General features: G+C 60.9%; 50 protein-coding genes, 2 pseudogenes and 1 riboswitch (1 of these 53 running past the window's edge). Of the genes and pseudogenes, 13 read left to right on the top strand and 39 right to left on the bottom strand.

Annotated features, from left to right (window positions below):
• The 5 genes from AWB69_RS03510 to AWB69_RS03490 all read right to left on the bottom strand — a co-directional run.
• Positions 1–91, bottom strand: partial view of a GNAT family N-acetyltransferase gene (locus tag AWB69_RS03510; RefSeq protein WP_062082179.1) — the 5' portion only. 476 nt of this gene lie to the left of the window's left edge; 91 of the gene's 567 nt are visible here — the first part of the coding sequence; its start codon is at positions 89–91; the stop codon falls past the left edge of the window.
• Positions 88–1,056, bottom strand: coding sequence for a hypothetical protein (locus tag AWB69_RS03505; protein ID WP_062082176.1), 969 nt, complete (start codon positions 1,054–1,056; stop codon positions 88–90). Before AWB69_RS03505 ends, AWB69_RS03510 begins: the two co-directional genes overlap by 4 nt.
• A 40-nt stretch (positions 1,057–1,096) precedes the next feature.
• Positions 1,097–2,275 carry a dTDP-4-amino-4,6-dideoxy-D-glucose aminotransferase VioA gene (gene vioA / locus AWB69_RS03500; protein WP_062082174.1) on the bottom strand — a complete coding sequence of 393 codons (1,179 nt, stop codon included), beginning with the start codon at positions 2,273–2,275 and terminating at the stop codon, positions 1,097–1,099.
• Complete coding sequence (locus AWB69_RS03495; RefSeq protein WP_062082172.1) at positions 2,275–4,626, bottom strand: tetratricopeptide repeat protein; 2,352 nt, start codon at positions 4,624–4,626, stop codon at positions 2,275–2,277. Before AWB69_RS03495 ends, vioA begins: the two co-directional genes overlap by 1 nt.
• A gap of 578 nt (positions 4,627–5,204) precedes the next feature.
• The gene (locus AWB69_RS03490) at positions 5,205–6,884 is read right to left on the bottom strand and encodes a Na+/H+ antiporter (RefSeq protein ID WP_062082170.1); all 1,680 of its coding nucleotides are present in this window, start codon (positions 6,882–6,884) and stop codon (positions 5,205–5,207) included.
• Between the two features lie 428 nt (positions 6,885–7,312).
• Here AWB69_RS03490 and AWB69_RS03485 point away from each other — a divergent pair, with 428 nt between their 5' ends.
• On the top strand, positions 7,313–8,632 hold the full coding sequence (locus AWB69_RS03485; RefSeq protein ID WP_062082168.1) for a sensor domain-containing phosphodiesterase: 1,320 nt from the start codon (positions 7,313–7,315) through the stop codon (positions 8,630–8,632).
• Between the two features lie 110 nt (positions 8,633–8,742).
• Here AWB69_RS03485 and AWB69_RS03480 read toward each other — a convergent pair whose 3' ends face one another.
• Entirely contained in the window at positions 8,743–12,312 is a 3,570-nt protein-coding gene (locus AWB69_RS03480) for an indolepyruvate ferredoxin oxidoreductase family protein (protein ID WP_062082166.1), read from the bottom strand.
• Between the two features lie 251 nt (positions 12,313–12,563).
• Here AWB69_RS03480 and AWB69_RS03475 point away from each other — a divergent pair, with 251 nt between their 5' ends.
• Positions 12,564–13,217: a glutathione S-transferase family protein gene (locus tag AWB69_RS03475; protein ID WP_062082163.1), complete on the top strand. Its 654-nt coding sequence runs from the start codon at positions 12,564–12,566 to the stop codon at positions 13,215–13,217.
• A gap of 19 nt (positions 13,218–13,236) precedes the next feature.
• On the opposite strand, the gene AWB69_RS03470 is transcribed toward AWB69_RS03475, so the two are convergent.
• From AWB69_RS03470 to AWB69_RS03440, 7 genes are all read right to left on the bottom strand, one after another.
• Positions 13,237–13,482, bottom strand: coding sequence for a hypothetical protein (locus tag AWB69_RS03470; protein ID WP_062082161.1), 246 nt, complete (start codon positions 13,480–13,482; stop codon positions 13,237–13,239).
• Positions 13,483–13,538: 56 nt separating this feature from the next.
• Complete coding sequence (locus tag AWB69_RS03465) at positions 13,539–13,769, bottom strand: hypothetical protein (RefSeq protein ID WP_062082158.1); 231 nt, start codon at positions 13,767–13,769, stop codon at positions 13,539–13,541.
• 115 nt (positions 13,770–13,884) lie between these two features.
• On the bottom strand, positions 13,885–14,796 hold the full coding sequence (locus AWB69_RS03460) for a carbohydrate kinase family protein (protein ID WP_062082481.1): 912 nt from the start codon (positions 14,794–14,796) through the stop codon (positions 13,885–13,887).
• Positions 14,797–14,808: 12 nt separating this feature from the next.
• Entirely contained in the window at positions 14,809–16,089 is a 1,281-nt protein-coding gene (locus AWB69_RS03455) for an AGE family epimerase/isomerase (RefSeq protein ID WP_062082156.1), read from the bottom strand.
• The gene (locus tag AWB69_RS03450; protein WP_062082154.1) at positions 16,086–17,111 is read right to left on the bottom strand and encodes a LacI family DNA-binding transcriptional regulator; all 1,026 of its coding nucleotides are present in this window, start codon (positions 17,109–17,111) and stop codon (positions 16,086–16,088) included. Before AWB69_RS03450 ends, AWB69_RS03455 begins: the two co-directional genes overlap by 4 nt.
• A gap of 241 nt (positions 17,112–17,352) precedes the next feature.
• On the bottom strand, positions 17,353–18,129 hold the full coding sequence (locus AWB69_RS03445) for a PIG-L deacetylase family protein (RefSeq protein ID WP_082913247.1): 777 nt from the start codon (positions 18,127–18,129) through the stop codon (positions 17,353–17,355).
• A 356-nt stretch (positions 18,130–18,485) separates the two neighbouring features.
• Positions 18,486–19,502: a bile acid:sodium symporter family protein gene (locus AWB69_RS03440; RefSeq protein ID WP_062082476.1), complete on the bottom strand. Its 1,017-nt coding sequence runs from the start codon at positions 19,500–19,502 to the stop codon at positions 18,486–18,488.
• Positions 19,503–20,009: 507 nt separating this feature from the next.
• Between AWB69_RS03440 and AWB69_RS03435 the strand changes: the two genes are divergently transcribed.
• Together AWB69_RS03435 and AWB69_RS03430 are read left to right on the top strand one after the other, a co-directional pair.
• The gene (locus AWB69_RS03435) at positions 20,010–20,405 is read left to right on the top strand and encodes a hypothetical protein (protein ID WP_062082152.1); all 396 of its coding nucleotides are present in this window, start codon (positions 20,010–20,012) and stop codon (positions 20,403–20,405) included.
• Positions 20,406–21,143: 738 nt separating this feature from the next.
• Positions 21,144–22,226, top strand: coding sequence for a porin (locus AWB69_RS03430; protein WP_062082150.1), 1,083 nt, complete (start codon positions 21,144–21,146; stop codon positions 22,224–22,226).
• A gap of 133 nt (positions 22,227–22,359) precedes the next feature.
• Here the strand turns inward: AWB69_RS03430 and AWB69_RS03425 are convergent, their stop codons facing one another.
• On the bottom strand, positions 22,360–23,325 hold the full coding sequence (locus AWB69_RS03425) for an NAD(P)H-dependent flavin oxidoreductase (protein ID WP_062082148.1): 966 nt from the start codon (positions 23,323–23,325) through the stop codon (positions 22,360–22,362).
• Positions 23,326–23,622: 297 nt separating this feature from the next.
• On the opposite strand from AWB69_RS03425, the gene AWB69_RS03420 reads away from it, so the two are divergent.
• Positions 23,623–24,516: an alpha/beta fold hydrolase gene (locus tag AWB69_RS03420; protein WP_062082474.1), complete on the top strand. Its 894-nt coding sequence runs from the start codon at positions 23,623–23,625 to the stop codon at positions 24,514–24,516.
• Positions 24,517–24,747: 231 nt separating this feature from the next.
• Here AWB69_RS03420 and AWB69_RS03415 read toward each other — a convergent pair whose 3' ends face one another.
• From AWB69_RS03415 to AWB69_RS03395, 5 genes are read right to left on the bottom strand one after another with little or no spacing between them, the layout of a single operon-like run.
• Entirely contained in the window at positions 24,748–25,692 is a 945-nt protein-coding gene (locus AWB69_RS03415; RefSeq protein WP_062082146.1) for an MBL fold metallo-hydrolase, read from the bottom strand.
• On the bottom strand, positions 25,689–26,246 hold the full coding sequence (locus AWB69_RS03410; RefSeq protein WP_231936968.1) for a DUF1289 domain-containing protein: 558 nt from the start codon (positions 26,244–26,246) through the stop codon (positions 25,689–25,691). The genes AWB69_RS03415 and AWB69_RS03410 overlap by 4 nt, the downstream gene beginning before the upstream one ends.
• A gap of 41 nt (positions 26,247–26,287) precedes the next feature.
• Positions 26,288–26,788 carry a YbaK/EbsC family protein gene (locus tag AWB69_RS03405; RefSeq protein WP_062082144.1) on the bottom strand — a complete coding sequence of 167 codons (501 nt, stop codon included), beginning with the start codon at positions 26,786–26,788 and terminating at the stop codon, positions 26,288–26,290.
• A 37-nt stretch (positions 26,789–26,825) separates the two neighbouring features.
• Complete coding sequence (locus AWB69_RS03400; RefSeq protein WP_062082142.1) at positions 26,826–27,749, bottom strand: hydroxymethylglutaryl-CoA lyase; 924 nt, start codon at positions 27,747–27,749, stop codon at positions 26,826–26,828.
• Between the two features lie 46 nt (positions 27,750–27,795).
• Complete coding sequence (locus AWB69_RS03395; protein ID WP_062082140.1) at positions 27,796–28,737, bottom strand: 2-hydroxyacid dehydrogenase; 942 nt, start codon at positions 28,735–28,737, stop codon at positions 27,796–27,798.
• A gap of 229 nt (positions 28,738–28,966) precedes the next feature.
• On the opposite strand from AWB69_RS03395, the pseudogene AWB69_RS03390 reads away from it, so the two are divergent.
• The 4 genes and pseudogenes from AWB69_RS03390 (at position 28,967) to AWB69_RS03375 (ending at position 31,292) form a co-directional block, all read left to right on the top strand.
• A pseudogene (locus AWB69_RS03390) lies at positions 28,967–29,588 on the top strand (RBBP9/YdeN family alpha/beta hydrolase).
• An 84-nt stretch (positions 29,589–29,672) separates the two neighbouring features.
• On the top strand, positions 29,673–30,680 hold the full coding sequence (locus AWB69_RS03385) for a sulfate ABC transporter substrate-binding protein (protein WP_082913246.1): 1,008 nt from the start codon (positions 29,673–29,675) through the stop codon (positions 30,678–30,680).
• Between the two features lie 79 nt (positions 30,681–30,759).
• Positions 30,760–30,966 (top strand): antitoxin MazE family protein, encoded by a 207-nt coding sequence (locus AWB69_RS03380; protein WP_062082138.1) that lies wholly within the window; start codon positions 30,760–30,762, stop codon positions 30,964–30,966.
• 2 nt (positions 30,967–30,968) lie between these two features.
• The gene (locus tag AWB69_RS03375) at positions 30,969–31,292 is read left to right on the top strand and encodes a type II toxin-antitoxin system PemK/MazF family toxin (protein WP_062082135.1); all 324 of its coding nucleotides are present in this window, start codon (positions 30,969–30,971) and stop codon (positions 31,290–31,292) included.
• Between the two features lie 78 nt (positions 31,293–31,370).
• On the opposite strand, the gene bioB is transcribed toward AWB69_RS03375, so the two are convergent.
• The 13 genes from bioB to AWB69_RS03310 all read right to left on the bottom strand — a co-directional run bounded on the left by bioB (position 31,371) and on the right by AWB69_RS03310 (position 44,814).
• Positions 31,371–32,420, bottom strand: coding sequence for a biotin synthase BioB (gene bioB, locus AWB69_RS03370; RefSeq protein ID WP_062082133.1), 1,050 nt, complete (start codon positions 32,418–32,420; stop codon positions 31,371–31,373).
• A gap of 35 nt (positions 32,421–32,455) precedes the next feature.
• Positions 32,456–33,181, bottom strand: coding sequence for a dethiobiotin synthase (gene bioD / locus AWB69_RS03365; protein ID WP_062082130.1), 726 nt, complete (start codon positions 33,179–33,181; stop codon positions 32,456–32,458).
• Positions 33,178–34,398, bottom strand: coding sequence for an 8-amino-7-oxononanoate synthase (gene bioF, locus AWB69_RS03360; RefSeq protein WP_062082128.1), 1,221 nt, complete (start codon positions 34,396–34,398; stop codon positions 33,178–33,180). The genes bioD and bioF overlap by 4 nt, the downstream gene beginning before the upstream one ends.
• The gene (bioA, locus tag AWB69_RS03355) at positions 34,395–35,756 is read right to left on the bottom strand and encodes an adenosylmethionine--8-amino-7-oxononanoate transaminase (protein WP_407923010.1); all 1,362 of its coding nucleotides are present in this window, start codon (positions 35,754–35,756) and stop codon (positions 34,395–34,397) included. The genes bioF and bioA overlap by 4 nt, the downstream gene beginning before the upstream one ends.
• Positions 35,757–35,820: 64 nt before the next feature.
• Positions 35,821–36,606, bottom strand: coding sequence for an enoyl-CoA hydratase/isomerase family protein (locus AWB69_RS03350; protein WP_062082468.1), 786 nt, complete (start codon positions 36,604–36,606; stop codon positions 35,821–35,823).
• Between the two features lie 374 nt (positions 36,607–36,980).
• Positions 36,981–38,222, bottom strand: coding sequence for a dienelactone hydrolase family protein (locus AWB69_RS03345; RefSeq protein ID WP_062082124.1), 1,242 nt, complete (start codon positions 38,220–38,222; stop codon positions 36,981–36,983).
• A 361-nt stretch (positions 38,223–38,583) separates the two neighbouring features.
• A complete protein-coding gene (locus AWB69_RS03340; RefSeq protein WP_062082121.1) occupies positions 38,584–39,006 on the bottom strand; it encodes a YchJ family protein in 423 nt (140 codons plus the stop codon).
• Positions 39,003–39,611 (bottom strand): glutathione S-transferase family protein, encoded by a 609-nt coding sequence (locus AWB69_RS03335; protein WP_062082119.1) that lies wholly within the window; start codon positions 39,609–39,611, stop codon positions 39,003–39,005. The genes AWB69_RS03340 and AWB69_RS03335 overlap by 4 nt, the downstream gene beginning before the upstream one ends.
• 60 nt (positions 39,612–39,671) lie before the next feature.
• Entirely contained in the window at positions 39,672–40,349 is a 678-nt protein-coding gene (locus tag AWB69_RS03330) for an SDR family oxidoreductase (RefSeq protein ID WP_062082117.1), read from the bottom strand.
• A 25-nt stretch (positions 40,350–40,374) separates the two neighbouring features.
• Positions 40,375–41,580, bottom strand: coding sequence for an acetyl-CoA C-acetyltransferase (locus AWB69_RS03325; RefSeq protein WP_062082114.1), 1,206 nt, complete (start codon positions 41,578–41,580; stop codon positions 40,375–40,377).
• Entirely contained in the window at positions 41,573–42,367 is a 795-nt protein-coding gene (can, locus tag AWB69_RS03320; RefSeq protein WP_062082112.1) for a carbonate dehydratase, read from the bottom strand. The genes AWB69_RS03325 and can overlap by 8 nt, the downstream gene beginning before the upstream one ends.
• A 21-nt stretch (positions 42,368–42,388) precedes the next feature.
• Positions 42,389–44,188, bottom strand: a complete 1,800-nt coding sequence (gene aceK, locus AWB69_RS03315; protein ID WP_062082110.1) for a bifunctional isocitrate dehydrogenase kinase/phosphatase — start codon at positions 44,186–44,188, stop codon at positions 42,389–42,391.
• Positions 44,189–44,349: 161 nt separating this feature from the next.
• Positions 44,350–44,814, bottom strand: coding sequence for a MerR family transcriptional regulator (locus tag AWB69_RS03310; protein ID WP_062082108.1), 465 nt, complete (start codon positions 44,812–44,814; stop codon positions 44,350–44,352).
• A gap of 111 nt (positions 44,815–44,925) precedes the next feature.
• Between AWB69_RS03310 and AWB69_RS03305 the strand changes: the two genes are divergently transcribed.
• The gene (locus tag AWB69_RS03305; protein WP_062082105.1) at positions 44,926–46,005 is read left to right on the top strand and encodes an MBL fold metallo-hydrolase; all 1,080 of its coding nucleotides are present in this window, start codon (positions 44,926–44,928) and stop codon (positions 46,003–46,005) included.
• A gap of 51 nt (positions 46,006–46,056) precedes the next feature.
• Here AWB69_RS03305 and AWB69_RS03300 read toward each other — a convergent pair whose 3' ends face one another.
• The gene (locus AWB69_RS03300; RefSeq protein ID WP_062082103.1) at positions 46,057–47,643 is read right to left on the bottom strand and encodes an ABC transporter substrate-binding protein; all 1,587 of its coding nucleotides are present in this window, start codon (positions 47,641–47,643) and stop codon (positions 46,057–46,059) included.
• A 255-nt stretch (positions 47,644–47,898) separates the two neighbouring features.
• Positions 47,899–48,072: riboswitch (yybP-ykoY riboswitch) on the top strand.
• A 152-nt stretch (positions 48,073–48,224) separates the two neighbouring features.
• On the opposite strand from AWB69_RS03300, the gene AWB69_RS03295 reads away from it, so the two are divergent.
• A complete protein-coding gene (locus AWB69_RS03295) occupies positions 48,225–49,235 on the top strand; it encodes a sodium:calcium antiporter (protein WP_062082101.1) in 1,011 nt (336 codons plus the stop codon).
• A 118-nt stretch (positions 49,236–49,353) separates the two neighbouring features.
• Here AWB69_RS03295 and fliT read toward each other — a convergent pair whose 3' ends face one another.
• The 3 genes from fliT to AWB69_RS03280 all read right to left on the bottom strand — a co-directional run bounded on the left by fliT (position 49,354) and on the right by AWB69_RS03280 (position 52,884).
• A complete protein-coding gene (gene fliT, locus AWB69_RS03290) occupies positions 49,354–49,653 on the bottom strand; it encodes a flagellar protein FliT (protein ID WP_062082098.1) in 300 nt (99 codons plus the stop codon).
• A gap of 20 nt (positions 49,654–49,673) precedes the next feature.
• Complete coding sequence (fliD, locus tag AWB69_RS03285; RefSeq protein WP_062082095.1) at positions 49,674–51,221, bottom strand: flagellar filament capping protein FliD; 1,548 nt, start codon at positions 51,219–51,221, stop codon at positions 49,674–49,676.
• Between the two features lie 139 nt (positions 51,222–51,360).
• Positions 51,361–52,884 (bottom strand): flagellin N-terminal helical domain-containing protein, encoded by a 1,524-nt coding sequence (locus AWB69_RS03280; protein WP_062082093.1) that lies wholly within the window; start codon positions 52,882–52,884, stop codon positions 51,361–51,363.
• Positions 52,885–53,209: 325 nt separating this feature from the next.
• On the opposite strand from AWB69_RS03280, the gene AWB69_RS50690 reads away from it, so the two are divergent.
• The gene (locus tag AWB69_RS50690) at positions 53,210–53,542 is read left to right on the top strand and encodes an IS110 family transposase (protein WP_075643854.1); all 333 of its coding nucleotides are present in this window, start codon (positions 53,210–53,212) and stop codon (positions 53,540–53,542) included.
• Between the two features lie 290 nt (positions 53,543–53,832).
• Positions 53,833–53,994, top strand: a pseudogene (locus AWB69_RS03275) (IS5/IS1182 family transposase); the annotation flags it as partial.
• A gap of 97 nt (positions 53,995–54,091) precedes the next feature.
• Here AWB69_RS03275 and serC read toward each other — a convergent pair.
• The 3 genes from serC to AWB69_RS03260 form a co-directional block, all read right to left on the bottom strand.
• Positions 54,092–55,186, bottom strand: coding sequence for a 3-phosphoserine/phosphohydroxythreonine transaminase (gene serC / locus AWB69_RS03270; RefSeq protein WP_062082088.1), 1,095 nt, complete (start codon positions 55,184–55,186; stop codon positions 54,092–54,094).
• Positions 55,176–56,453: an ATP-grasp domain-containing protein gene (locus AWB69_RS03265; protein WP_062082086.1), complete on the bottom strand. Its 1,278-nt coding sequence runs from the start codon at positions 56,451–56,453 to the stop codon at positions 55,176–55,178. The genes serC and AWB69_RS03265 overlap by 11 nt, the downstream gene beginning before the upstream one ends.
• Before the next feature lie 76 nt (positions 56,454–56,529).
• Entirely contained in the window at positions 56,530–56,736 is a 207-nt protein-coding gene (locus AWB69_RS03260; protein ID WP_062082085.1) for a hypothetical protein, read from the bottom strand.
• Between the last annotated feature and the right edge of the window lie 347 nt (positions 56,737–57,083).

The following is a 57,083-nucleotide window of genomic DNA, read 5'->3' as shown; positions in this document are numbered from 1 at the left end:
GTCCAACCAGTTCGCGGTCGGCACGCCATGCGTTGACGGCGGAAAGGTCGCGACGTTCGAGTTCGCGGAGGAATATTTCGTCGTTGATCATGCCAGTCGGTCCAAACAAGATCGCACCATCATTTCGAGTTGAGCACGCGAAAGCCGCTGATCGCAGGGCAGGAACACTGCCGATCCCGGCACATTCCTCTCGAAGTCCGGCATCGATTCAGTCGTGGCCACTTCGGGCCAGTAACTCGGTGTGTAGATGCGTTGCGCTCGCAGTTCCTCGCGCATACCGGCAGGCGCACCGAGATACGGATAACAGAGCGGCACCGCATCAGGGTTAGCGTTGAAGCTGAAGTGGTTGTAGCGTTGCAGCTTCTCGTGGAGAAACGCGAAGTTCTCAACTCGTCGTGCGCGCACATCGTCATAGTCGATGCCGGCGAGAAGGCGCCGCGTGAGCGCGGACATGCGCTTGGGTTCCTGTAGCTTCAGGCTTTCCTCGGCCGCCGCATAGTCGGTATAGCCGGACTCCGCATCTTCGGCAATGCGCTTGAGCAGGTGCGCACATCGATCCAGCGATCCGCGATCGACCGCCTCCGGTGCGCTGATAGCCTTGTTCGTGACGAGATAGCCGCCGTCTGGCACGCCAACGAATTTCCTCGGCGAGTACAGCGTAGCCAGGCATTCGCGTGGTTGCGCGAAGAACGCCTGCGCGTTGTCGATCACGACCCGTTCTCGCGGAAACCGGTCGAGTACGTCGTCGACGTTGTTATCGCAAAGGCCGAAATAGTTCACGTACAGCAGCCACTCGCCGTCCGTCGGTTCCGCGGATTTCACGCGCAAGCGTTCGTCGAGTTCATACCGTTTGATTGGAATGCCGGCCATGACGAGCGGCTCGAGCATGCTCCCGCAGATGTACCAGGGCATCCAGACCGCTGAGGGCTGGCCGGCACCCAACAGCGCCAGGAACGCCGCGCGGGACGATTGAAAGCGCAGCGTGTCACGGTGATATTCCGCTCCGGCCCGCGGCAGCTCAAGCTGGAGATACCCCCCGATGGCTTCTTCGCTCATGTGCTTGTCCACTCCTTCAACATGGCGGCCAGCTTCATTATTACGCGCTCGTGATAATGTCGACAACCCGCTCGACATCTTCGTCCGACATCCCGGGATGGATAGGAATACACAATACCTTGAGCGCTGCTTCAGATGCCACGGGCAGGTTGTCGCGGTGCGCCGAGGGCGTTCCCCGGTACATGGGAAATTCGGAAATCAGCGGATAGAAATAGCGTCGCACGATGATCTCGTGGTCACGGAATTTCTGATACAAGGCATCGCGAGAGAGCGGATAGTCGTTCTCGACGAGGATGGGAAAATAGGCGTAGCTCGCGGTTTTTTCCCCTGCGTCATTCACGCAACGAACGCCCGGCACATCGCGCAGCAACGTCCTGTACCGCGCGTCGATTTCCTTGCGGCGCGCGAGCGCCACATCGATGTGTTTCAACTGCAGCAGACCGAACGCCGCATTGATTTCGCTCATCTTGCCGTTGATACCCGGCGCGACCACGGTCACTTCGTCGACGTACCCGAAGTTCTTCAAATGATCGATGCGCTGCTTGGTCTTGGCATCCGGGCAAATAATGGCGCCGCCCTCGAAGGTGTTGAAGACTTTTGTAGCATGGAAGCTGAGCACGGCGAGATCACCATATTGCAGCACGCTGCCGTTCTCGGTCTGCACGCCGAACGCGTGGGCGGCGTCGTAGATCACCTTCAGGTTGTAGTTGTCGGCGATCTTCTGGATTGCTTCGACGTCACACGGATGCCCATAGCAATGCACCGGCATGATCGCGGTCGTCTGCGGCGTGATGGCCGCCTCTATCTTTGCGGGATCGAGATTGAGCGTATGGGGATCGATATCCACGAACACCGGCTTGATGCCGTTCCAGAGCAACGAATGAGCGGTCGCTACAAACGAGTACGGCGTCGTGATCACTTCGCCCGTGATTCGCAAGGCCTGGAGTGCGGTGACAAGCGCGAGCGTGCCGTTGGTGAACAGCGCCAGGTGCTTGACGCCAAGGTACTCGCAGAGCGCTTTTTCGAACTGCTGATGGAACGGTCCGCCGTTGGTCAGGACCTTGCTTTGCCAGATCTTTTCCAGGTACGGAATGAATTCGTCGAGCGGCGCAAGATGCGGTTGCGTGACGTACATGCGTTCGTCGACTATCGGCTCAACGATGCGAATGGGAAGGCTCAAGGTTTCCTCCGGGAGCACATGGGGTTGCCGCAACGGCATCAATGGCTGCCCAGCGCGCCGGTGGCGCACACTTCAAGCGGCGCCGCGGGCTGGCCGGCGCACCAGCGTCGCCACATGTCGCGCAGCACGAGCGAGAAACTGTCGGCGATCAATTGCGAATTCAACAACGGGGATGTCCGGAATTGCTCGCGCAGGCCTGCTCGAATCCCGGCGAGTGCCTTCAGGTCCGAGGCAATCGCGAGACCCTTGGCAAGGAAGTCGTCTTCATCAGAAGCGATGAAACCAAACAGGCCGGCATGGGACATCACCGTCGCGCCAGCGCGACTCGGTATGGTGTCGCCGGACTGCGTGAGCGTGGGCACGCCCATCCAGGTTGCGTGCATGGTGGTCGTGCCGCCGGCGTACGGAAACGTGTCGAGGCACAGGTCGACATGATGGTGCTGCTGCAAATAAACGGGCTCTTCGGAGCGAGCGCGGAAGTCGAGACGATCCTGCGCAATGCCCTCGCTTTCGAACCATTCGATCAGCCTTGAATAATCCCCGCCGGACGGCATGGAGCCAAGCAACATGCGCGAGTCGGGCATCGCGCGCAACAGCTTGGCCCACAGCGCGACGGTGGCCGCGCGAATCTTGCTTACGCGGTTGAAACTGCCAAAGGTGAAATAGCCGTTGCGCAACGCCGGCAAGCTATTGACGGGCGGCGAGGCTGGGTAGGGCGAGAACACCGAGCAAGCCGGAAGGTAGGCAAGCTTTTCGGTGAATTGATTCTCCGCTTGGCCGCGCGGCACGAGAAAACGATCGGCAAGATAGTAATCCATCGCCTGCAGGCCGGTCGTGCCGGGATAGCCGATCCAGCTTGCCTGGAGAGGAGCCGGCTTGCGAGCGAAAGTCAGCAGCCGGTTTCGGCCAGTGTGCCCGGAGAGATCGATCAACACGTCGATTCGATCCGCGCGGATTTTATCGGCGAGGGCTTCATCGCTCAGGCTCGCAATGTCGTTCCAGTCCTGCACATGCTGCTTGAGCCGGAGGGTTGTCTCATCCTGCAACGTATGGTTGTAGTACACGTGCAGCTTCAAGGCCGGGTCGTTCGCGAGATGGGGCAGCAGCGGCTCGACAAACGACGCGACGGCATGCCTGCAGAGATCACCGGATACAAACCCCACATTCAACCGGCGTTCCGGATCGCGGGAGTTGAGATGCTTTTTCCAGCGCTGGCGCAGTTGACGCTCGCATTGCTCGCCGAACTGCAAATGCTGTGCGAATAGCGCGTCCGCACTTACGCTATCGTTGTGGTTCATGCAAAACAACAGGTTCTCGTGCAGCTTGGGGTGGGCCGGAGACAAAGCAAGCGTGCGCCGCAATTCAACCTCGGCTTCAGCCAGAAGGCCCTGGCCGATGAGAGTCACGGCGAGCATGCTCCCCGCGTCCACCGACATGGGCGCCAGCTCGACCGCGCGGCGACTGCTCGCTTCGGCTTCGCCAAAGCGCATTTGCGCCTCGAGCGCCATGCTCAGCAGCCGATGCGCTTCACCATGTTGCGGGTCTTGTTCCACGATTAGCCGGCAATGGGCCTCGGACTGCGTATGCAGACCCTGGTCCCGCAATGAGTCGGCGAGAATGCGGCGCGACTCGTGGTCGGCAGGCACCAGGTCGATGGCGCGGCCCAGCGGCTCGATCGCCTCCCGCATCCTGCCAAGCCGATGCATGGCGAAACCTAAAACCCGCCAGCTCGGCGCATGCGTCGGAAAACGCTCCGCCAGCGAGCGTGCGAGCGCTGCTGCCTCGACCACCCGCCCTTGGTTGTAGAGCGTTACGGTCCGGTTGACCTCTTGCGGCGTAGGAACGGCGGCACCCAACCTGGTTTTCGCGGTAGCTCCAGCGGAAGCGGCAACCGGTTGCGGCTCGACTGGCTGCGCCGGCGCGGGCGTGCCCACAGATGGGGCGGAAGCTGCTTGCTCGGCCACCTCTCTTGCCTTGGTGGCGGCCGTTATCCCGGCGATCAGCGTATTGATGACCGGGCCTGTCAACCCGCGCTGCTGCGCCATTTCCAGCACGATCCAGGCTGCCGCGATTTCGCCGCTGTTCGTCAAGGCTTCTATATAGCTGGACCAATACTGGCCTTGATTCGGATTTGCGCCAACGGCCACTTCGAAGTAGGGAACGGCCGCGGCGTACTGCCCGCGCCCGTAGACAATCACGCCCATGTTGTAGTTGATGTCGGGGTCGCCCGGTCGCGCATCGAGGAGCATGTGGTAAAGGCTCTCCGCCTCGTCGATCCGGCCGTTCCGATGATGCTCCAGCGCCGCCGTCCGAACTTCGGCGAGTGCCTGCTCGAAATCGGGGTCGGTCGCGGAGAGGTTCGAATCGGGAAGTTCGACGGAAACGTTCATGGCGTCTTTCAATGGGATTGTCGATGAAAGGATTATCCCGGGCGGGGACGAGAAGCGAAGGTCGGAAATGAGCCTGAAAAGCGCGTCTGTTCGCCCGATCCAAGAGACACCCGCGCGTCGGCGAGCGGGGCGTGCGCAACGCCGACGAGTACGTGCCGGTGTGCCCAATTCAGCATTGGGTTCACAATCCCAAAGCATGTGAGGACCAAGCGTCTTCGACCGTTTCTGCCTTTGCGTGTGGTGCCGCACTAACCGTAGCCTTTGCGCAATGGAGTTGGCGCGGCGGTTGGAACCTGCCAAAAAACTAGAGGACCAATGCAGCTGTCTCGCACCGGAGAACACAAAAAAAACCGCTCAGAGCCGGGGAGGCTGTGAGCGGACAAGATCGGAGAGTTACAACGACATCATGCGCATTCATGGCCTGCGCATGAGGTGAAGTATGCGGCGTTGGGTATCGGCGACGAATACGAAAACTCTTAAAAGTTAAGCATTTCGTTTCGTTCGCGCGTATTGCGTTGAAACCCGAAACTCAGAGGGCCAGGCGTAGAGGATCGCGGTGATATGAGGGTAACGCTCGCTCAGGTGCTCGTCCCTTTCTTCCGATTCACGATCGCCGTCTCCGATAAATCGATTTCCCGCATCAGCTTGTTCAAGGTGACGTCGTTGATTGCCTGCCGCGTGCGCATCTTGAGCAACTCCGAGCGCTCCGCGCGCAATGCGGCCATTCTCAGCTTCATCTCCACCATCTCGCTTTGACGCGCCGCACGGCGGGGCTCGTCCTCTTCGCCGAGCCCTTCCAGGCGCCGCCGATACAAGCTCATCACGCGCGCTGCCGAATCCGTGCAACGGGCGGACGCCGCTTCGTCCATCTGCACACTGAGATTTTCCTGGGCGGTATCGACAGCGCGGATAGCGGCCTGCGCCGCATGCCGGCGCGCGATCCGTTCCTCGGCGGCGTGCGGATCGGCGCGTCGTTTCAGGCCGTTCAGCAGGATCGGCAAACCGATTACGCCGATCAGCAGCGACATCAGGATCGTCCCGGATGCAATGAAGACCGCAAGGTCGCGTCCGGGCAACTGCATGCCATTCGGCAGCACTTCGGGCAAGGACAGCACGCCTGCCAGCGTGACCGCGCCGCGCACGCCGCCGATGGTGGTCATCGCGACCGTGCGCACGCCCGGCACCGCGTTCGCCACGCCGTGTTTCGCGGCGCCGCGGCTCGCGACCCAGCGCAGCACCCAGACCCACGCGAAGCGCAGCCCGTACAACGCGACCACCACGGCGGCCACATAACCGAGCAGCAAGCCGACCTGCTGAAGACCATCGTGATGCGCTTCGATCAACGCGCGTCCGATAATGTGCGGAAACTGCAACCCGAGCAGGATGAACACCATGCCGTTGAACACGAATTCGATCATCGTCCACGTGCTGGTCATGCGGATTCGCGCTGCCGTGGGAATGCCTTCGCGCAGGCTCTGGAAGTTCATCATCATCCCGGCCGATACCGCCGCCAGAATGCCCGAGCAACCGAACCGCTCGGCGATCAGATACGCCGCGAATGGAATCAGCAGGGTGAGGACGACGCCGGCGGCGGGATCGTCGTCTTCGGACATCTTCACGACCCGCCCCGGAATGGATGTCACGAGCCAACTGATTGCCGCGCCAATCACCAGGCCGCCCGCCGCGATCAACACGAAACTGATTGCCGCCGCGCGCAGCGAGAACACGCCCGTCAGCGCCGCCGCGATGGCAAATTTCAGCGCGACCAGGCCGGACGCGTCGTTCATCAGCGCCTCGCCTTCCAGGATGTGCATCAGGTTCGCCGGAATGCGGCCCTTGCCTGCGATGCCGCTCAGCGCAACGGCGTCCGTCGGCGATAACACCGCGGCCAGCGCGAATGCGACCGGCAGCGGCATCGCGGGGATCATGAAATGCAGGAACCAGCCGAGTGCGCCCACGGTCATGAATACGAGGCCCAGCGCAAGCAGAAGGATCGCGCGGCGCTGCATGAAAAATTCGCGTTTCGGGATGCGCCAGCCGTCGGCGAACAAAAGCGGCGGGATGAAGAGCATCATGAATAGTTCGGGATCGAACGTGACGTGCAGTCCGAATCCCGGCCACGCGAGACACGCGCCTATCGCGATCTGGACCAGCGGCAGCGGCAGCGTGAAGGGCAACGCGTTGGGCAAGAGGCTGGTGACGAACCCGGACAGGGCGACCGCCAGCATCAGGATCAAGACAGTGAAAACGATTTCCATAGATTGACAATCCGGCCGGAGCGCGGCGGGTCTCTTGCGGCGCTCCCTTCTAACAAAGAAGGGCCAAAGTTTAGCGTGGACGTGCTTCAAGGGTCGCCGAAGGATGTTTTGAAGAATCGGAACCGCGCTGGAGATAGCATCGCGATTTGCACCGCTTTGGTGCGTTCGCACGTCGTGCCGTGAGCCCGGCGTCTCGTGGCGGTGCACGTGCGAGCGGGCGGTCTCGAAACACTTGGGCTTGGGTGAGCACGGAGCTTGCTTTATCGAAGGGGACGGGACGGATAGATTCCGCTTGCAGACAAACGAGGGCAGGGTATGAAATCAGGATTGAGGGTGCCGGTTGTGCGATGTCGAATGCAAAATGACCGCGACCATGACCGGCAGCAGGGACAAGGATCCAGTGCGGGTATCCGGACGGGGAAGGCAAGATGGCAATAGCAAATCCTGACAAGGTGAAGCCGGTCTCGCCGCGGACATTTGAACTGAGCGTGACGTCGGGGTTCGACCGGTATTCGGTCGAGCACGGCGCCTGGACGCTGTCGAGCGTGTTTCAGCCGGTGTTCAGCCTGTCGCATATGCGAGCGGTCGGTTACGAAGGCTTGCTGCGTGCGCACGACGCGCTCGACCGAGTGGTGTCGCCGCTCGATGTATTCGGCCAGGCCGCGCGCGTGGGCGAGGCGATGCAGGTCGACCGGTTGTCCCAGGCGCTGCATCTCGAGAATTTCAATGTGCTCGGCACGGAGAACGAGTGGTTGTTTCTCAACGTGCATCCGGCCGCGTTGACCGAGCCGTATCACATGGCTGCGTTGCTGGCGAATCTCAAGCGCTTGCAGATCGAGCCGCGCCGCGTGGTGCTGGAGGTGCTTGAGCAACGCGCTGACGATATCGAAACACTCGCGGACGCCGTGCTGAATTTTCGCGAGCACGGCTTCCTGATCGCGCTCGACGATTTCGGTGCGGGGCATTCCAATATCGAACGGATCTGGCAACTCGATCCGGATATCGTCAAGCTGGATCGTGTGATGTTGTCGCATGCCGCGCACTCGGCGCATTCCGTGCATGGGACGAGTCACTTGAAGCAGCGACGCAACATGGAAGCGATCCTGTGCGGCGTGGTGTCGCTGCTGCACGAGGCGGGCAAGCTGGTGTTGATCGAAGGCGTGGAGACCGAACACGAGGCGCAGTTGGCGCTCTCGAGCGGTGCCGACTTCGTGCAGGGCTTTTTCTTCGGCCGGCCCAACCCCGGTCTTGCCGATGCCGCGCAGGCGCACACGTTGATGAGCGAATTGACTGAGCGTTTCCGGTTGCAGACGGAGGCCAAGGAACGTCGCGTGGCGACGCGGCTGCAGCCCTATGTGCGTGCGTTCGAGCGTGCGGCAGAACGGCTGGCGGCCGGAGAGCCGTTGGAGGAAGTGTGCTGGAATTTCCTGGCGCTGGATAACGCGGCGCGGTGTTTTCTCCTCGATGCCAACGGGCGGCAGGCCGGGCGCAATGTCGTGCTAAGGGCCGATCGCGCGGCGCATGAAGCGCGTTTGCTGCCGCTTATCGATGCACAAGGGGCGAACTGGTTGCGGCGGCCGTATTTTCGGGCGGCATTGGGCGACCCGAATCGCGTGCATGTGACGAAGCCGTATTTATCGATTAATGAAGCGCTGCCGTGCGTCACACTGTCGGTCGAGACGCGCATAGGCGGACAACAATGCGTGCTGTGCGGGGATATCGACTGGATTGCAGAGGAGGAAGAGTAGTCAGTTTCGACTTCCATGGCATCACGAAAAAGCCCGCTTGCGGGCTTTTTCGTTCTTGCGGGTCATGTAAGGCCGACGGATTGGCTATCGAACCGCTTCGGGTATGGTCGTCACTTCGCCACCACCACCGGAATACCCCTCAACGCCCCGGCACCTTTCACCTCATCAAGCGATACCTTCACATATCGCCCCGTCTCCACCTCGATCCCTAACTTCACTCCGAGATCCCGTTCGCGCCGCTTCACCACCGACAGATTCGCGAGCTTCACATGTCCATAACCGCGAATGCGTTCGTGCAGCAGCGCAAGCGCTTCGACATCTTTCGCGTTATCGGGCGTCAGCACGTCGAGCGCGCGTCGAATGGTGATTTCATAGTCTCCGGGAAGCTCGCGTTCCATCTTTCGCTCGAGCGACTTGCCGAACGGATCGATGACCGTGCCACGCAGTCCGCGAACCTTCGACATCATCCCAAGCACTGGCCACAGCCATTGCCCGAGCGTCATTTTGCGCGGCTGAGCACCGTTCTTCGCCTTCGATAAAACCGGCGGCGCCATATTGAATTTCACCGCGAAATCCTGACCCGCCGTGCCTTCGAACTGCGCTTCCAGTGCAGCGCGGAATGCCGGATCGGTGTGAAGCCGCGCGACTTCGTATTCGTCCTTCACCGCCAGCAGCCGATAAAACGTCGAAGCCACCGCTCGCGTCACCGCTTCGTTGCGATGCGCCGCGGCAGCCGAAACCAGCTCCCGATATCGCGTCACATAACTCGAACCGCCATAAGCCAGCAACCGTGCTTCACGATCCGCGATCAATGCGTCCAACGGCATGGCAGCCATCTCGACTCGCGGCGTAAAGGCAGCTTTGCGCAGCGCTTCCAGCGCATCCAGATCAGCCGCAGCCAGCCGGCCGATAGCAAACGCCAGTTTGTTCATCGGCACAGCCACGTTGTTCAACTCGATCGCGCGCATCAACGCTGCGTGCGACACGGGCACAAGTCCGAGTTGCCACGTATAACCCAGCATCAGGATATTCGCGCCGATAGTATCGCCAAGAAAACGTGTCGCCAAAGCCTGCGCGTCGCACGTGTTCATGCGCTCCACACCCGCCGCGTGCTGCATCTTTTCAAGCAGCGATCCGGCGTGCAGATTCGCGTCGGGGTTCTGCACGAAGGTTGCGTTCGGAATCGCGTGCGTGTTCACGACAATCCGCGTGCGTCCATGCCGCACTGTTTGCAGCGCGTCAGCGCTCGCACCCACGACCATGTCGCAGGCGAGCAGCACGTCGGCTTGCTGGGTATCAATGCGCACCTGGTTCAGCAACGCATCGGTGGAAGCGAATCGTACGAACGACAGCACCGCGCCGCCTTTCTGCGCAAAGCCCATGAAGTCGAGTACCGACGCGCTCTTGCCCTCCAGGTGCGCCGCCATGCTGATGAGCGCGCCAACCGTCACCACGCCCGTGCCGCCCACGCCGGTAATCAGAATGTCGTACGGCGCGTTATCGAGTTCGAGCCTGGGTTCCGGTAATGCATCGACGCGTGCCGCGAGCGCTTCGGGATCGAATACATTGCCCGCGGCTTTCTTCAGCTTCGCGCCTTCGAGCGTGACGAAGCTCGGGCAGAAACCGTTCACGCACGAGTAGTCCTTGTTGCACGATGACTGGTCGATTCGGCGCTTGCGTCCGAGTTCGGTTTCCACCGGTTCCACCGATAAACAATTGCTTTGCACGCCACAATCGCCGCAGCCTTCGCATACGGCTTCGTTGATGAACAAGCGCTTGTCGGGGTCGGGAAATTCGCCCTTCTTCCTGCGACGCCGTTTTTCCGCCGCGCAGGTTTGATCGTAGATAAGTACGGTAACGCCCTTGATCTCACGCAGTCGCCGCTGGACATCGTCGAGTTCGCGCCGATGATGGTATGTCGTACCCTTCGGAAACTGCTCGTGATGGCCGTCGTATTTCTCGGGTTCATCGCTGACTACTACCAGCGTTGCAATCCCCTCCGCTTCCACTTGCCGCGCGATCTGCGGCACGGAAATGCTGCCGTCGACGGGCTGGCCACCGGTCATCGCGACCGCGTCGTTGTACAGGATCTTGTACGTGATGTTCGCCTTCGCCGCGACCGCCTGGCGAATAGCAAGGATTCCTGAATGGAAGTAGGTGCCATCGCCCAGGTTCTGGAACACGTGCGGCGTTTTCGTGAACATGGAATGCGACGCCCAATCCACGCCTTCCCCGCCCATCTGGATCAAGCCCGTTGTATCGCGCTCCATCCACGACGCCATGAAGTGGCAGCCGATCCCAGCCTGCGCGATCGACCCTTCAGGCACTTTCGTCGACGTATTGTGCGGACAACCGGAGCAAAAATACGGCGTGCGTTTGACGGCATCGGCGGCGTTCGACAGGATTTGCGGCGCGACGAGATCTACGACTTTGTCGCGACGATCCAGCGCGGGTTTATGCCGCGCGAGCCAGTCAGCGAACACAGGCAACACACGCGATGGACGCAGTTCGCCTAGCGCGCTCAACAGCATTGCCCCGTCCTGAGCGTTCTTGCCGATCACGACCGGACGCGCGCCTTGTGTCCGGTTATACAAATGGTCCTTGATCTGCTGCTCGATCACCGGGCCTTTTTCTTCGATCACCAGGACTTCGGAGAGACCTTCCACGAAGGTATCGAGACGCGTGGTTTCCAGCGGAAACGACAGACCCACCTTATAGATGCGTACGCCCGCTGCATCGAGGTCATCGACGGTCAGGTCCAGACGGCGCAACGTCTCCATCAGGTCGAGATGCGCCTTCCCGCACGTGACAATGCCGACGTTCGCGTGCCTGCTCGGAGCAATCCATTTATCGATGGAATGGGTTTTGGAGAAGTGGCGCACGGCGTCGAGCTTCGCTGCCAGACGCGCTTCAATCGTCAAGCTTGGCAAGTCGGGCCAGCGATTATGCAGACCCCCTTCGGGCGCGACGAAACCCTCCGGCGCCGGCCACTGGGTCTGGAACGCGTCGAGGTCGACGGTCGACCCGGACTCCACCGTCTCCGATATCGCCTTGTACCCCACCCACGCACCCGAAAAACGCGACAACGCCCAGCCGTAAAGACCGAACTCGAGCATATCGGCGATGTTCGATGGGTTCACGACGGGCATGTGCCAGGCGATCATCGCCTGATCGGACTGATGCGGCATGGACGACGACACGCAGCCGTGATCGTCGCCCGCCACGACCAGCACGCCGCCGTGCGGCGAGGAACCGTACGCGTTGCCGTGCTTGAGCGCATCGCCGGCCCGATCGACACCCGGTCCCTTGCCGTACCACATCGCAAAGACGCCCTCCACGGTCCGCTCAGGGTCAGATTCCACCCGCTGCGTGCCGAGCACGGCCGTGCCGCCTAGTTCCTCATTGATCGCGGGCAGAAAACGCACGTCATGCGACGCAAGGAGTTTGTTCGCTTTCCACAATTGCTGATCGACCATACCCAGCGGCGATCCGCGATAGCCGCTTACAAATCCTGCGGTATTCAGCCCGGCGGCGCGGTCCAGCTGGCGTTGCATCAGGACCAGCCGCACCAATGCCTGCGTGCCGGTGAGGAAGATCCGGCCGTGCGCGGCGTTGAGGTTATCGGTGAGTTGGTAGTTCGCTAGCGGAGGGTTGTCGGTAAAAGGCACACGCGCGTTCATGTAAAGGGGCTCCGGCTTCTTATCGTGCGAATTGAGGGATATCGCCATTCTTCCCCGACATAACCGGAAGGTTTTTGCGTTCTTGGCGATCGAACGCTCGTACCGGAAACAAAATCGATCTTTATTGAGATGCAGGAGCGGAAATCACCTGCCGAATGGCTAACGTGTGGTTAACCCGCGCCTCGAAACCTTCGGGAGCGGGTAATCTGGATGCTCCCTGACCATGCCGCGCCACGAGAAGGAATTTGCTCATGAAGCTCTACTACTGGCCGAAGACGCGTGCATTTCGTGCGCTTTGGATGCTCGAGGAATTGCGCGTGCCGTACGAGTTCGCGTACGTGAACATTCGGGCTGGCGAGCAAAACGCCCCGGCGTTTTGCTCGGTGAACCCAATGTCGAAGTTGCCTGCGCTGGATGATGACGGCGTGTGTGTCGCGGAATCGGGCGCGGTGTTGCTCTATCTCGCCGATAAATACCCGCAAGCGGGGCTGGGCGTTCCCACTGGCGACCCGTTGCGAGGCCGTTTCCTGCAATGGATGTTTTTCACGGGCGCTTGTCTTGAACCGGCAATGGCTGAACGGATGACGGGCGCACCGGGCAACAGCGTAAGTTTCGGCTGGGGCGATCTCGGCCGCGTGGAGAAGGCGATCGAATCGGCGCTGGCTCACGATCCCTGGATGCTGGGCGAACGCTTTACCGCCGCCGATATCCTCGTCTCGAGCACGCTGCAGATAGCCTATATGGCGAAGCTGATCGAACCGGGAGGCGTGCTGTCGGATTACGTCGCGCGCGCCACGTCGCGGGAGGCACACGAACGCGCGGCATCGATCGATAAACAGGAAGCGCAAAAGGTGCCGTCAGCCGCCTCGCAGCAGCAGACGGGCACGGCAAGTCTGAAGCCCTGAGGCTGTACCGGCTCAGGGCTCAAGGGAAGGTCTTGGGCTTGGGAATGCCGGCACCGGCTTCAATGTCCGAGACGGCTTGCACATGCGCGGCGTTGATCGCGTCGGTGGGAGTCGACAAGCCGTTATCGCCGCCAACGGTTTTCCACGCCTGCACGGCTTTATCGAGGTGGCGGATTTCGTATTCGGCGTCCCAGCGTGTTCCCTGTAATTCGATGGGCCGCACGTGGATAGAGTAGACGCCGTAGAGGAAGAGTTGTTCAGGCATGGTGGTTCTCCCGTTCAAGCGACAACGGCGGCGAGCAATCTGCGCGCCGCCGTTTTTTACAACTCGAGTTCGCCGAGGATCCGGTGCGCGAGCGCGCGGGCTTCTTCCAGCGCTTCTTCTTCAGACAGCGAGGTGGCCGTGACGTCGTACTGTTTCGGCTCGGAATCCTCGCCGTCTTCGCCGTCGTCCCGCACCAGCGTGACAGCGCCTCGAAACTGGCCGCCGTCTACGGCGTGTGCACCGATGGTCGCGGTGTAGATGCCTTTCGTGTAGATCGTGTCTTCCATGATGCACCTCCGGCAAAGGTTGAAACGATGCTAGCACGCGCATTTATCGCGCGTATGACCGTCTCTCATTGCCGGGCGGCTGCCATGGATAAGACCTGGACGTCAGACCTGGACGTCAGGCCAACAAATCCTCGACTTCTTCCAGCGAAGGCGAATGCGCCCCCGACATCCGGCACGCCGCCGCCCCTGCCGCGAGTGCAAAACGCAGATGGTCTGGCCAGCCGCCCGCGCGTGCCATCAAGCTGTAGAGCAAGCCGCCAATGGATGCATCGCCGGCGCCGACCGTATCGGCGACATCGACTTTGGGCGGACGTGCCTGCCAGCTTTCTTCGCCGACATGCAGCGTAGCTTCGGCCGATCCTCGTGTGACAAGCACCGTCGCCTGAGGGTTCATTGCACGGATTTCGGCAATGGCGTCGGCTTCATTCGGGATGGAGGGGAAGAGCTTTTGCAGGTCTTCGTCAGAGACCTTGATCAGATCGGCAAGCGCCGCCATCTTGCGCAAGGTCGGCTCGTAGCCATGTTCCATCAGGTTTCGATAGTTCGGGTCGAAGCTGATCTTTACGCCGTGCTCGCGCAGTTGCGCGGCGAGGCGTGCAAGCGTGTCGCCAAGCGGTTGGCGAACGAGGCTGATACAGCCGAAGTGCGCCCATTTCACCGCGTCCATCCATCCGGACGGCAGGAGGGCGGGGTCGAACGCGAGATCCGCGCCGTTTTCACCCATGAAGTAATAGGTCGGCGGCTGCGTCTTATGGACGATCGCGAGCAGCGGCGGCCGCTCGACGCGCTCCATGAAGCGCATGTCGAGGCCGGCCGCGACGCTCGCGTTCCAGAGGTCATCGGAGAAATTGTCCGTGCCGAGCGAACCGGCACATGCCGTCGGCAAACCGAGACGCGCGACCGCGCGCGCGACGTTCCAACCCGCGCCGCCCGGGCGCGACAGCCAGTCGGACGGGCCGGTGCGAATCAGGTCGGTCAGGATGTCGCCGGCGGAGACGAATTGGGGGAAGGTTGAATTGGAGGTCATCGTGCTCACCGTTTAGCTTGTCTCTTTCGCTGTCTCTTTCGTTGCGTCGCGGTTTTGCCAGGCCATGTCGGCCGGGTTTATCGCGTTCAGCACTTCGTAGCACGCGCCCATGGTGTGGTAATCGGTCTTGCCGGCGGGGCTCTTTTCGTCGCCGTACTTGCGGTTGTCGCAGGTCAGGATGCGGAACCACGCACCGTATTCGTGATCGACGAAATGCGCCCAGCTATACCGCCAGAGCTCGTCGTAGCAATCCCAGAATCGCTCCAGGCCGGTGCGCTTGCCGAGCAGCGCAGCGGTGGCGAAGGTCTCGGCCTGCACCCAGAAGTATTTGTCGTGATCGCAGATCGAGTTGTCGGGGCCGAAGCCGTAATACAGGCCGCCGTGCTGCTCGTCCCATGCCCGGTTGAAGCCGGCGTCGAATAGTTCGATCGCGCGCGGCGCGAGCCACGGCAACGCCCGATGCCGCTCCAGGATCAGCAGCAGCTTCGCCCACTCGGTCTGATGCCCGGGCTGGAAACCCCATGGGCGGAAGATATTGGAACTGTCGGATTCGTTGTAGTGCCAGTCGACCGACCAGTCGGCGTGGAAGTGCTCCCAGACGAGGCCGTGGCTCAACCGCGCCTGGCGCAACGTGATGTTGCCGGCGATTTTTTCCGCGCGATCCAGATACAGCACATGGCCGGTCGCCTCGTATGCAGCCAGCAGCGCTTCGGTTGCGTGCATGTTGGCGTTCTGCCCGCGATACGGCGACAACTGCCAGTCGGGCGTGGCTTCATCGGCGTACAGACCGGCGCCCGCGTCCCAGAAATGCTTGTCCATCAACTGGAAGGTTTCATCGATCAACGGTTTGGCTTCGTCAATACCCGCCATTGCCGCGTGCGCGCATGCCAGCAAAACGAACGCGTGGCCATAGCAATGCCGCGTGCCGTCGAGCGTGCGTTTCGCGCCGTCACGCCATTCGATTTCCCAGTCGTAGCCTTCATTTACCGCATCCCAATGCGCGTTGCGCAGGAACGCAAACGCGTGCCGGGCGTTGTCCTGGTGCTGCTGTCCGCCGAAGTGACGGAAGGCCATCGCGTGATTGAAGACGAAGCGCGTGGTGCTGACAAGGTGACGCGTGGTGCGGTCGTAGACCGTGCCGTCGTCCTTGAAAAAGTGAAAAAAACCGCCCGAGTCGTCGCGGGCGGTTCGTGCGTAGAACGCAAGTGTGTGACGAACGTGATCGAGGAGGAAATCGCGGCTGCGAAAGTCCGGTTCTGCCGGACTCGCCACGTTCAGAGCGGTTGAGTTCATACCGATGTCTGTGTCCGTGTTATGGCCGAGCTCGCGCGAGGGATCAGGTGCACGGGCACGAGCGTGTCGGTGGTGTTCGCGTCATCGTGGCTCTGTGCGGTTTCCAGCAGCAATTCCACCCCGCGCCGCCCCAGCGCCTCCTTGTCGACCGTGACCGTGGTGAGCGGCGGCGTGCTTTGGGCGGCGGCGGGAATGTCGTCGAAACCGACAAACGCGATGTCTTCCGGAACCCGCAAACCGTGCGCAAGACAGACGCGCATGGCAGCGAGGGCCGCTGCATCGTTATAGGCGAAAACGGCGTCGGGCAGCGGTGCAGATTGCGTACGCGCTTGAGCGATCAGGCGTTCCATGGCGTCGGCGGCGGCCAAGTCGGCGTCAATAGCCGGCTGCGTAGTGACCTCGAGCGTCGGATTGAAGAGCAAGCCCGCTTCGAAGTACGCCAGCCGGTAACCCATTGCGCGCTGCGAGATGCTGTAGTGCGCCAAGGATCCGCCAATGAACGCAATCCGCTTGCGCCCGAGTGCGAACAGATGTTGCATGGCGAGCGCGGCGCCGCGGGCGTTGTCGACGTTGACGGAGCGGAAACCCGGTGCGCGCAAATCGATCAACACGACTGGCCGGTTCATGGAGCGCAGATGAGCAAGCAGCTCCGGCTCTATAAATCCCGCGACCGCTACGGCGTCCGGTGCGTGAAGGCGCATCTGCTGGGCGAGATCGTGCGTTGGGCCGGCGGTCAGTACCGACGGCACCAGCCGCCGCTCGCGACACGCTTCTTCGAAGCCATGCAGCACGTGCGAAAAGAATGGGCTGACCGCGAAATTATTGTGCTGGCGATGCAGCAGGAACGTGACGCGCCGGATTCGGGTGCGAAGCTGGGCAGCGTCATAGCCAAGTTGCCGCGCTGCTTCCACCACGCGTTCGCGCGTAGTTTCCGACAGGCCCGGCTGGTTCTTCAGCGCTCGCGATACTGTGCCGATCGACACACTGGCTGCGCGCGCGACATCGCGAATGGTTGTGGCCATCGGGTTTCTCGTCTCCGCATTGCCTGGTTTGACTGTTTATAGGCACCGAAGCGTTTTTCGCATGGGGTGTGTTTACTAACGAGCTCAGATTCGCATGACTTAGCGAGTGTATAGTAAAACACGCAAAAAACTCCCCCGAGAATTCCTAGAGAAAACCCGTAAGCGGTTTATCGATAAGGCTTTCAGTTGTCTTTATTGTTTAGTCAACGCACCGCAATAATTCAACTAAACATGCCTGAAGTCATATCAGCACGACCTCGTAGGGCCGGGTGAGACGTTCGAGCACATGGTCGGGCAGGATGGGTGCTCGACCTGTCGAGCGGTCGGCTTCGATCTGGCTGCGAAATGCCTGGATCGCGTGAATCTTGCGGGCAAGCGTGGCCGCATCCAGCACAATGCGGCGGGCGCGACTCCAGGGTACGCGTGAATCCTCGGGTGTCGCCCAGTGCCAGGTCCACACGGGGACTTCCACACAGGGCAGGTCAAGTGCACCCGCAACGGCGGTCACAGCCCGGCCGACCGATTCGTGGTCGGGATGGCCGTCGAAACGCCAGGTTCCGAACACGATGTCGCCAGGTTCAAGGTGCGTTTTCAACGCTTCCGTCAGTTGCGACTCGAACGTCTCCCCGCCGCCATCTGGAAGGTGCAGCCGAACCAGCGCAACGTGCTTCATGCGCAGGCGCTGTAGCGCGTCCCGTGTTTCTTGCGGACGGGTGGCGGCGAGTCGCGCCGCCGGCCATTCCGGCGAATCAGGATGGCTCGCGGTGCCGTCGGTCACCGCGATGATCAGCACCTTGCGACCGAGATCGGACAATTGCGCCAGCAGGCCGCCCGTGCCGAGAATTTCGTCATCCGGATGCGGCGCGACTATCACGGCGCGGGCGCCGGGCGCAACGAGGATCGCCGGATCGACTTCGGGCAAGCTCGAGAGCAATCCGGAGCTCTGCCACACGGCTTCCGACGTCCCGTTTCCCTTGGTAGCCCGGTTGTCTGCCCAGTGAGTGACTACAGGTTCCATGTGCCGCCATCCCAATTGATTAGTCGTTCAGCGAGTGCGGCTTCATCCCGTTTGGTGTAACTGAAATCCGGCAGCTCATGAACGCAAGTGTGGCAAGGCACGTGCCCGATCACCAGTCCGCCGAACGGCATAGAGGCTATGAAGAAACGAAACGCATTTGCCGGCTCAGCAGGTCAAGTCATAGGCCTTTTGGCTGAATCGACAGAGCGCCTGAACAAGCTCCAAATAGCAAAAAAGCCGCACGGGGCGGCTTCATGCTTGGGGTATGGTCAGGAGAATCAGTCATGCAAGGTGTTTTCACACAACTACCCGTGGCCGTACGGCGGCGCTTATTAACGGACTTACCAGCGGACTTACTAGCGGACCTGCGGGCGGGCGCCTTCTGGCTGTGGCGCTTGCTCGCCGGAAGTGTTGCGGGCGCCCCAGCGCTGCGCGAGCACCGCGCATGTCATCAACTGGATCTGGTGAAAGAGCATCAACGGCAACACGACCGCCCCCACTGCATGCGAGGCAAAAATCACCTTCGCCATGGGAATTCCCGAGGCGAGGCTTTTCTTCGATCCACAAAAAATGATCGTGATCTGATCCGCCCGGTTGAAGCCCAGCCGCTTACTGGCAAACGCCGTTACCCCCAGCGCGAGTGCAAGAAGCACCACGTTCACTACGACAAGGCCGCCAAGCGTTTGCAGGGAAATGGTGTGCCAGATGCCTTCGTTCACCGCTTCGCTGAACGCGACGTAGACGACCAGCAGGATCGAGCCTTGATCGACGAAACGCAGGACGCTGCGGTTCTTGTCGAGCCATTTGCTGATCACCGGCCGCAGCAGTTGCCCGGCAATGAACGGCACGAGCAATTGCAGCACGATGTTGCCGACCGTGTGCCACGCGGAGCCAGCATGCCCGCTGCCGTCCGTTACAACCAGGCCGACCAGCGCAGGCGTGATGAAGATGCCAAGCAGGCTCGACGCCGAGGCGGCGCAAACCGCAGCCGGCACATTGCCCTTGGCAATGGAGGTGAACGCAATAGACGACTGCACGGTGGAGGGCAGCGTGCACAGGAACAGGATGCCCATGTACAGCGCAGGTGTGACGAGCGGCGTGAGGATGGGTTTCAACGCCAGGCCGAGCAGCGGAAACACCGCGAAGGTGCTCAGCAATACGACGATGTGCAGACGCCAGTGTGTCATGCCTGACACGATCGCTTCGCGGGAGAGCTTTGCGCCGTGCAGGAAAAACAGCAGCCCGACGGCAATGTTGGTCAGCCAGTTGAAGCCGACCGCCGCTGCGCCACGGCAGGGCAGCAGGCTGGCAAGGATCACCGTGCCTACGAGTGCGAGGGTGAAGTTATCGGGGAGAAACTTGGGGCGGGTCATCGGCTTCACAGGTTCATGAAAATGCATGATGACTTCCGGCGATCCCATTCTGGGCCTTCACAAAGGCGAACGAAAACGCGCGAAAGCCGTCGCGACCGCTATTTTGAGCGCAGAGGGATTCAAGATGCAAATTCATTTAAGTGATTTATTGATGTGTAAAACGCATGAGTAGGGGATTTCAGGCGCTTGGGAGGAGCGCCTGCGGACCACGGGTCAGCAACCGGAATCAAGCTGATTTGATCAGACGGAAGCCCTGCACGACATCTCGAAAAGGGTCCAAAAAGTGTGAAGTAACATGGTGTTACAACCCTCGGGAAGACCTAACACTTTTTGCCTCGACTCCAGTCGCGCGGCGCAATAAATTGAATGACAGACCGGTCGGCAGGGTTGCGTTGTGAAACGGTGACGCAGACCTGATGCTCCGACAATTGACCGGTCGGCGATGTTGACAGGTATCAGCTTCCTTCCAACGCGCTCGAACAGAGTCGGACATTTCGCAGTATCGACATGTTGCTCACCCGATTTCGACCTACCGCTCGCCTGATCTTCGCCGCCGCTGCCGGTCTGGTTGCGGCGTCGGCGATGTGTGCGTCGCTGGCGTTGGCCGGCGAGAATAACCGCGGCCAGTGGCCGGCGGCAAACCGGCACGCAATGCGCGTGGTCGACGTTGATCGTGGTGCTCAGCCGTTCCGGTATCAACGAGTGGCTGCAGGCTCTGGCCTGACGCCCGTCAGCGCGGAGGTGCACGCCGGACCGCGTGCCGAGCAGGCCGCGCAGTTGCGCACCGGCGGATCGATCCGCGCCGACATCGCCCGCTATAACGAAGAGCGAAGCAGCACGCGTCCGTCGGGTCGTCAGGCCGACGATCCTCGCTCGCCAGCGAACTCCCCTTACCGCAACTAAAAACGCAAGCGGCCGGACGCATAGGATCCGTCGCGTCTTCGCGCCCGATCGCGTGGTCACACGCGTGCATCAAGAGATCGCATTTATATAGATACCGAAACGCGCCGCCTGCCGATCGTCAGGGAGTCGCGCTCGTCGCATCTGGCTTAGTTGTTGGCCAATAATGCCGCGCTTCCGGCGTATCCGTCGCGCAATGCCCGGTCGCCAGTTTCAAACCCAATCCCAAAGCGCAATCTCGAAACAAGGGCTGACTCGCAGCAACTTGCTTGCGAGTACAAAACAAAAAACAATTCCTCCGTCTATGGCAAGCGTCGCAATGACGTAATCCCACCACAGTTTCATTGCCCGACCCCCCACTCCCATTCCTCTCAAAATTAGCGCATTAACAATGCGTCCCGCTGGCGTTTCTCATCCCATTTTTATTGTTGCCGGAATCCAGATTGCCCGGCTGCACCGTGGCATATAGCATCGCCGGCTATCGACCTACAGGCGGGGCATCCCTTCAAACGCGTTTTTCATATCGCGTTACATCGGCCGGTAAAAGTTTGCCGCGCGCAATGTATTCAAATCGCTATAGACAGCATAAGGAAAGTTATTTTTGTCCGGAAAAATGATCCGTAAAGATGGTCCCGCCCTAAGCCATCTGCATGCATAGCGGACATTTATAAGAACAGTCCCATTAAGCGAGGCAAGGTCCCTCGCTGAATCCCGTTTAACGTTAATACGACAGGAGTGTCCATGAAGCCACCCGTGAACCGCGCGCTTAAGGCCGCGGCCAAGGCTACCGTTACTGCCGGCATGTTCGGCTTGCTTGCTGCCAGTTCCGTCTACGCGCAATCGAGCGTCCAGTTATACGGACAGGTTGACGAATGGGTGGGAGCCACGAAATTCCCGGGCAGCAGCACCGCTTGGAATGTGGGTGGCGGCGGTATGTCGACGTCGTACTGGGGCATGAAAGGCAGTGAAGATCTCGGTGGCGGCTATAAGGCGATCTTCACGTTGGAAAGCTTCTTTCGGGCCCAGAACGGTAACTACGGCCGCTTCCAGGGCGATACGTTTTTCGCGCGCAACTCGTATGTCGGTATTGAGTCTCCATACGGTACGGTCACCGCTGGCCGGTTGACCACCCAGCTGTTTGTATCGACCATTCTGTTTAACCCGTTCATCGATTCGTACACGTTCTCGCCGATGGTGTATCACGTGTTCCTCGGCCAGAGCACGTTCCCGACATACACGACGGACCAGGGTGTGGTCGGCGATTCAGGTTGGGACAATTCCGTTCAATACACCACGCCTGATTTCAGCGGTTTGTCGGGTAGCGCGATGTACAGCTTCGGTAACCAGGCCGGGCAAAACGGCGCGAAGAAATACAGTGCGCAATTCCTCTATTTCCACGGCCCGTTTGCAGCAACCGGCGTGTATCAGTATGTGAATTTCAGCGCAACGCCGGGTGACCTGACGTCGTTTGTAGCCGGCTACAAAAGCCAGAGCGTAGGCCAGCTGGGCGCGTCCTACGACATGAAGTTCGTCAAGTTCTTCGCTCAGTACATGTACACGCACAACGACATCGATCCGGGTTCGTTCCATGTGAACACGGGCCAGGGCGGCGTGACCATACCCGTCGGCGTGGGTTCGGTGATGGCGTCGTATGCGTATTCGCGCAGCAACGGCGGCCTCGACCAGACCCACAAGAGCTGGGCGCTCGGCTACGACTATCCGATATCGAAGCGCACCGACGTTTATGCCGCGTACCTGAACGACAAGTACACGAGCATGTCGAGCGGGGACACATACGGCGTCGGCATTCGCACCAAGTTCTGAGCGAGGACAGCGAGCGTCATGCGCTGGCGTCCGGCAATGCAAAACGCCGCCCTGAAGCCAAGGGCGGCGTTTTTGTCGTTGAGCGCGGAAGCGATCCAAAGGGGGGCGCGAACCAGCCGCTCACCCGCTTGAGTTATCGCGCAATACCCAGGCGCGCTTTTGCATCGTCGTATTCGTGCTTGAGCCGCGACACGAGTTCCGCCACCGTCGGCACGTCGTCCATCAGGCCGACGCCTTGTCCCGCGCCCCAGATTTCCTTCCACGCTTTGGCTTTGACCGCCGAGTCGCCGAAATTCATCGCCGCTTTGTCCGATTCCGGCAGCGCGTCCGGATCGAGTCCGGCATTGAGAATGCTCTGACGAATATAGTTGCCGTGCACGCCGGTGAAGAGGTTCGTATAGATGATGTCGGCAGCCTTCGATCCCACGATCGCAGTCTTGTACTCCTCCAGTGCATGCGCTTCGCGCGTGGCAATAAAACGTGTGCCGATATACGCGAAATCCGCGCCCATGGCTTGCGCGGCGAGAATGGAGCCGCCATTGGCAATGGCTCCGGACAATGCGATCGGACCATCGAAAATACGCCGCACTTCTCCCACCAGCGCGAACGGCGACGTCATGCCCGCGTGTCCGCCGGCGCCGGCCGCGACGAGGATCAGGCCATCGACGCCCGCTTCCAGCGCCTTCTCCGCGTGCCGCAAATTGATCACGTCGTGGAGCACGATGCCGCCGTAGCTGTGCACGGCGTCGATCATTTCCTTGACCGGCGCGCGCAGGCTTGTGATGAAGATGGGCACGCGATGCTCCACGCACACGCGCACATCAGCCTCAAGCCGCGCGTTCGAGTGATGCACGATCTGGTTCACGGCAACCGGACCGACCGGCGCGCCCGGATTCGCTGCCTTGTGCGCCTCGATTCCCTCGCCAATCTGCGTGAGCCATTCATCGAGCAACTCGGCCGGCCGCGCGTTCAGCGCAGGAAACGAGCCGACAATTCCCGCCTTGCATTGCGCGAGCACGAGCTCGGGATAGCTGACGATGAACATGGGTGAAGCAATGACAGGCAGCGCGAGGTGTTGCAGAGAGGCGGGGAGTGCCATGACACGAGTCTCCTGATTGAATGTGAAAGCCCGCGATACGCGTGCGTCCATCGGATGTGGGGTCACATACCTGCACGGTAACTGCGCACGCCGATTGCCGCCGGACTTGGGCGTTGCTCAAGCGCGCGCACTGAATGCATGCGAACGACCGTTCTATTATAGGTGAATCTTTTGATTCGCGATTACCAGGGACATTGGAAGAAGTCTTCAGCTTCTACGAAAGCGCCTGCCAGCAAGCAGTTTAGTATCGACGTGGGCGCCTACAATGTTTTTCCCGTCACGCTGAATATTCAAGCCATGCCGTTCGGAGACTACGAGCCGTTCACCTTCGATGCCGCGGGCGTCGAACTCTTCGGCATGAAGGGCGGCAACGGGCCGCCGCTTCTGCTGCTTCACGGCCACCCGCAGACACATCAGATCTGGCATCGGCTGGCTGGCGTCCTGGCGCAGCATTTCACCGTCATCGCCACGGATTTGCGCGGTTACGGCGCATCGGCGAAACCGGTCAGCGACGCGCGGCACACACCCTATTCCAAACGCGCGATGGCCGCCGATCAGGTCGCGGTCATGCGGCACTTCGGCTTCGAGCGCTTCATGGTCTGTGCTCACGATCGCGGTGCGCGGGTGGCGCACCGGATGGCGCTGGATTTCCCGCAGGCTGTCGACCGCCTGATGCTGCTCGACATAGCGCCGACGCTCGCCATGTACGACGCCACCGATCGCGCCTTCGCCACTGCCTATTTTCACTGGTTCTTCCTGATCCAGCCCGAGCCCTTGCCGGAATTGCTGATCGGCGCGCATCCCGATGCCTATGTCGAGCGCGTGATGGGCAGTCGCCACGCGGGTCTTGCACCCTTTGCGCCGCATGCGTTGCAGGCATACCGCGACGCGCTGCGCCAGCCCGGCGCGGTGCATGCGATGTGCGAGGATTACCGGGCGTCGGCGACGATCGATCTCGACCACGATCGCGCGGATATCGAGTGCGGCAACAGACTCGCGTGTCCGCTGCGAGTGTTGTGGGGGAAGGAAGGTGTGATCGAACAATGCTTCGAGCCGCTGGCCGAATGGCGTCGTGTCGCACGCGACGTCAGTGGCCGCGCGTTGCCTTCTGGCCACTATATTCCGGAAGAAGTACCCGACGAATTGCTCGCGGAGATCCTCGCTTTTTTCGAGGCAAGCGAGGAGGCATAAGGGTGCGGCACGTTCGCGTCATGGCGCGTTCAGGCGGCTGTTATTTTTCTGTAGGGAAAGCACCGATGCATCTCAAAAACAGGCGCGCTACGATGCAGTCGGCGCTGATCACGTCAACAAAATTCCGCCGCTTGGGCCTGGCCGTTCGATGAAATGTCGATAGCTGACAAGCGGCTTTCTTTTTGGCAGTTTGCGCGTTGTTGCGGGTTTTCGCATGGTGCGCCTGCGCTTTCAGCCGATCCTTACCGTCTCGCCTTCCACCCTCAGCGCACCGCTCGACGCCAGTTCGGCCAGATACTTGCGCACTAATCCCGGACGGTCATTGGAGAGCAGGTTCGCGGCGGCGCGCATTGCTCCGGCTTTATCTACGAGCAGCAGCAATTCGCTGAGCGGCATTGAGCGCAGCTCCATCAGCTTGAACACGATCATCACCTTCAGCGCATTCTTCGCGTTGCGCACGGGATCGGCACGCAGATAATCGATTCGCGAGAAAGCGATATCCAATGCCGTCGATACATCCGTAAACGGCGCGCCGTGGCCGGGAATCACTGCCCGCACGTCCAGCGTAGCGATCAGCTCGAGCACTGCGCGTTGCTCCGCGAAGCCGCTTTCGCCTTCCAGTTCGGGAAAGATCACGCCGAAGCCGTTTTCCCACAGCGCGTCGGCGCTGATCAGCAGCCGTTCTGCAGCGCAATACAACATCAGCGAGTGCGGATCGTGACCGGGCGCGCCGAGCACCGACCAGTCGAGGCCGCCAAGCCGGAGCGTCGCCCCCGGAGCAATCGTGCCGGTGAAACCGAAGCGCTCGCAACGCTGCCCGGTCGCGCGGAACGTGAGTTTTTCTTCATCCCATTCACGCACGGCGTCGGCTTCTGTTTGCGGAATCAGCGTCTCGCAGATGAAGTTCGATTGCAGCAACGCATTGCCGCCGCAATGGTCCGAATGCAGATGTGTGTTCACGATCAGATCGAGCGTGCGGTCGTTGCCAAGCGCCTGCCGCACGAGTGCCAGCGTCTGCGCAGCGTGTATCGCGTAGCCGGTATCGACCAGCGCGGTGCGTATTCCGTGCGCGTCACGGCCGTCATCTCCATCACGCTCGTCATCGATGAAAAGCACGTTGTTCGACGACAGCCAGCCGCGCTCAAACACCCGCATGGACGCCGGAAACGTGATCATAAGTCCTGCTCCTTCGGCATCACGACGATGGTCGCGCTCGCCTTGACCATGACCTCGCCGTGCTGGTTCAGCGCCTGGCCTTCCAGCTTCACGAGATCACCGTTCAAGCCAGGTTTCCAGTGGGCCTCGGTCACTTGCCAGCTCATCGCGAGCACGTCGTTCGCCTTGACCGCGCGCGCGAGCTTGATGCCGAATTCAAGGCCGAGCGGCTGAGCGTAGGTGGAAAAATGCGTGGCGAGCATTGCCATCAAATGCGCCGTGGGCTGGGTGCCCGATGCGATCAGCGACCCGAAGCGGCTGGCTTTGGCGTAGGCATCGTCGTGATGCAGCGGGTTGTGATCGTTCACCAGCGTGGCGAACGACTTGATGGAATCGGGCGGCAATGCGAGCGTGGCCGTGAAGCGCTCGCCAATATGCACCACTCGCGGCGCTTTCTTGCGTGCCTGCGCCTGCGTCAGGATCGCCGCTTTTTGCGCGTCATCGAAGGAAGACCAGCCCGCAATTTCATCGATTGTCCGAAAACAGCCGTCACAAAGCCCCGTCGATGCATTCATCCTGCATACATCGATACACGGCGATGCAGCGGCCTCAGTCATCACGCAGTCTCGCGCAGCGCGACATCGGCGACCGGCGCGCCCGTCAGCGTGACCAGTTCCCGCGGCGTCAGATTGAAGACCGCGTGCGGATGACCGGCGGCGGCCCAGAGGCTGTCAAGCGCGAGCAGGTCTTCATCGATGAGCGTCAGAGGCGTTGTGGCATGGCCGATCGGACACACGCCGCCGATCGCGTAGCCGGTTTTCTCGCGGACGAACTTGGCGTCGGCGCGGGCGAGTTCGCCAACACGTTCGGCCACTTTCTTTTCATCGACGCGATTCACGCCGCTCGCAATCACGAGCACCGGCGCGTCGTCTTTCTTCCGGCGAAACAGGATCGATTTGGCGATTTGCGCAACCGAGCAGCCGAGGCCGGCTGCCGCTTCAGCTGAGGTCTTGCCGGTTTCGGCGAGCATGACGACGGGACTGGTGTGCCCGCGGTCCTGCAGCAGGAGCGCCACGCGGCGGGCGGATTCGGGCAGGGCGTCGAGTGTTTCGTTCATCGTGTTCGTTTCCGGATTAATGAGCTTGAGTTGACGATCAAACGCAGGGCGCCACGCCGTCGCGTTTTTTCGCGAGCAACGCGCGTCCGACACGGGATGCGCTCGGCTTTCCGATCGCCCGCGAAATGAAGTCGCCAATTTCCACGAGCTGATCGAGATCGACGCCGGTTTCAATACCGAGTCCGTTCAGCAGGAAGATCACGTCCTCGGTCGCGACGTTGCCGGTCGCGCCTTTCGCATACGGACAGCCGCCGAGTCCCGCCACGGAGGCGTGAAAAATCTCGATGCCTTCCTGCAGCGACGCGTAGATATTCGCAACCGCCTGACCATAGGTATCGTGGAAATGGCCGGAGAGCTGTTCGCGCGGGAACACCTTTGACACTGCCGCCATCACGTCACGCGTGCGGCCCGCGGTGCCAACGCCGATGGTGTCGGCAATATCGATTTCATCGCAGCCGAGCGCCTTCATGCGCTGCACGACATCGACCACGGCTTCGATCGGCACGTCGCCCTGGTACGGGCAACCCAGCGCGCACGAAATGCTGCCGCGCACGCGCAAGCCCGCTTCTTTCGCTGCCTTCGCGACCGGTTCGAAGCGCGTGATGCTCTCCGCAATGCTGCAGTTGATGTTCTTCTGCGAAAACGCCTCACTGGCCGCGCCGAAGATGACGATCTCATCGGTTTTCGCTTCCAGCGCCGCTTCGAAGCCGCGCAGGTTCGGCGTGAGCGCCGAATAAATCGTGCCCGGACGCCGCTCGATACCGGCCATCACGGCCGCGCCGTCGGCCATTTGCGGCACCCATTTCGGCGAGACGAACGACGCCGACTCGACGTTCTGCAAACCCGCGTTCGCGAGCCGGTTTACCAGGTCGACCTTCACCTTGGTCGAAACGAATTCCTTTTCGTTCTGCAGGCCATCGCGTGGCCCCACTTCGACGATTTTTACCTTGGCCGGCAGCATGGCTGTCTCCTTTGAATACATGCCTGTCTTTGCGGATCGATGACCCTTAATACCCGCGTTTCACATCGACTATGCCGGATATTGGCTCGCCGCGCGCGAGCGCCATGATCTTGTTCGCGATCTGCTCGATGCTTTCTTCGCGCAGCGTTTCAGCGGCGATATGCGGCGTGATCGTGAGGCGCGGCGTGCGCCAGAACGGATGATTGTCCGGCAGCGGTTCGGTGTGGAATACATCGAGTGTCGCGGCGGCGATCTGGCCCGTTTGCATGGCGTGGAGCAGGTCGTCGTCCACCAGATGTCCGCCGCGCGCCAGATTGACGAGATACGCGCCCGGTGCGAGCCGCTCGAACGTGCGCCGGTTCAGGATGCCTTCGGTATCCGGCGTATGCGGCAGCAGGTTGATGAGCACCCTCGTGCCGTCGAGGAAGGCTTCGAACTGTTCGTCGCCGGCGAAAGTCTTGACGCCTTCAACATCCCGCTTGCTACGGCTGAAACCGCGCACCGGCATGCCGAACGCCGCCAGCGCTTGCGCGACCGGCGCGCCGAGCACGCCCATGCCCAGCACGCCGACCGTGAAGTCCTTCAGCGCGTAGGGCGGTAGTTTTTGCCAGCGATGCTCACGCTGGAGCGCGTCATATTCGTCCAGGCGGCGCAGGTAGCGCAGCACCGTGTGGGCTGCGTATTCGACCATCTGATGGCCCATGCCGCTGTCTTCCAGGCGCACGAGCAGCGCGCTGGGCGGCAGTGTGCCGGGCTGCTGGCGTTCGACTTCGAGGATGGCATCTACCCCTGCGCCGATGTTGAACACCGCCTTCAGCTCCGGCCGGTTCGCGAACAACTCGGGTGGCGCGCGCCAGACGACCGCGTAGTCGGCGGGGGCGGTGTCGCCGGGCTGCCACAGGCGCACATCGGCGCCGGGAAGTGCGCGGGCGAGATCGTCAAGCCAGAGTGAGGCCTCGGTGTGGTGCTCGTAGAGAATGATCTTCATTGAGGGTTCGTGTTCACGGGGATAAGGGCGCGCGGAGCGTTGAATTGTGTCCGAAATCTGGCTCATTTTACGGTTTCTCCGATGTACACGCGTAACGGCGGCTACCAAGCCCGCACCATCGCCCGATCGCCGCCGATAACCAAATGACGAAAACTTGGTTCGCGCCGGGGCGCTTACGCAGCAGAATTGTTCCTCACCATGCCGGCTATGAGCCGGCAGCGAGGTTCACATGAGTTCATGCAGCACATCGGCCTGGCCGCCGCGGCTTGTTACCGTTCCGGGCTTGCACGGCAGCGAGGGCGCGCACTGGCAAACGTGGCTGGAGCGGCAATTGCCGAGATCCCGGCGTGTGGAGCAGGACGACTGGGACGCGCCGCGACTGGACGCGTGGGCGCAATCCGTTGCGGATACGGTGACGGGCGTCCGAGGCCCCGTCATTCTCGCCGCGCATAGTTTTGGTTGCCTCGCGGCCGCACACGCGATCGCGCAGGGGCTGACTGGCGACGCCGTTGCCGGTGTGCTGTTTGTCGCGCCGGCAAGCCCGGACAAGTTCAAGTTCGCGGGTGCGTTCGAACCGCGCCGTCTCGCGGTGCCGTCGGTGCTGATTGCCAGCATGACCGACCCGTGGATGCCCTTTGACCAGGCCGATGCGCCTTGCGAGCCAGCTAGGCAGCGCGTTCGTGAACCTGGGCGACGCAGGGCACATCAATACGGCGGCGGGGTTCGGTCCGTGGCCGCGCGCAAAATATTTTGTCGATACCCTAATTCATTGCGCAGCCCCCGCGCATTTCGCCGGGCAACCCGACGTGTTCGACCGCTTCGAGCACGTCGAACAGGCGGCGTATGGATGAGTTGTCCGATGCAATGCAGCTCCGCCTTTTCGATAGAATCGCCGCTTCGCAGCGGTTTTCACTATTCGAATAATCGGGGGATGTATGGCGGGTTTGAAGCATTGGGCAGCAATCGTGGCGCTGGGTTTCGCTACGTTCACCACGTTCGCTCACGCGGATACAGCGTTGCTCAACGTCTCTTATGACGTCACGCGCGAGTTGTACAAGGATATCGATACCGCGTTCATTGCCGACTATAAGCAGAAGACCGGCGAGACGCTTTCCGTGCGCCAGTCGCATGGGGCGTCGAGTGCGCAGGCGTTGTCGGTGATGCAGGGTCTGCAGGCTGACGTGGTGACGATGAACCAGCCGAACGACATCGACTTGCTGGTCGAGCGCGGCGGCCTGGTGCCGGCCAACTGGCGCACGCTTCTGCCGAATAACGCGGTGCCGTACACGACCACCATGGTGTTTCTGGTGCGTCATGGGAACCCGAAGAACATAAAGGACTGGAGCGACCTCGCGCGCCCCGGCGTGCAGGTCGTGATCGCGAATCCGAAGACCTCGGGTAACGGGCGTTATGCGTATCTGGCTGCGTGGGGTTACAAGAAGCAGCAGGGCGCGACTGACGCGCAGGCCCAGGACTTCGAGAAAGCCATCTTCAAGAACGTGCCGGTGCTGGACACGGGCGGCCGTGGCGCGACGACGACGTTCACGCAACGGGGTATTGGCGACGTGCTCGTGACGTTTGAAAACGAAGTCGCGCTGATGAATGCGGGCGCGAGCGGAAAGGATTTCGACGCGGTGTATCCGTCGGTGAGTTTATTGGCCGAACCGCCGGTCGCGGTGGTTGCGAAGGTCGTGGACAAGCGCGGCACGCGCAAGGAAGCGCAGGCGTACCTGGAATATTTGTGGACGCCGGCGGCGCAGGAGATCATCGCGCAGCATCATCTGCGGCCACGTAACGCCGAGGTGCTGGCGAAGCACGCAAGCGAATTCAAGCCGATCAAGACGTTCACGGTTGAGCAGGTTTTTGGCAACTGGCAGAAAGCGCAGCAAACCCATTTCTCCGATGGTGGCACGTTCGATCAGGTGATCGTGGATAAGAATTGAGGGGGATAAATTCGCCATACCCGCGATCTTGGAGATTTCCCCGAATGCGCTAAACTCGTTACATGTAACGGAGGATGTAATGAGGCAAAATGTTGCTGAACGAGTAGGAAAGCGCCGCGCGGCATTGCGTGCAGCGGGGCTTCGCCCAGTCCAGATTTGGGTACCTGACACGCGGCGCGAAGGCTTTGCAGAGGAGTGCCGCCGTCAGTCTTTGCTGTTACGCGAGGATTCACAGGAAACTGAGATTCTCGATTTTATTGAAGCCAGTATGGACACGAAGGGCTGAGAGTGAGGCGCGGCGACCTGATTACCGTTTCAGTTCAAGGTAACTACGGCAAACCGCGCCCCGCTCTCGTCCTGCAATCGGATCTGTTTTCAGAGCATGATTCAGTAACGGTTCTGTTGCTGACGAGTGAGTTGCGCGACACGCCGCTATTTCGTGTGACTATCGAGCCTGACGAAATCAATCAACTGTCTAAACGGTCGCAAGTAATGGTTGATAAAGCAGTCACCATGCCGCGGGAAAAACTCGGTGACGTGTTCGGGCGGCTTGAAGGAGAACTCATGATAAGTGTGAACCGTGCAATGGCCGTGTTTCTGGGTATTGCATAACAGCAATTCACTGTTGGACTGACGAAAAGACAAAAGCCCCGGAGTATCGGGGCTTTTTGCTGCCACTTCACCTACTCGTCACTGCACCTGTGCGTGTCCGCACTCCACCTCACAAGCCTCTGCCGCCTGCATCTGCTGCGATGCTTCTGCGCGCATCCCCAACCGCTCCAGCAATTTCCTGTCGGCTTCAGCCTGCGGGTTGCTTGTCGTCAGCAACTGGTCACCGTAGAAAATCGAGTTCGCGCCGGCGAGGAAACACAGCGCCTGCAGCGCTTCATCCATCTGCTCGCGTCCCGCCGACAAGCGCACCATCGCCTTGGGCATCGTGATCCGCGCAACCGCGATCGTACGCACGAATTCGAACGGATCGAGTGGAGCCGTACCCGTCAGCGGCGTGCCCTCCACCTGCACCAGATTGTTGATAGGCACCGATTCCGGGTACGGCTCCATGTTTGCCAGTTGCGTGATCAGCCCGGCGCGCTCGCGCCGCGATTCGCCCATGCCGACAATCCCGCCGCAACACACGTTGATACCGGCATCGCGGACGTGTTCGAGCGTATCCAGGCGGTCCTGATACGTCCGCGTCGAGATGATCTGGCCGTAGAACTCCGGCGATGTATCGAGGTTATGGTTGTAGTAATCCAGCCCCGCGTCGCGCAGACGTGTCGCCTGATGCGCTTCGAGCATGCCGAGCGTCACGCAGGTTTCCAGGCCCATCGCCTTCACGCCGCGAATCATGTCGGCGATCGGTTCGAGATGCTGGTCCTTCGGATTGCGCCACGCCGCGCCCATGCAAAACCGCGTCGCGCCGTTTGACTTGGCGATTTCGGCAGCCTTCAGGACTTCATCGACGGCCATCAGCTTGTCGGCCTTCAATCCCGTGTCGTGATGCGACGACTGCGGGCAATATGCGCAATCTTCCGGGCAACCGCCGGTCTTGATCGACAGCAGCGTGGAGAGCTGAACCGTGTTGGCATCGAAGTGTTCGCGATGCACGCCCTGTGCACGAAACAGCAGGTCGTTGAACGGCAGGTCATAGAGCGCGACGATATCCGCCACGCGCCAGCGAGCCAGCGTCTGCGGTGCGGAGGGTTGAGCCGTCTTGTCGGTGGATTGCACTTGCGTCATGTGAGGATCCTTTTCGTTTTGCAGATAACGATGAATTACTGGCCCGAGCCGGCTGAACGAAGCGTGTCCAGCAGCAGGGAGGTATCCAGGTAAGCCATGGCCGCGCGAGCATCGGGCGGCGTAAGGCGGGGAATGGTGCCGAGCAGCGGCGCGTTGTATTGACTGTCCAGCCGCAGCCGGATTGCTTCGATGTTTTCAGCAGGAAACAGCATGGCGGGGTCGATCTGGTTAGCCACCCAGCCCACCAGATGCAAGCCTCGAGCTGCGATGGCTTCAGCGCTCAGCAACGCATGGCTGATGCAGCCGAGCCGCATGCCGACCACCAGCACGACCGGCAGGTTCAACGCGAACGCGAGGTCGGCGGTATCGTGGACATCGGTGAGGGGCACGCGGAATCCGCCCACGCCTTCCACCACGACCACGTCCGCTTGCTGCACGGCGAACTGATGCGCTTCCACAATCCGCGCAATATCCAGCGACACATTCTCGCGTGCCGCCGCAATGTGCGGCGCGGCGGCTTCCTTCAGCAGGAACGGCGTGCGTATGGCCGGCGGCAGCGCAACGTTCGCGGCGGCATCGAGTTGATCGGCGTCTTCGTTGTGCCACTCGCCGTCGCGCTCGAACGCGCCCGCCGCGATAGGTTTCATCGCGGCGGCGCGCAGGCCGAGTGCGGCAAAGCCATGCAGCAACGCAGCGGATACGAGCGTCTTGCCGATCTCGGTATCGGTGCCGGTGACGAAGAGCGAGAGTGGCGCGGTCATGATCGGTTGCTCAAGGTTTGCAGTGCCTCGTCGAGCTTGGCGAGGTCGTCGTGGCTATGCGCCGCCGAAAGCGAAATGCGCAGGCGCGATGTGCCAACCGGAACGGTCGGCGGCCGGATGGCGGGCACCCACATGCGGTATTCATCGAGTGCGGCGGCAAGCTTCAGCGTCTCTTCATTGCCACCGATAATCAACGGCTGAACCGCCGTATGCGAATCCACGGGCGACCATCGCGTGCGCTTTAGCATGGCCCGCGTACTCTCGATCAACGTCGCGAGATGCGCACGCCTTGCGTCGCCTTCCTGCCCTTCGATAATCTTCAAACTCGCCGATACCGCGTGCGCCACGGCCGGCGCCGATGCCGTCGTAAAGATGTACGGCCGCGCGCGCTGCACGAACCATTCGATCACCGTTTCATGCGCGATCACGAACGCCCCGGAAACGCCCGCCGCCTTGCCCAGCGTGCCGACGTACACGAGATGCGGGGAGCGCAACGCAGCCTCGGCCAGCGCGCCGCGGCCTTGCGGACCCAGCACGCCGAAGCCGTGCGCATCGTCGACAACCAGCCATGCGCCATGACGCTCCGCCAGCTCGAGCAGCCGTGCAAGCGGGGCGATATCGCCGTCCATGCTGAACACGGAATCCGTGACGATGATCTTCGTGCCGGCGTCATTCGCGGATGCTTCTAGCATTGCGCCGAGTGCTTCGGCGTCAGCGTGAGGATAGATGCGAATTTCCGCACGCGACAAACGCGCGCCATCGATCAGCGATGCGTGGTTCAACGCGTCGCAGAACATCAGCGTATCGCGGCCGCCTGACTTGCTCACAGCGCCTAGCGTGGTCAACGTCGCGAGATTCGCCATGTAGCCGGTGCTGAAGTACAGCGCTCGCGCCTGGTCGACGAATCCGCCGGAGAATGCTGCGAGGTCGTCTTCGAGCTTCGCATGCGCGCGCGAATGGCCGCCGAGCAGATGCGATCCGCCGCTTCCCGCGCCGTATTTTCGCGCGCCTTCCGCAAGCGCTTCGCGCAAGGTTTCGTGCGCGGCGAGCCCGAGGTAATCGTTGCTTGCAAAGCCGATGATCTCGCGTCCATCCACCGTCATGTGAGCGGCGCAGGCGCTGTCGGCGATGCGTCGGCGACGACGCAAGCCGTTGCGCTCGATATCGGCGAGCCCTTGTTCAAGGGTCTTGAAAAGAGCGGGCGATGTAGTGCTCATGCAGCCTCCGATAACGTGGCGTCGAATACCGTGCGGGTGCGTTCGGCGAGCAGCGCGAGTTCGTCGTCGCTGAGGATGTACGGCGGCATCAGATAGACGGTCTTGCCTATCGGTCGCAACAATAGTTCGTGTTTCAAGGCCTTTTCGAAGAAGCGCCGTGAGAATGAGCGTGCCTGGGCCGGGTCTTCGATGATCGCATCGAACGCGAAGATCGTGCCGCGTTCGCGCAGGTTCCTGACGTGCGGATGATCTTGCAGCGGACTCAGCGCAGCGCGCAACACAGACGATTTCCGGCGGTTCTCTTCAAGCACGTTAGCGCTTTCGAACAGGTCGAGCGTCGCGAGGGCGGCCCGGCACGCGAGCGGATTACCCGTGTATGAATGCGAGTGGAGGAAACCGCGCGTCATGTCGTCGTCGTAGAACGCGGCGTAGATTTCATCGCGGGTAAGCACGATGGATAACGGCAAATACCCGCCACTGATTCCCTTCGACAGACACAGGAAATCCGGCCAGATCGCAGCTTGTTCGCATGCGAAGAACGTGCCGCCGCGACCACATCCGACAGCGATTTCATCGGCGATGAGATGCACGCCGTAGTCATCGCACAAAACACGTAGGCCCTTCAAATACGACGGATCGTGCATCGCCATGCCGGCCGCGCATTGAACCAGCGGCTCGACGATCACGGCTGCAAGCTGCGAGGCACGGGCGTCGAACAGCGTTTTCATATCGGCGAGCGCGCGTTGCGCGACATCACGTGCTGTCTCGCCTTCACGGGCCTGGCGCGCATCCGGCGACGTCACTACGTGCGCATGGCGAATCAGCGGATCGTAGGCGTCCTTGAATAACGCGACGTCGGTCACCCCGAGCGCGCCGATGGTTTCGCCGTGATAGCTGTTCGCCAGGCAGACGAACTCGCACTTCTCCGCGTGGCCGGTGTTGCGCCAGAAGTGGAAGCTCATTTTCAACGCGATTTCAACTGCCGATGCGCCGTCGGAAGCGAAGAACGCATGGCCCAGCGTGTGCTGCGTCAGCGCGTGCAGACGCTCGGCGAGCAGGACGGCGGGTTCGTGCGTGCAACCGGCGAGCATGGCGTGTTCGAGCGTGTCGAGTTGATCCTTCAGCGCGGCATTGATGTGAGGGTTCGCGTGGCCGAAGAGGTTGACCCACCACGAGCTGATGGCGTCGAGATAGCGCTGGCCGTCGTGGTCATAGAGCCACGCGCCCTTGCCGCGCGCGATGGGCACAAGCGGTGTGCGCTCGTGATGTTTCATTTGCGTGCAGGGGTGCCATACGGCGCGTAGCGAGCGTGCAACCCAGTCATCGGGTGCAGGCTTTGGCGGGTTGTTCAGGTTCAAAACGACTCCAGGGGAGCGGCCAATCATGCGCTTGGGCGAATTCAGGCGCCGCTCCCGATCACATTCAGGCAAGCCACGACGGCTTGCGCTTTTCCAGAAAACTGCGCACGCCTTCGCGCCCTTCGTCCGAGGCGCGGATTCGTGCGATACGGTCGGCGGTGTCCGAGATCAGCGTTTCATCGATTGGCTTGTCCGCCAGATCGACGACGAGCTGCTTGCACTCGCGCACGGCGTTCGGGCTATTGGCGACGATCGCGGCCGCGACGGCATCGACAGCGGCATTGAGCGCGTCTGCCGCAACGACCTGATGGACGAGGCCGATGCGCAGCGCTTCGGCTGCATCGAAACGTTCGGCGGTCACGAAGTATCTGTGCGACGCGCGCGCGCCTATTGCCCGGATCACGTACGGCGCGATGGTGGCGGGCATCAGCCCGAGCTTCGCCTCGGACAAACAGAAGTGCGCTGAATCCGCGCAGATTGCCATGTCGGCGACGGCGACCAAGCCCATGCCACCCGCATACGCGTCACCCTGGACCTGCGCGATCACGGGTTTGCTGCATGCGTAGAGGGTGTTGAGCATGGTGGCGAGGCCGAGTGCATCGGCGCGATTTTCCGCGTCCGAGTACGCAGCCATGCGTTTCATCCAGTTGAGGTCGGCGCCGGCGCAGAATGCCGGGCCGTTCGCCGCGAGGATGATGACGCGGACGGAGGCATCGTCGGCGAGCGCGCGGAATGCCGCTGTCAATTCGACGATAGTGGCTTCGTCGAAGGCATTGCGGACGTCGGGGCGATCGAGTGTGACGCGTGCCACGTAGCCGTCGACGGTGACTTTCAGGCGCTGCAGGTTCATTGCATCGGTCATGGGGTTTCTCGATCTCGATGTGCGCGACTCGGTGTTTCGCTGAGCACCAATTATCTCTAAATTCGTCGCGGGATTCGATTTTGAGGCGCACGGGGACCTGCGGTGGACGTGAGACGCGTTTGGCGATTACGTGGCGACGCGGCTAACTTCGCTTATCGTGGAGGGTCTTTGCGGGGTTCAGAGGCTATTTCCCGCAGGTGCCCTGCAGGAGGTTTTTCGTTTGCGCTCGGGCGGAGAGGGTGTTTGCTATTTCGTGCCGAGCTGTACGCGCACAGCGCGGGGCGCTTTTCGGGCCGTTTCAGTCAAGGCGGGCTTGTCTGCAGCCGGAGCAGCGAACGCCTCCAGCCACCCAACCAAAGGCATTATCGCGACGCCGTCTGCGTCTGACTGACATTGCGATCGTTCCAGACCACCGCATTATTGACGGCATACAACCGGCATGGATCGCTGCTCTGCTTCTGGCATCCCGCCAACGCCACCGCCACGGGGTCATCGCCCCCTTCCGCCCACGACCACGCACCCGAATCCGACACCGCGAACGCGCGGCTCGAATACTGATGCAGAAAGTTTTGGTAACCTTCGCGGCCATGTTCATCGAGGAACGGCACCGCGGTCACCGCGTCAACGCTGGCGTAGCCCGTCGGCGAAGGCGCCTGCGGATCCGAAACCTGATACTCACGATCCGTCGGCATGCCAATACCGGCCAGGAACGTCTTCACCCGCGGCCACCAGATCGACACACCGTCACGATCCCCAACCAGCCGATGCGCATCGTTCTTGTAAGCGCCGAAATTCACCATGTCGGCCTGGGCGCCGTGCGCGCTATATGAAGCAAACATTTCATCAGGCAAGTTGCCCTGCCATACAGAGTCGTTGCTCCCGTACATCCACAACGACGGCAACTTCACATGCTCACCGTACTCACCAAACGCGCTCGTCAGGTTTTTCTGCCAGCCAGGACACTCGTCCTGACGAAGGCCACCGGAGAAATTGATCAGGCCACGCACGCCCTTCGCCTCACGCGCGTCGCGAGCGCCATACGCCATGGTCACCAGCCCGCCGTGCGAAGCGCCCGCCACCACCACATGCTCGCTGTCGACAAACGGTTGTTTGTCCATGTAAGCCACCGTGGCCGCCACGTCACGTGCCTGCGTGAAACCATTGGCTTCGACATCGCAACCGTTGCCGGTATATTCGCCGCCCGATCCCGCAAAGCCACGACGATTCGGCACGACGACCACATACCCATGGCGCACGAACTCGCGCGCAAACGCGATCGGACGGGCGCGGGGCTGGTCATGCGCATTGCCCGGAAGCTTGCCGTGATTGAAGACGACCATGGGGAATGGACCCGGGCCATCAGGTTTGAAAATGGTGGTTTCAAGCGAGACGTCGCCTGAAGGTACTTCTATGACGGACTCGTTGAGGTTTGCCTCAACAACCGGAAGGGAGGAGCCGAGCGACTGCGGCACCGTGCCGAAAGCAGGAGCCTCGAGCTTCGCGTACTGCTGCGCACCCGCGAACGGATCTGCAAGCGCCGCGGCGGACATCGCCGCGAGCGCACACGCCATTACACAACCTGACAACACATGCCTAAATGCCATCCCCGAAACCCCACCCACTCTCGACCCGGCTGATTTCCCAAAGCGCGAGCCAGCTTATTGTCACGATCCATCGATCCGCGCGCCTGTACTGTCAATCAGTATCGCTGGTTGGATCGTCAAGTCATGTCCCGAATAGACAAGACAATGGGCTTCAATACGCAACACCGACGCGCTGACGGATATTTGGCTTATGAAACAGCAACTTAATATCATTCGCCAGCGACTGGCGAAAAGCTAGGGTACCCGGACAAAATGAATAGGCGCAATTAGAAAGTACCCGCGCGGCACACTAATTTTTGGCGAAAGCGGACGTTAAGGAAATTATTGCCGTCGATGCAGGCAGACTCGTCGCTACGACGTTTCAATCGCGGAGATCACCGTCGACATAACGCCACTGGCCGGCGGCATCGCGTTCGAAACTGCTCGTCTCATGCAAGCGGAAGGCCCGGCCGCCGAGCTTGTATCGAGCGACAAATTCGACCTCGGCGTGATCAGCGTCAATAGGCGTGTGGCGTTTTATCTGTAAGCCGAGCCAGTGGGTGGCGGAATCGGCGGAGGTTTCCAGGTCGCGGGGGCAGGTGGCAGCGGCCCAGGTTGCGCGCAGATACGCTGTGTTGCCGAGCACGTAGGCGGTGTAGCGTGAACGCATCAGTTCCATTGCGTTGCCCGCCGGTGCGCCTCCTTCTATGAACCGCCCGCAGCATTCCACGTAGCCCGGCGGACGTTTAGCGCTGCCCGATCCCGGCGACGCGCCGCCGCACGGGCATTCACCGGCTTGCTTCATAGGTCGACGCCCGGCATCTCGATGTGTCGCGGCTGCGCCTTCACGCGCGCCAGCCATGCGCGAATGGCCGGATACCGGCCGAGGTCCAGGTTGGCTTCATCGGCGACATGGGTGTACGCATACAGCGCAATGTCCGCGATGGTGTATTGCTCATCGACGAAATAGGTTCGCGTGGCGAGATGCGTTTCCATCACATCGAGCGCGCGATACGAACCGGCGGTTTTCTCGGGCAGGCGAGGATCGTCAGGGTGTTTGACGAACTGAAGAATGAAGCGCGCGACCGCAATGTTGGGCTCGTGGCTGTATTGCTCGAAGAACATCCATTGCAGGACACGCGCTCGCGAAAGACGGTCCGTGGGCAGCAGCGGGGTGCCTTCGGCGAGGTAATACAGGATCGCGTCCGATTCGAACAGGCATGTGTGCTCATCGATCTGCAGCACCGGCACCTTGCCGTTCGGATTCAACTGACGAAACGCCTCGGTGCGCGTGGCGCCGTTCATCATGTCCACTTCATGCCATACATACGGCCGCCGCAATTGCTCCAATGCAAGCCGGACCTTGTAGCAATTCCCCGACGACGCCACGCCATGCACCTGATATGCCACCTCATGTCCTCTTTGTATGATTGAAGCACTCACTTCGGAAGCCGTACTAATGTACAGCACTCACCACGCGAGCGGCGTACCGTCGTACTGCACGAACGAGCCGTTGAATTTCCTGGGGTTCGCGGCGGCCGCCGCAATCACCGCGCGCATTCCGGAAATGCTGTGCGCCGGTTCGATCGCCGCCGACGAGCCGCCCATTTCGGTGCGCACCCATCCCGGATGCAGCGCGATGCAAGTCGAGCCGCGCACCTCCAGCGACGCCGCCTTCAACGCCGCATTCACCGCGGCCTTGCTCACGCGATACAGCCAGCCCGCCGTCCCGTTCATCTCCGCGATACCGCCCATCTTGCTCGAAACCACCGCGAGCACGCCATGCGCAGCGTCGGTGAGCGGCAGGAGAATGGGCAACAGTTGCATCGGGCCGCGGACATTGGTGTGCATGACCTGATCGAAATCCTCCGACAGCACGGTTTCCACGTGTTCGGTTCGCGGACCGTACACGCCCGACACGATGATCGCGACATCCAGTTTCTCGCCATCGAGTTGCCAGCCCAGCGCCGCGATCTGCTCGGGCTGGGTTGTATCGACGGAGAAGGTTTTTGCGCCCATGGCGTCGAGTGCTTCCAGCGACGCCGCGTTGCGAGCGGTGGCAAGCACGCGCCAGCCGTCGCGGCAATAGGCTCGCGCGAATTCGTGGCCGAGCCCGCGCGATGCGCCCATGATCAATACGGTTTTCATGACTTTCTTTCTCCTGCACGCTGCTCTATACCAGTTCGATACCCATCGCCGTCGCTTCTCCGCCGCCGATGCACAAGCTCGCCACGCCGCGTTTCAATCCGCGCTGACGCAACGCGCCGATCAAGGTCACGAGAATCCGCGCGCCCGATGCGCCAATGGGATGCCCGAGCGCACACGCGCCGCCGTTGACGTTGACCTTGTCGTGAGGCAAGTCGTGTTCCCGCATGGCGGCCATCGTGACGACGGCGAACGCTTCGTTGATCTCGAAGAGATCGACTTCGTCCGCGCGCCAGCCGTTCTTCCCGAGCAGCTTGCGGATTGCACCAACAGGCGCAGTCGTGAACAACGCCGGTTCCTGCGCGAAGGTGCTGTGCCCGACCACTCGCGCGAGCGGCGTGACGCCGAGCCGCTTCGCCGTGGATGCACGCATCATCACGAGCGCGGCGGCGCCGTCCGAGATAGACGATGAATTGGCAGCCGTTACCGTGCCGTCCTTGGCGAAGGCCGGTTTGAGCGTAGCAATCTTGTCGATATTCGCCTTGAACGGCTGTTCGTCGTGATCGATAACGGTATCGCCCTTGCGTCCCGCGACCGTCACCGGTGCGATTTCCCAATCGAACGAACCGTCTTCATTGGCCTGCTTCGCGCGGCGCAGCGACTCCACCGCAAACGCGTCCTGCGCTTCCCGCGAAAACTGGTACGACCCGGCGCATTGCTCCGCGAACGTACCCATCAGCTGGCCTTTTTCATACGCGTCTTCAAGGCCATCGAGGAACATATGATCGAGCACCTGGCCGTGGCCCATGCGCATGCCGCTGCGCGCTTTAGGCAGCAAATACGGAGCATTGGTCATGCTCTCCATTCCGCCCGCGACAATCACGTCCGCCGAGCCGGCCAGCAGCATGTCGTGCGCGAACATGGCGGCACGCATGCCGGACCCGCACATCTTGTTGACCGTGGTGCTGCCGACGGACAGCGGCAGGCCTCCTCCAAGCGCGGCTTGCCGCGCGGGCGCCTGGCCGAGTCCGGCGGGCAGCACGCAACCCATCACGGCTTCTTCGATCTGCTCGGGTTTGAGGCCGGCACGCTCCACGGCGGCGCGGATGGCGACCGAGCCGAGTTGCGGCGCTGTCACCGTGGCGAAGTCGCCTTGGAAAGCGGCCATCGGCGTACGCGCAGCCGATACGATCACCACCGGATCAGTGACGAAATCACGCGTTGAATCAGTCATGTTTCAGCTCCTTGATCACACCTTTCACAATAGCCGGGACATCGCCTAGGCGGGCGGCATCGGAGGCGAGCACATCGTTCTCCGATGAGTGCGCGCCACCGCGCGCCAGCGCCGCGATGCATCGCTGGTAGGTCGGTTCAACTTCCTCCGGCCCGCTGATCATCATGCCCATGTTGCGCACACGGCCGTCGTGCACGCCGTAGGTCCAGCCGTGCACCGTGATCTCCTGACCACGTGCCCAGGCATCGCGCAGGATGGTCGTATGGCACACGTTCACCGTCTGCTCGATGGTGTTCAGCTCCACCAGCCGACGGTTCCGCGCGACGCCCATCGGCCATTCCTCGAGCAGCGCGGAGTGCTTGTCGCGCACGTCTTCCACGTGGCGCAGCCAGTTGTCCGCAAGGCCCACGCGCCGGCCCACGAGCGCCGCGCCGACGCCGGAACAGCCGTAGTGCCCGACCACCATGATGTGCTTGACCTTCAGCAGGTCGACCGCGAACTGGATCACGGACAAGCAGTTGAGGTCCGAGTGAACGACCACGTTCGCGATGTTCCTGTGTACAAACACCTCGCCCGGCGGCAAGCCGATGATCTGGTTGGCCGGCACGCGTGAGTCCGAGCACCCGATCCACAGATATTCGGGCGCTTGCTGATGCGCCAGGCGGGAGAAATATTCAGCGTCTTCCGAGAGCTTGCGATCGACCCACTTCAGGTTGTTATCGAACAGATGCGAGAGCGGGTTGTTCTCGTGGCTTTCAGGGTTGTCGGTGTTGTCGATGTTAGGCATGGGATTCAGTGCGGATAGGTTTCATGCGGCGCGTGCTGCGGGTGCGCCGTCCAGAAAACGCTCAGGATAACGAACGCAAAAACGAATGCCGCGTTCGTACGGAAAGAAGTCGGCGAGCTCGCCGTTAAGGATTTCTTCCTTGTGCTTTTGCCAGAGCGCGGGGTCGAAGAAATCGGCGTGATGTTTGATGAACGCGTCACGCACGCGCGGGTCGCCGAGCAGGAAGGTGTTGTAGGTTTCGGGGAAGATGTCATGCGGCCCGACGGTGTACCACGGTTCACCCGACATCTCGTCTTCCTCGTTGCGCGCTTGCGGCACTTTGCGCACGTTGCAATCAGTCAGGTATTCGATCTCGTCGTAGTCGTAGAACACCACGCGGCCGTGGCGCGTCACGCCGAAATTCTTGTAGAGCATGTCGCCAGGGAAGATATTTGCCTGGATCAGTTGCTTGATCGCGTCGCCATATTCCTTGATGCCATGCTCGATTTCCGACGGTGTGCCGTTCTGCAAATACAGGTTCAGCGGTGTCATGCGCCGCTCTATGTACATATGCCTGATCACCAGGTTATCGCCTTCGTATTCGATCATCGATGCGACTTCCTTCTTGAGCTCCTTGAGCAGCGCATCGTCGAGGCGCGACAGCGGTAACGCGACGCTCGAATACTCGAGCGTATCGGCCATGCGCCCCAAGCGATCATGGCGTTTGACGAGCTGATACTTGTCCTGGATCTTCTTGCGCGTGGTTTCCTTCGGCGGCGGAAAGTTGTCCTTGATCAGTTTGAACACATACGGAAAAGACGGCAGCGTGAACACCAGCATCACAAGCCCCTTGATGCCGGGCGCGATGACGAATTTATCGCTGGAATGCGACAGGTGATGCAGCAAGTCGCGATAAAACAGGTTCTTTCCCTGCTTCTGCAAGCCCACCGACGTATAGATTTCCGCCTTCGGTTTGCCCGGCATGATCGAGCGCAGGAACTGGATATACGCGGACGGCACTTCCATATCCACGAGGAAGTAGGAGTGCGAGAAGCTGAAGATGATCAGCAGTTGCTCCCGCTGCAGCAGGACCGTATCGAGCGCGAGCAGGCCGGGCGACGTGTGACGCACGGGCACGGCGAACGGCACCACCAGATCACCGTTGATGATCCGGCCCACTATGTACGCCGCCTTGTTGCGAAAGAACAGCGACGACAGCACATGAATCTGGAAATTTGGCGCGGCCTTGAATTCGCCGAACGCCTCGTTAATGGCTTGCATCAGGCAATGGACGTCGCGCTGCAAATCTTCGAACGGCGGCTCGAGCTGGAAGTTCGTGACGATCCGTTCGAGCGTTGCCGCGAGCCCGTCTTTACCCGGGTAATACGCGCGATAGGTCGGTTTGGCCGCGGGTTCGTCGTTCTCGATGTACTCCGTCGAAATGGCGGGCCGCACGAAAATGAAGTCATTGTTGAAGTACGAGCGATGCAGGATTTTGCAGCACACCGAGTTGAAGAACGTCTCCGCGCACTCGGGTTGCCGGTGCGCCGTCAGCAGGCCGATGTAATGCAGCTTGATCTGCTGCCAGATTTCATCGTCTATGTTCTCGGCGTCGTACTCGTCTTCCAGACGCATCACGCACTCTTCCACCCGATCGTCGTACGACGTGATGCGCTCGCGCGCAAGCCGCTGCAGCGCGTGCCAGTCGCCGGCTTCGAATAGCCCTTTCGCCGCGATGGCCGCATCGCGAAACACGCGATAGTGACGGTCGAAGCCTTCGAGCAGCGTTTCCGCGACATCGAAGCCAATCTGCGACGACAGCAATTTGGGAAAGTGATTCATGTCGACCCTGCACTTCGTGTGGTGTCGTCCGGCGTACGCCAAGTGCGCTACGTGATTACGTCTTTACGTTATAAGCGTCAAACCCGGTTTCGAACCCGGCCGATATTGTATCGCCGGACGTTGCCGCTTCTCCGCCGTCGCCATTCCTGTCCGTTGCGAGCTCAAGGTACCTTCGCGTCTTTCCTCGCGTCCGTATCCGTCGATGCAGACGCAACCGCCGCTCGGCGCGCGCGTTTTTCAGCGTTCGCTGAAAGCAGCGCGCGCCCTTGCACCTCGTAGGCGGAGAGCTCGGCGAGCGTTGCGTTCAGGTCTTCCAGTTGCCGCTCCAGCACGGCGCGATGTGCCGCGATGGTGTCGAGGAACGCATGCAATTGGGCGACCGTCCCGGTCGGTGAATCGTAGAGGTCGAGCAGCCGGCTCACTTCGAGCAACGAGAATCCGAGCCGCTTGCCGCGCAGCGTCAGCTTGAGCCGCGTGCGGTCGCGCGCCGAATACACGCGACGCATGCCGTTCGTGCCTTCGCGCGCCGGCGTGAGCAAGCCCTGGTTCTCGTAGAACCGGATCGCGCGCGGTGTGATCTCGAATTCGCGTGCCAGTTCGGCGATGGTGTAGCGCGTGTCTGTCATTGAAATTGCAAGGTTTCCAGCGCTTTTCTGACGCCGACGTTAAAATGCAGGTTAACGTTAGCGTCAACTTGGCGGCAATGCAACAACTGACAACCCGGAGACCCGATCCGCATGAACCCGCTCGAACAGCAACTCGATTACGTTTTCGCAGACCGTCTTCCTGAAAGCGGCCACACGATGGAAGTCACGCCCGGCGTGTTCTGGGTGCGCATGCCGCTGCCGTTCGCGCTCGATCACATCAACCTGTGGGTCATGCGCGACGAGATCGACGGCGTGGCGGGATGGACCATTATCGATTGCGGTATTTCAGACGAAACGATCCGGGCGAACTGGGAACGCACCTTCGACACGCTGCTTGACGGCCTGCCGGTGCTGCGCGTGGTCGTCACGCATTGCCACCCGGATCACCTGGGGCTGGCGGACTGGATCTGCAACGGCGGCGAGAAGAAACGATGGGATCCGGTGAGGCTCTGGATGTCGCTCGGCGAGTACGCAATGGGCCGCGTGATGTCCGCCGGCGACGGTTCCGACGCGGGCGGCGAGCGTGCCGCACGGCACTTCGCCCTGCATGGAATGACGGACCCGGCATCGCTTGAAGCGCTGCGCAAGCGCGATGCGTATTACCCGACCTTGGTGCCGTCCATCCCGCGGGTTTATCGTCGGCTGCGCGATGGCGACAAGCTGAAGATTGGTGGCCGTGACTGGGAAGTGGTGACAGGGTTTGGGCATTCCCCTGAACATTGCGCGTTTTTCTGCGCGGAGACGAAGGTGCTGATTTCCGGCGACATGGTGCTGCCGCGCATATCCACTAACGTGTCGGTGTTTGCTATCGAACCGGAGGGGAATCCGCTCGCGCTGTTCCTGGGTTCACTGGGCCGCTACGAGTCCCTTCCCGCCGATACACTCGTGCTCCCTTCGCACGGCAAGCCGTTTCGCGGCATGCATACGCGCATCGGGCAGCTTCGGGATCACCACGCCGCGCGTTTGGCAGAAGTGCGCGAAGCCTGTGCGATCAAGCCGCAAAGCGCCGCTGACATTGTGCCGCTCATGTTCAAGCGTCCGCTCGATGTACACCAGATGACGTTCGCGCTCGGCGAAGCGCTGGCGCATTTGCACCTGCTCTGGCTGCAAGGCGAACTCGTGCGCCATACCCATGACGAAGACGGTGTGATCCGCTTCTCGCCGAAGTAAAAGAAGCCGGGCGTTTGCACGCCCGGCTTCCTTGGTGAATCAAAGCACTGACTATTGAACCGCGACGCTGGCGAAGTTCTGCCGTCCGAACGGACTCACGCGATATCCACTGACGTTGCTGCGCGTGATTGCCGATGCTGTGGGGTAACCGAGAGGAATCCACAGCGCCTGGTCATGAATGATCTGCTGGGCTTCGGTATAAGCCTTGGTCCGCTTGCTTGTATCCGCAGTTTCTTTGCCTTCATCGATCATGCGGTCCAGTGTCGGATCGCAGAAGCGCGCGAAGTTGATGCCCGAGCGCACCGCGGCGCAACTGAAGAGCGGTGACAGATAGTTGTCCGGATCGCCGTTGTCGCCCGCCCAGCCCATGAACAACATGTCGTGCTGGCCCTGCTTGGCTTCCTTGATCAACTCGCCCCATTCGATCACTTTCACCTGCGCCTTCACGCCGATCTTCGCCAGGTCCGCCTGAAGCAACTCGGCGCCGACCTTCGGATTCGGATTCAGCACGCTGCCGTTCGGACGCACCCAGATTGTCGTGTCGAAGCCATTCGGAAAGCCGGCGTCGGCGAGCAGTTTCTTCGCGCGATCGACCGAATACGGATACGCCGTGATCTGCTTGTCATAGCTCCACGTGTTCGGCGGGTACGGGTTGACAGCGGGCGTAGCCGTATTCTCAAAGACAGTCTTCAGGTAGGTCGTACGATCGAAGGCAATGTTCAACGCCTGGCGTACCTTGGGGTTATCGAGCGGCTTTTTCTGCGTGTTCAACGCGACGAACGCCGTCATGAACGCCGGCGTTTCGACCACTTTCAACGAGCTGTCCTTCTTCGCGTCGACCACGTCCTGCGGCTTCGGCGACAACGCGATCTGGCATTCGCCCGCCTTGATCTTCTGCGCGCGCACGGAGGCGTCGGGCGTGATGGCGTAGATCAGCCGGTCCACCTTGGGTTTTGGCCCCCAGTAGGTCGGGTTGACGTCGTAACGGATCACGGCGTCTTTCGTATAGCTCTTCAGCATGAACGGCCCGGTGCCCACCGGCTTCGCGTTCAGGTCGGTTTCGTGGCCGGCCTTGAGCAACTGGTCGGCGTATTCGGCCGAGTAGATCGATGCAAAGCCCATTGTGAGAATGGGCACGAAGGTCGCGTTCGGCGTGTTGAGCTCGAACTTGACGGTGTTGTCATCGACTTTGGATACGGACTTGATCAGCTTGACGAGACCCATTGACTGCGCGTGCGGAAAGCCGCTTGCGCCCGCCACTTTGTGCCACGGGTTGCTGTCGGAGAGCATGCGGTCAAAGGAGAACACCACGTCGTCGGCGTTCAGTTTTCTCGACGGCGTGAAGTAGTCCGTGGTCTGGAACGCCACGTTCGGCCGCAAATGAAACGTGTAGGTGAGGCCGTCGGGGCTGACGTCCCATTTCTCGGCCAGCGCGGGCGTGACCTTTTTCGCGACTTCATCGTAGGAGACGAGCGTGTTGAAGATCACATCCGCCGATGCGTTGGTCGTCACCAGCGAATTGAATTGCACGACGTCGAAGCCATCCGGGCTCGACTCGGTACACACAGTGAGCGGTTTCGCCATCGCGAGCACCGGCGTGATGGCCAGTACAGCGGCTGCGAGCATTCTGAAGCGCATGGGATCTCCCGTTACGAACGTGGTCGTCAGTGTTAGTCAGTCGGACGTTTCTTGTTACGGCGGTTGCGGCTTATTGTACGGTGCGCTTCGTCGGATGCGTCAGCGCAACGAAATGGCAACGATTGGGCCTCCGTGGCCGTAGCTTACTGAACCGTTATTTCCGCTACAACGACCGATTCGGGATATCCATATGGGCCCGTGACAGTTTTTTGAAGACCGCCGCGGGCGGTTGCCTAATCCGCGTACCCACGCTAAACTCGTGGCCGTCTTTGGGGAGTAGCCTTCCTTCCGCAACGGGAGGAGGACGCGTCAACATACTCGGCTAGTCAGCCGTGGCGCGTTCGACCGGTCAGGTTTGGCGAGACCATGGGTGCATCTTGTCGTTCACGGTCGGACGGCGCGGGATTGCATCCTGGTTCGCTGACGTCCGACCGTGAATTTATCGTGTCTCCAAAACAAAAACACCTCAGGCCTGCCCCAGGCCATACGCTGCGTTCGTCGGTTTCCCTACCGCTGTTCCGTCAAGATCATTGCGTCGCTCATCGCCTCGCTTCCTCGCCGGTTTTATCGCGAGGTGCCGCATGACGATGCTTTTCCTGCAACTCGCGATCATGCTCGTGGTGATCCTGGTGGCATCGGAACTCTTCACCAACGCGCTCGAACATCTCGGCGAAAAGCTAGGCATTTCCGAAGGGGTCACCGGTTCGCTGTTCGCGGCTGTGGGCACGGCGCTGCCGGAAACCACCGTGCCGATCATCGCGTTGATGGGCGGCACCGCCAGCCGCGCGGTGAACGAGGAAATCGGCGTGGGCGCAATCTTGGGCGCACCGCTGATGCTCGCGACCTTGTCGACCTGCCTGATGGCCATCGCCGTGCTCAAGACGCGCGGCCTCAAGGGGGTCGTCGCACCCGAACACGGCGGTTTCACCCGCGATCTCAACTTCTTCCTGTGTGCTTTCCTGATCGCGGCGGCCGCCATGTACGTACCGCATCACGCATGGCAAGTGCGCGCACTGTTTGCGGCGGGACTGGTCGGCGTGTATGTCATGTACGTGGTGACGACGTTTCGCGCGTCCGCCGCTCTTGTCGAGAAGGGCCACGGCACTGAAGCGCCCGAGCGGCTGCTGATCTCGCGCTTCGGGTTGCCTACCTCGCTTGCGACCATCGTGTTGCAGATGATCCTGGGCACGGCGCTGCTGGTTGGTGGTGCGAAGGGGTTTATCGCCGGCGTGGAAGGGGTCTCGCATGTGCTGGGGATATCGGCGCTGCTGCTCTCGCTGATCATCATTCCTATCGCGACCGAGTTGCCCGAGAAGGTCAACAGCATCATCTGGGCACGGCGCGGCAAGGATACGCTGGCGTTCGGCAATATCACCGGCGCAATGGTGTTCCAGGGCACTCTGCTGCCGGGTATCGGCATCATGCTGACGCCGTGGGAGCCGCGCGTGGAGGTGATGACGGGCGTTTTCATCACGCTCGCGGCGGCCGCGTGGCTGCGCTTCAACGCGAGGAAGAGTGGGATCGTGCTGTGGGCGCTGCTGGTGAACGGTGGGCTTTATGCGCTGTATCTGGCGCTGACGCTGGGACGCTAGACCATAAGAAAACACCCCGGAAGCACATAGGTGCCCGGGGTGCATTGCGCCAAATGCCTGGTTTTCGCGGTTGTCTTCGCGGAGCCAGGATAAGGCCGTGTACCGCTTCCGCCTTGCGTCAGAACTTGGCGGCCTGGTGATACTTGCTGGCCGCCTGGATCTTCTTCATCGCCGAGCTGTATTCGACCTGTAATTCGCCCTGCGTCGCCTTCGCGTTGGCCGCAATGGCGGCATCGATTTCCTGGATTCGCCTGATCGCGTCCATGGCCGTGGCGTCCTGTTCCGGCGTCAACTCCATGAAAAGCGGGGTCCGCTCTTCAGTCAGGCGGGCCGCTTCCTGCCAGTCCGCCATGGCCGCCGCATGCTGGATTGCGAGCGTCAACTCAAGCAGGCGGTCGATCAAGCTGTTCTGTTCCATGTCGATTTATCCTGGCTCCATCAGGCGTTGCCGGACGATGCCAACGCACCCGCGCTATTGGCGCCGCCGAACAACTGCGTCAGGTACTGCGAGTTGTTGTTCATGGTCGCCATCAGCGTATTGAGCGCTGTGAACTGCGCCTGGTACTGGCTCGTGAGCTGCGCCGTGTAGGAAGTCAAGGCAGTTTGCTGCGTCGCGATGCTGGTCAGGTCGGTGTTGATCGCGCTCTGGCTGTTCGCGACCAGGCCCCCCGTGCCCAGGAACGAGTTCAGGCTGGTCGTCAGCTTCGCGGCCACGCCGGTGGTCGAATTGAACAGGGCCGAGACGCCCGACGGGTTGCTCGTGAGCGCATTCGTGAGCGTCGTGCTGTTGGCTGTCAGGGTGCCGTCCGCGTTGAGTGTAATGCCGATAGACCCAAGCGAGACGGTCGAATTGCCGTTCGGCACGCCGCCGGCGACGGTACTCGCGAGCGTGTTCTGGATGGTGTTGAACGTCGAATCGCCGAGCAGCGCGCCGCCCTGCGAGCCGGCGGCCTGCGAACTGTCGAAACCCGCGACCTGGCCGTAAGTGGTGACCAGGGCGTTATAGAGGCTGACGAAATTGTTGATTGCGCTGGCTGCAGACGAGGTGTTCTGCGCCACGGTCACTGTCTGCGTCGTGCCCGCCGGCGTGCCAATGGCCGCAGTGGTCAGGTTGAGCGTCAGGCCCTGGACCGCGGTGGTCACCGCGTTGCTGGAACTGGTGCCCGCCGTGCCGTCGACGGTGAACATGGCGTCTTGTGCGGACGCGGATTGCGTCCACGCCTTCGTGCTCACCGCTGACGTAAAGGTCGATGCGGTCCCGCTGGCGCCGGCCGTGGACGTGACGCCGAGGCTGGACAGGCCGGCATCGTTCGCGACGCCGGTGACTCCCACGTTGATCGTATTCGATGCACCCGTGGCCGACGAGCGCAAGACCAGATGCGCACCGTCCGTGCCGGTGACGACGGTCGCCGTGACGCCCGGGTTGTTCGCCGCCGAGTTGATCGCGCTGGCAATGCCGCTGATCGTGTTGTTCGCCGACGTGATGGCGACGCTCATCGACTGGCCGCCGACCGAGACATTCATCGTGCCGGTGCCGAGTGCTGTCGTCGCGCCGAATGCCGCTGACGAGAGCGTCTGCGCGCTCGCGATCTGCGTTACCCCGATGGAATAGGTGCCGGCCGTGGCGCCGCTGGTGGCGGTTGCCGTCAGTCCGGTGCCGCTCGCGGTCGCGGTGAACTGGCCGAGGGTCGTGCCGTTGGACAGCGGCAGGACGCCGGCCTGCAAGGCGGACAATGCAGCCTGCAATGCGCCGATTGCCGAAAGTTTGGTGTTGTCGTTCGACTGTTGTGCGCTCAGGGAGGCGGTCTGGCCTGCTACCTTTGCGTTGACGAGACTCGTGACGAGCGACGAGACATCCAGTGACGAATTACCGGTGGACCCGCTGATGATGGACTGCGCGGCGGCCGCTTGGGCTGCTGCTGCGGCGGCAGCGACTTGGGCTGCTGTGGCCGCGGCCGTGTTGGCGGCGCTGGGAATCGTCGACATGGGGATGCTCCGTGTGTCGGTTTTGCTTTCGAGCCTGAATGATAAACGTTTGTAAAACGGGTAGGGGAGGCAAGCCTCCCCGGGCAACACATTCGGCCGGCGCGTGGTGCCATGCGCCGGCCGTTACCGCGAAGAGCTATTACTGGAGCAGCTTCAGAACTTGCTGCGGGTTGGAGTTGGCTTGCGCCAGCACCGAGATACCCGCTTGTTGCAAAACGTTCGCCCTGCTCAGGTTAGCTGTTTCCTGTGCGAAGTTCGCGTCGGTGATTTGCGACTGGGCGCCTGACAAGTCGGTCGATTGCGATTGCTGTGCCGAAGAGATCGACGTGAAACGGTTTTGAGCAGCACCCAGGGTTGCCTGGATGTTGTTGACCGTCGCGAGTGCGTTGTCGATCGATTCCATCGCAGCGTTCGCGCCTGCCGTCGTGCTGATGTTGATGGCCGATACTGCCGGCGGCGTATTCAGCGTGTTGGCCGTAGCGATGCCAAAGTTGCCCGCAACCGAGTTCACCGTGCCGAAACCGGTCGGAGCCGTTACGCCCAGTGCACCCGCCGCATTGAAGGTGATCCCCTGACCTGCCGGACCGGCGCCGGTAACCGTGAACAAGGCCTGAGAGGCCGCAGTGCTCAGCGCATTACCATTCTGGTCGGTGAACTTATAGCCGCCATTGCCGTCGGCCAAAATATTGATCGACGTGATGGCTGCAGGAGTGCCGGCCGCTGCTGCCGTACCGTTAGCCGCCAAATTCACACCGGTAACCGAGCCCAGGCTCGCGTTGGCGGCTGCATACGTGCCAGTGGTCGTTGCGACGTTGGTAGCGTTGACTAAGCCGAGTCCGCTCGTCGCTGAACCTGCTGCAGCAGTTTGAGCCGTTGCCTGAACCGTCGCGGCAAACGCGCCTTGGCCGACGAGGGTCAGCGGGGTCGGCAGCGTGGTCGAGCCGGTCGTGTTCGCGCCAAACAGGGCCGTCGAAGCGGCGGTCGACAGCGCCTGGTTGTTCTGGTCGGTGAAGGTAAAGCCGCCGTTGCCGTCTGCGAGCACATTGACTTGCGTGATGGCGGGGGTGGTCCCTGCCGCAGCAGCAACGCCGCCGGACGTCAGGCTGACGCCCGAGATCGAGGCGATGGTTGCACCCTTTTGCGGGATACCGCCGCCCAGCGAAGCTGCCGACAGGCTTTGCGTCAGGTTCAGGCCGATCGTCTGACCGACGTTCGCGCCGATCTGGAAGCTCACGTTGCCAGCCGAGCCGTCCAGCACGTTCTTGCCGTTGTACGTCGTTTGCGATGCCACGCGGTTCACTTCAGCAACTTGCTGCGCCACTTCTTGCTGCAGTGCTGCCTGGTCGCTTGCCGACAACGAGCCGCTCGATGCCTGCACTGCCAGTTGACGAATCGTTTGCAGGCTCGACGTGATCTGCGACAGACCGCTCGATGCCGTCTGGATCATCGACACGCCGTCGTTCGCATTCGAAACGCCTTGGTTCAAGCCGTTGATCTGCGTTTGCATACGGTTCGAGATCGCCAGACCTGCTGCATCGTCTGCCGCGCTGTTGATGCGCTTACCAGACGACAGGCGCGTGATGGCCTGCGACAGCGCGCTTCCCGACGCGTTCAGGTTCTGCTGGGCGACCAGCGAGTTGATATTGCTATTAATTCCAAGCATTTGGATTTCTCCTGAAAGAACATAAGGGCTGTTATGGCTACTTGCTGCACGGTCCTGTTGCCTGGCGGTTCCGAGCGAGGTAGCCGGCCGCCTACTTGGGTTTTCGGCCCCGCTCTTCGAAACTTTAGGGGTCGATCGCAATTCGTCGGTTGATTGATCTATATCCGTTTGCGCCTATCCAGGCGGGACAGCGATTCCGGCAGGATTTCAGCCCTGACACCTCGTGAGACAGTTTTATTAACACAACGGATATTTTGGAGAATATTGCGACGGTCGGCATTGATCCAGGCAAGCGGATTTTCACATCCATTGTCAAGACGGCGCCGTGAAGGCAGTGCTACGGAAGAAAGTGTCCAGAACGCCGTTCTTCGAATTTTTCGCTGCGCTTCCGCCTTCTCGTGTGACGACGGACGCTGGCGCGGGCTCGCACTGTTTACGCCGCCAGTTGCGGAGCCTCGGCCACACGCCCAAGTTGCTCGCATCACATTTCGTTCGACCATTCGTTAAAAGCGGCAAGAATGACTCAATTGATGCGGAGGCAGTTTGCGAAGCTGCTCAGCGCCCCTCCATGCGTTTTGTCACACCGAAATCGGAGGACCAGCAGATCCTCTCCGCTTTACGGCGGCTCCGTGAAGCCCTTATTGCAGAGCGTGTATGAATCACTCAGCCAATTGCATGCATTTCTGCCAGAAGTGGGTGTTGAGACTTCGCGAGGACCTCAAACGGTAAAGCGATTACCCTCACTTATCGAAACGCATCGCTTTTCATTCGAATCTACGCTTGCATTTGAGCGATTAGCTGAAAAATTTCAATTAATAAGCACTGAAGGAGACAACTTCTTTCACCTGCTGCATCGCTGCAAAGCCGCTCGATTTCCCGATACTGAGGAAAAAATTTCTGCGAGTCCGATTGCAAACTGCGGCGAACATGATCTGGTTCGCTTCGCATTGGATGCAGGGCGCAGTGTTGTGCGCGGCGGGCTACAACCTGCGCTGGCTGTTGCACGCCATCGTCCGCCTATGGCTTGCGCTCGTATTTTTTCTCGCGTGGCTGCGCTGCCTGCCCAGCGTTTTGCCACAAACCTTGCTCGCGCCCCGCACGACCATATGAGATGGGGAAGTGCGACGGAAACTGATCGACCACTCGGGAGCGCCCGGGCGCGAAATCGAATTTTGAAGGGCGGACTCATTAGAGCCCGCTTTCATGCTCAGACACGATGCAAACTGAATTCCGTCAGCGCGTTAGTCAGGATGTCCACGGCCTGCTCCGTAACGGCGTTGTATAGCGAGACCCGCATGCCGCCGATCGAACGATGTCCCTCCAGCCCAACAATGCCCTGTTCCCGAGCCATCTCGATAAACGCTTCGTCGAGCCGCGAATCACCGAACGTAAAAGCCGCGTTCATCTGTGAACGCCAGCAACGGTCCGCGTGGACGGTAACCGCATCGCCCAACGAATCCAGTGTTTCGTACAGCCGCCGCGCCTTTCTTTCATTGATGCTTTGCATGGCGTGCAAACCGCCCACGTCGAAGCGCAGCCAGCGGGTAATCAACGTCATCACATAAATCGCGAACACCGGGGGAGTGTTGTAGTTTGAACCATGTGACACGTGCGTGCGAAAGTCGAGAATGGCCGGCAATCCATCGGGGATCCGTTCGAGAAGAGAACGCTTTATCACCGCAACCGTCACGCCGGCAGGACCGAGGTTTTTCTGTGCATGGGCATACATCATCGAGAATAACTCTGGCCGGAAGGGCTTCGACAGAAAGTCGGACGACATGTCCGCAATGAGCGGTACAGGCATGGCGTCTTCGCAAACCGGAAATTGCAAGCCTTCCACGGTCTCGTTCGATACGTAGTGCAGATAGGCGGCGGAACTGGATACGTCGAGCGCATGGAGGGCGGGCAGTTGTCGATAGCCCGTCGCGCGACCGTCCCAGGAGATCTTCATCGAGGCCACTTTGGCCGCTTCCGACGTCGCACGACCGCTCCAGTACCCAGACGTCACGTATTCCGGCGGCGCGTAGGCCTTCGTGGCAAAATTCATCGGAATGGTCGCGAACTGCAGACTGCTGCCGCCCTGCATGAACGTGACCGCGTAGTCGTCGGAAATGCCGAGCAGGCAACGTATATTCAGTTCTGCTTCGTTCAGTATCGACCGGAACCAGTCTGATCGATGACTCATGCCGAGCACGGAGATGCCGGTCTCCGGCAATGCGGCAATGGCCTCCCGAGTTTGCTCAAGCACGCTTTCCGGAAGCGCGCCGGGGCCACCCGAAAAATTCAATGTATTAGATTTCATGGTTCGTCGAGCCGTCATCGGTTGCATTCACAGGAGCCGCAGACGCACGGCACAGCATGTCGTTAAAGGCGTCGAAGACGCGGCGCATTTGCGGCAGCTTGTAGGGAAATATGTTCGGATCGTCCATATCGTGCACGACCATCGCGGTGGCAATCTCAAAGATGAGCAAATGGCCATCGCTCGTTTCGGCGCAGTCAAATCCGACGTAATCAAGGCCAGTCAATTCGGCAATCGTCTGAAGCGCGTTGCTGTGACGCACCGCAAAGTCGGAATCGAAGTTCGCCATCAAGCGCGCTTCCTCCGCCCGGCGTTCAGGATGCGCAACCATTTCCGCGTACGGGTAGTGAACCATCCATTCGCTCGAAATGCCCATATGGCACAGGAATGGCGTTCCTTCGATCATCACGATCCGATATTTGCGGAACAAGCCGTCCGGATCGCTATAGTCGAAAAAAGGTGCAAGGTAATATTCCTGGGCGTCCGTTCCTTCCAGGTAGTGCGCAAGGTCATGCCTGTCGGACACCTTCACCAGTCCCTGGCCAGCGTGCGATCCAACCGGCCGTACGATGAACGGGTAGCGTCCATCCACCACGTCCGACAGATCGAACGCGCCCGACGCGGCTTCGAGGACACGCTCGCGGGGCAGGCGCACCGTGTGCGCCATGCGAATGGAGGGGACCTTGCCCAACAGCGCAAATGCAGCGTCACGCGTCGTGTGTGCGATCCGCTCCGGCCGGTTCAGCACCCGGCGATCAGAATGACTGATCAGCGTGGCGATTCGTGCAAGGACCTCAGCGTTTTCATCCGATGCGCACGCGGCGACGAGAATAACGTCATGCTCCGGCAAACTGACGTCCTGAAGCGGCTGTCGACCGACGTACAGCACCTCTATCTGGAGGTCGGCGTTCTCGAGCAGGCATTCGAAAGGCGTATTCGCCATCAGATCGCCAGGAGCCTTGAGCGCTAGCACTTTCACCGGCGACCGGGTCGAGCGGGCGCTCTTTAAACGATAATGCTTGCACGTCTGAATTGCCAGTGCCTGGACCGCAAGCGCAGCCGGTCTCTGGTATTTGAGTTCCAGCACGACGGACAACTCGAGCAAGGCGTATGGGTCATCGTAACGCTGGGTATGCTCGATCAATAGTTCCCCAAGCGAAGTCAGATCGTGTCCCGCAGTCGCCTCTCTGAGCAAAGTGGCCAAACCTAGGGACTCATACTTCGGCGGCTGCCCGGTATCGGCGGCAAACCCTGTCTGAACAATATCCATGATGGAACTCTTCGATAACACGATGGTGATCCGAGGTGCAAAAAGCCGTCCTCGCCGACGTGGCCTTGCGATACCTTCAGGGAGTCTGCTTCTGAGCGGCAAGCATACGCATACGAGCCGCATCAGCAGTTTCGCTGATATAGCCCACCTCGTCGGAAAACCATCCTTCAGGCAGCGACGCCGATGACGCTGCGTGGTGACCCGTCGGATGCGGGACAGCCCTCGCTGTGCCGGAGACCAAGGACAACATACCGATCTTGGTGCGCCGATTGATCTGTGACATATATATTCCTTTGAACGAAACCGTGTGAGGCGGACCCAACAAGGTATCTGCGCCAGCACTGAATCGAGTGCTGCACCTAGATTACTGGAATCATTCGCGACAGAACGGTGGAGAAGAGGACGAACTTGCCGCTTGTTCGGCGGTTTGGGCCAGGGTAGAACGATTGTTGATAGCGCGACCTGGCCGAAGTCGGAGTGGATGACATTTCCGTTCGGCGCCGGCTGGTACCCGACTTCGGCTTGATCAGATTTCAGTATCAAGACGAAAGGCGCCTTCCATGACGGAAATGCATTTACCGCCGATGCGAACTAGACAATCCCCGAATCGGCGCTTGCAATCAAGAAGCC

It is taken from the genome of Caballeronia udeis (assembly GCF_001544555.2).
GTDB classification, from domain to species: Bacteria; Pseudomonadota; Gammaproteobacteria; order Burkholderiales; family Burkholderiaceae; genus Caballeronia; species Caballeronia udeis.
Note: the sequence above shows the minus strand (reverse complement) of the source record. Positions and strands in the feature narration are given on the sequence as shown.

What these genes read in the sequence shown, in the direction of transcription:
- can (WP_062082112.1), bottom strand. Translation starts at nt 42,367, where the DNA reads ATGCCTAACATCGACAACACCGACAACCCTGAAAGCCACGAGAACAAC.
- AWB69_RS03460 (WP_062082481.1), bottom strand. Translation starts at nt 14,796, where the DNA reads ATGACCTCCAATTCAACCTTCCCCCAATTCGTCTCCGCCGGCGACATC.
- AWB69_RS03330 (WP_062082117.1), bottom strand. Translation starts at nt 40,349, where the DNA reads ATGAAAACCGTATTGATCATGGGCGCATCGCGCGGGCTCGGCCACGAA.
- AWB69_RS03310 (WP_062082108.1), bottom strand. Translation starts at nt 44,814, where the DNA reads ATGACAGACACGCGCTACACCATCGCCGAACTGGCACGCGAATTCGAG.
- AWB69_RS03340 (WP_062082121.1), bottom strand. Translation starts at nt 39,006, where the DNA reads ATGAAGCAAGCCGGTGAATGCCCGTGCGGCGGCGCGTCGCCGGGATCG.
- AWB69_RS03490 (WP_062082170.1), bottom strand. Translation starts at nt 6,884, where the DNA reads ATGGAAATCGTTTTCACTGTCTTGATCCTGATGCTGGCGGTCGCCCTG.
- AWB69_RS03470 (WP_062082161.1), bottom strand. Translation starts at nt 13,482, where the DNA reads ATGCCTGAACAACTCTTCCTCTACGGCGTCTACTCTATCCACGTGCGG.
- fliT (WP_062082098.1), bottom strand. Translation starts at nt 49,653, where the DNA reads ATGGAACAGAACAGCTTGATCGACCGCCTGCTTGAGTTGACGCTCGCA.
- AWB69_RS03395 (WP_062082140.1), bottom strand. Translation starts at nt 28,737, where the DNA reads ATGAAGATCATTCTCTACGAGCACCACACCGAGGCCTCACTCTGGCTT.
- AWB69_RS03265 (WP_062082086.1), bottom strand. Translation starts at nt 56,453, where the DNA reads ATGGATATTGTTCAGACAGGGTTTGCCGCCGATACCGGGCAGCCGCCG.
- AWB69_RS03435 (WP_062082152.1), top strand. Translation starts at nt 20,010, where the DNA reads ATGTTGCTCACCCGATTTCGACCTACCGCTCGCCTGATCTTCGCCGCC.
- AWB69_RS03325 (WP_062082114.1), bottom strand. Translation starts at nt 41,580, where the DNA reads ATGACTGATTCAACGCGTGATTTCGTCACTGATCCGGTGGTGATCGTA.
- AWB69_RS03350 (WP_062082468.1), bottom strand. Translation starts at nt 36,606, where the DNA reads ATGAACCTGCAGCGCCTGAAAGTCACCGTCGACGGCTACGTGGCACGC.
- AWB69_RS03420 (WP_062082474.1), top strand. Translation starts at nt 23,623, where the DNA reads ATGCCGTTCGGAGACTACGAGCCGTTCACCTTCGATGCCGCGGGCGTC.
- bioB (WP_062082133.1), bottom strand. Translation starts at nt 32,420, where the DNA reads ATGACGCAAGTGCAATCCACCGACAAGACGGCTCAACCCTCCGCACCG.
- bioD (WP_062082130.1), bottom strand. Translation starts at nt 33,181, where the DNA reads ATGACCGCGCCACTCTCGCTCTTCGTCACCGGCACCGATACCGAGATC.
- AWB69_RS03455 (WP_062082156.1), bottom strand. Translation starts at nt 16,089, where the DNA reads ATGAACTCAACCGCTCTGAACGTGGCGAGTCCGGCAGAACCGGACTTT.
- AWB69_RS03425 (WP_062082148.1), bottom strand. Translation starts at nt 23,325, where the DNA reads ATGGCACTCCCCGCCTCTCTGCAACACCTCGCGCTGCCTGTCATTGCT.
- AWB69_RS03400 (WP_062082142.1), bottom strand. Translation starts at nt 27,749, where the DNA reads ATGCTGCCGGCCAAGGTAAAAATCGTCGAAGTGGGGCCACGCGATGGC.
- AWB69_RS03415 (WP_062082146.1), bottom strand. Translation starts at nt 25,692, where the DNA reads ATGATCACGTTTCCGGCGTCCATGCGGGTGTTTGAGCGCGGCTGGCTG.
- AWB69_RS03345 (WP_062082124.1), bottom strand. Translation starts at nt 38,222, where the DNA reads ATGGCATTTAGGCATGTGTTGTCAGGTTGTGTAATGGCGTGTGCGCTC.
- AWB69_RS03505 (WP_062082176.1), bottom strand. Translation starts at nt 1,056, where the DNA reads ATGAGCGAAGAAGCCATCGGGGGGTATCTCCAGCTTGAGCTGCCGCGG.
- AWB69_RS03380 (WP_062082138.1), top strand. Translation starts at nt 30,760, where the DNA reads ATGAGGCAAAATGTTGCTGAACGAGTAGGAAAGCGCCGCGCGGCATTG.
- aceK (WP_062082110.1), bottom strand. Translation starts at nt 44,188, where the DNA reads ATGAATCACTTTCCCAAATTGCTGTCGTCGCAGATTGGCTTCGATGTC.
- AWB69_RS03475 (WP_062082163.1), top strand. Translation starts at nt 12,564, where the DNA reads ATGAAGCTCTACTACTGGCCGAAGACGCGTGCATTTCGTGCGCTTTGG.
- AWB69_RS03430 (WP_062082150.1), top strand. Translation starts at nt 21,144, where the DNA reads ATGAAGCCACCCGTGAACCGCGCGCTTAAGGCCGCGGCCAAGGCTACC.
- AWB69_RS03495 (WP_062082172.1), bottom strand. Translation starts at nt 4,626, where the DNA reads ATGAACGTTTCCGTCGAACTTCCCGATTCGAACCTCTCCGCGACCGAC.
- serC (WP_062082088.1), bottom strand. Translation starts at nt 55,186, where the DNA reads ATGAAATCTAATACATTGAATTTTTCGGGTGGCCCCGGCGCGCTTCCG.
- AWB69_RS03300 (WP_062082103.1), bottom strand. Translation starts at nt 47,643, where the DNA reads ATGCGCTTCAGAATGCTCGCAGCCGCTGTACTGGCCATCACGCCGGTG.
- AWB69_RS03465 (WP_062082158.1), bottom strand. Translation starts at nt 13,769, where the DNA reads ATGGAAGACACGATCTACACGAAAGGCATCTACACCGCGACCATCGGT.
- AWB69_RS03485 (WP_062082168.1), top strand. Translation starts at nt 7,313, where the DNA reads ATGGCAATAGCAAATCCTGACAAGGTGAAGCCGGTCTCGCCGCGGACA.
- AWB69_RS03305 (WP_062082105.1), top strand. Translation starts at nt 44,926, where the DNA reads ATGAACCCGCTCGAACAGCAACTCGATTACGTTTTCGCAGACCGTCTT.
- bioF (WP_062082128.1), bottom strand. Translation starts at nt 34,398, where the DNA reads ATGAGCACTACATCGCCCGCTCTTTTCAAGACCCTTGAACAAGGGCTC.
- AWB69_RS03280 (WP_062082093.1), bottom strand. Translation starts at nt 52,884, where the DNA reads ATGCTTGGAATTAATAGCAATATCAACTCGCTGGTCGCCCAGCAGAAC.
- AWB69_RS03410 (WP_231936968.1), bottom strand. Translation starts at nt 26,246, where the DNA reads ATGAATGCATCGACGGGGCTTTGTGACGGCTGTTTTCGGACAATCGAT.
- AWB69_RS03295 (WP_062082101.1), top strand. Translation starts at nt 48,225, where the DNA reads ATGACGATGCTTTTCCTGCAACTCGCGATCATGCTCGTGGTGATCCTG.
- AWB69_RS03440 (WP_062082476.1), bottom strand. Translation starts at nt 19,502, where the DNA reads ATGACCCGCCCCAAGTTTCTCCCCGATAACTTCACCCTCGCACTCGTA.
- fliD (WP_062082095.1), bottom strand. Translation starts at nt 51,221, where the DNA reads ATGTCGACGATTCCCAGCGCCGCCAACACGGCCGCGGCCACAGCAGCC.
- AWB69_RS03385 (WP_082913246.1), top strand. Translation starts at nt 29,673, where the DNA reads ATGGCGGGTTTGAAGCATTGGGCAGCAATCGTGGCGCTGGGTTTCGCT.
- AWB69_RS03405 (WP_062082144.1), bottom strand. Translation starts at nt 26,788, where the DNA reads ATGAACGAAACACTCGACGCCCTGCCCGAATCCGCCCGCCGCGTGGCG.
- AWB69_RS03480 (WP_062082166.1), bottom strand. Translation starts at nt 12,312, where the DNA reads ATGAACGCGCGTGTGCCTTTTACCGACAACCCTCCGCTAGCGAACTAC.
- AWB69_RS03445 (WP_082913247.1), bottom strand. Translation starts at nt 18,129, where the DNA reads ATGGAACCTGTAGTCACTCACTGGGCAGACAACCGGGCTACCAAGGGA.
- AWB69_RS03450 (WP_062082154.1), bottom strand. Translation starts at nt 17,111, where the DNA reads ATGGCCACAACCATTCGCGATGTCGCGCGCGCAGCCAGTGTGTCGATC.
- vioA (WP_062082174.1), bottom strand. Translation starts at nt 2,275, where the DNA reads ATGCCGTTGCGGCAACCCCATGTGCTCCCGGAGGAAACCTTGAGCCTT.
- AWB69_RS03260 (WP_062082085.1), bottom strand. Translation starts at nt 56,736, where the DNA reads ATGTCACAGATCAATCGGCGCACCAAGATCGGTATGTTGTCCTTGGTC.